This window comes from Stenotrophomonas testudinis, assembly GCF_024499815.1.
GTDB lineage: Bacteria > Pseudomonadota > Gammaproteobacteria > Xanthomonadales > Xanthomonadaceae > Stenotrophomonas.
On record NZ_JAMOKY010000007.1, the window covers coordinates 57672 to 114886 of the forward strand.

Consider the following 57215-nt stretch of genomic DNA (forward strand, 5'->3'; position numbering starts at 1 on the left):
GCCTGGGACCTGACCGACAGCGTGGTGCTGCGCTTCGGTGCGGCCAAGACGATGGCCCGGCCAACCCTGTCCAACCTGTCGCCCAGCGTCAGCGGTGGCCCGACCAGCTTCCTCGACGAGGACCGCTACTACTCGATCAACCTGGGCAACCCGAAGCTGGATCCGTTCCGCTCCACCAACTACGACCTGAGCGCGGAGTGGTACTTCCAGGAAGGCGCCCTGCTGTCGGCGGCGGTGTTCTACAAGGACATCGAAACCTACGTGCAGCGCACCCGCCTGCTGACCACCTGGGGTGACATGGGTTACTCGCTGGACCTGCTGCCGGCCGGCTTCAGCCCGAACACGCTGTTCAACGTGCAGAGCTACTTCAACACCCCGGGCGGTCCGTTGAAGGGCTTTGAGCTGACCTACCAGCAGCCCTTCACCTTCCTGCCCGGCTTCTGGAAGAACTTCGGCGTGCAGCTGAACTACACCCACGTCGATTCGAAGATCAAATACCTCTTCAGCTCCGGCAGTGGCGACACCATCGTCACCACCTACACCGAGAACGACCTGCTGAACCTGTCGCCCAACTCGTACAACGCCACCGTGTACTACGACGACGGCCGCTTCAGCGCGCGCGTTTCCACCAGCTACCGCGATGCCTACATCAACCAGATCCTGACCCAGGAAAACGTCTGGGACCTGGACGGCAACCAGTACGCCACCGCCGACGTCACCGGCAAGTACAGCGTCAAGAACGTGGATTTCAACATGTCCTGGAAGTTCAACAAGCAGCTGACCGTCAGCTTCGAGGCGATCAACCTGCTGGACAGTGCCGACGAACGCTACGTCGATTCGGCGCTGTCACTGCCCGACCGCTACACCCACACCGGGCGCCAGTACTACCTGGGGCTGCGCTACAAGTTCTGAGTGCACGCCCTGCACCGCCGTACCGCACCGCCGCCATGCCGCTGCACCGTCGAATGCTGCTGAAAGGAAGGTTCCATGCACCGTACCGCTTCTGTCCTGCCCCGCCCGCGCCGTCGCCTGCTGGTGGCCGCGCTGTCGCTGGCCACTGCGCTGCCCGCGTTGGCCGCACCGTCGCCGACGCTGCTGTTCCACGTCGACGCCAACCAGGGGCTGACCGCCGTGACGGCGCAGGGCGAAGCGGTGCCGAACTTCCGCGACAAGGCGGCGGTGGTTGCTGACGGGGCACGCGGCAAGGCCATCCAGTGGGAAGACGACGGCGTGCTGGCCTGGGATGCACCGGGCAACATCCTGGCCCAGCGCGGCACCCTGGCGTTTGACTGGCGCCCCCGCTACGCGGTGGGCGAAGCACCGTTCGTGATCTTCCGCGTCGGCTATGCCGACCACAGCAGCTGGGACATGGCCTGGCTGCGCATCGACTGGAACGGCCACGGCTTCGATGCCTTCGTCACCGATGCCAACCTGGCACGCACCCGTGTGTCGTTCCGCATGGACACGCCGCCGCGGCCGGAGCAGTGGCTGCACCTTGCCTTTGCCTGGGACGAGGACCAGGGCGTGCGCCTGTTCGTCGATGGCCGCGAAGTGGCGCGTGCGCAGGCGACCGGTGACTACGACGCGGCGCTGGACCAGCTCGGCCTGGCCGGGCGGGTGATGGCGCCCTACCAGGTGCAGAGCCGCTACAACTTCCTGCGTGGCAGCGATTTGCAGCACATCCGCGTGTACGACCGCATGCTCGACGCCCCCGCCGTGCAGGCACTGGCAGGCGGCAAGGCGCCGGCCAGCGCGGTGGCGCCGGCCAGCGACGAGCGCGCGTGGCGCCATCGCTTCGGCTGGGAAGGTGCGGCACCGCCGGCACTGGCGTCGGCCGGCACGCGCATCCGCAAGATCGAGTTCGCCGATACGCGCGACCACAAGGCGTGGATGTGGAAGGCCACCGACGGCATCGCTGAAACCACCTGGCCGGGCGTCTACAACCGCTCGCGCCTGCCCGGCCGCAACGACTACTTCCAGCTGCCGGACTGGAACACCTACGTGGAAAGCGGCCAGCACCTGGACCTGACCCTGCCGGCCGGCGAGACGGTGAACCGCATGGAGATCCGCGGTGCGGCATTCGGCAGCCTGGCGCATGGGCCCGACGCCGAACATGCCACCGAGGTGCTGGCCACGCGCCCGCGCGGCGTGGTGCGCAGCGTGCAGGACATTCCCGCGCAGCAGGGCGGCGTGCTGCGTTTCAGCAACGTCGAACAGGAAACCCCCATCCAGGAAATCTGGGCCTACAACGTGAGCGAGGGCGCCGAGCCGGAAGGCACGGTCAAGCAGACCTACGTGATCGACAGCCAGGCCCTGCCCGATTACACCAACCTCGATGCGCTGCGGCACTACATCGATGGCCGCTTCCCGGCCGCCGAACGCAGCACGGTGATGGCCCTGCCCAAAGGCGCGGGTTCGCGTCGCCGTGGTGCCGACAGCCTGCCGACGCAGCCGCGGCCGATCGTGCACGTGCTGATCCCCTCGGGCGTCGGTGACGCGCCGGCCAACCAGCCGTTGATCCGCAGCTGGGCCTACAGCTGGGAGAACATGCACGACGGCCTGGACGGCGTGGCCATCGACCTTCCCGCGCTGGACCTGCCGGCCACCCACGACGGCCTGATCCCGCTGAACATCCGTGTCAAGGATCCGATCTGGCCGGCACGCGACATGATCGATGTCTCGGTGTCGGTGCAGCCGGGGCAGAAGCGCACGCTGTGGCTGGACCTGCGCGACCGCATCCTCACCCCCGACAGCCTGTGGCTGAGCATCGCCTCGGCCGCGCCGGGCTTCGATGCCGCCGCGGTGGACGGCGCGCAGATCCGCCTGGTGTTCAAGCCGCGCGCCGAAGCGCTGAAGGAACACGTAGCCGACCGCTTCAACCAGGTGCGCGACAACTGGGGCTTCCTGGTCGAGGAACACACCACCTCCAAGCGCCAGCGCCTGTATGCGCGCGTGTATGCCGACCTCAGCGACCTGCTGCGGGTGGACCCGGACCACGAGCTCGGCCGCCTGTACTGGAACTACATCAGCTACAACAGCCAGGGCCGCCCGCCCTACACCGCACCGGCCGTGCCCAAGGGCTTGCCGGCGTGGGCGTTCAACCAGGTGCAGGACCTGGCCCAGGTACGCCAGTTCGTCGACTGGTGGATCGACGAGCGGCAGGTGGCCTACGGCGATTTCGGCGGCGGCATTTCCGATGATTCCGACCTGACCCAGCAGTGGCCGGGCCTGGCGCTGATGGGCGTGCAGCCGGATCGCCTGAACGCCTCGCTGACCGCGCTGTCCGATGCGGTGTACCGCAATGGCATGTTCAGCAATGGCCTGAGCACGATCGAGACCGACGAACTGCATTCCTACGAGGAAGGCATCAACACCAACAGCGCCATGCTCTACCTCAACTGGGGCGATCCGTTGACCGTGGAGCGCCTGATGGAAACGGTGAAGGCGTTCGACGAGCGCATCATCCTTCGTAATCCGCAGGGCAATCTGCTGTTCTCCAGCAACTGGTTCGGTGGCAACAAGGTCTACCGCGAGCCGAACTGGCAGTGGCAGAAGCCCTATTCGTTCCCGGTGCTGCACCCGGCGTTCCTGCTCGGCCAGTACAACGCCGATCCGACCGGCCGCAAACTGGTGATCGGTTTGGCCGATGGCTACCTGGCCCACGCGGGCACTGACGAGAAGGGCCGCTTCACCCTGCCCAACGAGATCAACTGGGCCACCGGTGCCACCCGCGGCGGCGAGTTGAACAATGGCTCCGGCGGCGGCGACACCATGCACACGTTCTGGGCCGCGTGGCGCTGGACCGGCGATGCGAAGTACCTGCAGGCGCTGGACTACCGCGTGGCCCGTGGCGGGCCGGGCGCGCTGGCCAACCTCGGCGAGAACTACGTCGAAGTCCTGGGCCGGCAGCAGGACTGGTACCCGAAGCTCACCGCCGAGGCCGACGCCGGCAAGACTGGCTTCGCCAGCCTGATGGCCTGGCAGGCCAGCGGCGATACGAAATACATCGACGCGCTGCACGCTGACGGCCTGCAGGCCAAGGTGCAGCGCGCCTACATGAACACCGAGGGCCACTGGTGGTCCGACCGCGTGGAAGCGCCCAGCGAGTTCCTGCAACGCGCGCGCCTGGGCGGCATCGCACTGAAGCGCAACCAGAGCTGGCCCGGCCACACGGTCAGCTGGCGCTTCGACCGCGACGGTGCCGCCGAGCAGGTTGCCCTGCTGGTGCACGCGCCCTCGCGCGAACGCTTCACCGTGACCAGCCATAACCTGGGCACGCGCACCATCGCCGCCGACATGACCGGCTGGAACGTGGCCAGCGGCACCTGGCGCGTGCGTAGCGGCGTGGACGCCGATGGTGATGGCCGCATCGACGGTACCGCCGCCGAACGCACCGTGCAGCTGGAAACCAGCGCCTCGGTACCGATGCAGTTCCGCCCGGGCCGCACCGAGGTGTTCGAGTTCGAGCGGATCAGCGCCGGCACGCCGGTGGAGACCCGCGCGGATCTCGGCATCGGCCGTGGCGATGTGCGCGTGGATGGCCGCCAGGTGCATGTGACCGTGCACAGCCTGGGTCATGCCGGCAGCGGAATGGGCGTGGCGGTGCTGGAGGATGCGCGGGGTCGCGAGATCGCACGTACCGAGGTGCCGGCCATGGCCGCGCCGGTGGACCTGCAGCCGAAGACGGTGGTGGTGTCGCTGCCCCTGCCGGCGGGTGACCGCAGTGGCCTGCGCGTGCGCGTGGCGCTGGCCGATGGTGGCGAGGAAGTGACCCGGTTGAACAACGTGGCCGACGTGCCGCGTTGATGGGAGGCGGAGCCGCCGGGCCTGGCCCGGCGCTACCGTGATTCAGCGCGACGGAGGTGGGTAGCGCCGGGCCATGCCCGGCGGGACGCGGTCAGGCCGCGTCGGTCTCCATCATCTTCACCCGGCGCTGGTACCAGCCATCGTCGAGCGGATCGAACACGGCGCTGCGTTCCATCACGCCCTGGTAAACATGCACCGACACCGCCACGTCGGTATCGCTGGCGTTGCGCAGCGTGTGGTACTCGTGCGGCGGGATCAGGCTGCCGGCGCTGCCGCGGTAGCCGTACAGGGCTTTCTGCGCGGCGAAGCGGTGGCGGTCGCCCTGCCGTTCCAGCAGCGCATGGGGGGTGACGATCAGCTCGCCCTGCCAGACCCCTTCCACGCACCACATTGCATCGTGGTCGTGCAGCGGCGTGCCCTGCCCCGGGCCCCAGCACATGGCGATGACGCTGTAGCCCAGGGTCGGGCTGCGGTGCAGTTCGCGGCGTGCGTAGTGGCCGTCCACCGGGCGGCGCACGCATGGCGGCAGTTCGATGAGCGGATCGATGATGGCCTCGCGCAGCACTTTCTGCAGTGCGTGGGTGATCAGCGCCGGATCCGCCAGGCAGACCGCGCCGTCGACGGCCGCCAGCAGGCGATCCCGGCCCATGAACGGCAGTGGTGTGAACGTCGCTCCCATGTCGGCCAGTCTAGGCGAGCCGGGTTAACAGAATGTTTTCAGAGCTTCATCTTTTTCAGATGGTGCGAATTGAGGAGACGTTAGGCGCAGATCGCTGCATTTTAGTGGCGTTGGCCGCATCATGGCAGCAGCAGTATGCGCAGCTCCGGTACCTCGCGCGCCAGTTCCGTGGCCACCAGGGTGGCGAACACCCGCGCGCCCTCGTCGCCCAGGTGGGTGTAATCGAAGGCCTGTTTGGCCTGCCCCATCGGTTCCAGCGCGGCGTTCTGCACCGTCGCCGGCGCGCCGGCCAGGGCCGGGCTGGCGCCGACCGTGGTGCCGCCCAGGGCGCTGGCCACCTGCGCCTGCGTGGCGGGTGCCTGCGCAAGCCGCATCGCCGCCACCGGCCCCAGCGCCTGCACCAGGGCGCGGCTGCGGCCATGCAGATCGACCAGCGGCACCTGCAGTTCGCGCGCCACCGCACGCACGCTGTCGGCCCATGGTGCGAGGTCGTCCACCAGCACGCCATCGACGAACTGGCGGCGGGTCAGCGGGGTCAGCAGCACCGGTTTGGCGCCGGCCGCGCGCACCTGCTGCACGTAGCGGCGCAGGTTGTCGGGAAACTCATGCTGCAGGTCGGTCGAGCGCCCCGGCTTGCCCGGCTGGTCGTTGTGGCCGAACTGGATCAGCACCCAGGTCGCGGCGTAGCCCGGCGTGCGCATCTCCGCCTCGACCAGCGCCCATGAGCCCTCGGCGCGATAGTTGTAGGTGCTGCGGCCACCGCGCGCCAGGTTCAGGCAGGCAGCGAACGAGGTCACGTGGTCGGCGCAGAAGGCCGGGCCCCAGCCGCCCTGCACGGCGGTGGTGGAATCGCCGACCAGCACGATCTTGCTGGCGCGGATCGGCGTGGGCGCGGGGCGGTCGCTGATCGACGGGTCGACGGCGGCGTGGGCCGCACCGGCCACGGCCAGGGCAAACAGGAAAGGCAGCAGGCGCATCTCAGGCAGTACCTCGTTGCAGGAACGGGACGCGCTGGTAGAGCTCGCGCTCGCCACCGCGCGGGTCATCGGCGCCACGGCTGCGCACGTCGAACAGCATCGTGCGCCGCTGCGGCAGGGTGTACGGCGCCCAGTCCGCCAGCCCGGCGTGGTTGGGGTCGCCGTGGCGGGCGAAGGCGATCAGCGCGTCGCTCATGGTGCCCGCCAGCGCGCGTGCGTCTTCGCCACCGCCGGTGCGCGCCGTGGGCAGGCCGGCGTTGTCGAACACCAGCGGGATGTCCAGGGTGTGGAAGGCGCGCAGGCGTCCCTCTTCCACCGGCGAGGGCCAATCGAGCTGGTAGGACCAGGTCGGCGCTGCCGTAGCCGGCTGCCGCGCACGCGCTTCCAGCTCCTCCACCGCACCGCGCCAGGAGCGCCCGGCGGTGGTGGCGGCGAAGAACACCTCCGACGCCGTGTAGTGCGGATAGAGGCGGCGGTAGTGCTCGATCACCACCGACGGCAGCAGGTCGACGAACTGCTGTTTCTCCAGCTGCGCCGGCAGGGTGTTCCAGTCCAGCGCGAAGTTGCCCGGGTCGTTGCCGAGGAAGGCGCGGGTTTCATCGTGGGTGTTGCCGATCACCATCGGGATGCCGGCCGACTGTGCCGGTGCCTGTGGCCAGAACGGATGCGCCGGCAGCACCACCTCGTCCAGCACCGGCCCGAAATACAGCGTGGTGTCTTCCACCCGCGACGGATCGCGGGCTCGGGTGGCTGCCAGCAGGTCAGCCGCCGGCAGGCGCAGCAGCGCCGCGAGGTCCGGCGCGTGCACCGCCTCCATCGCCACCGCCGCGCGCTGTGCGGCCGCGCGCGGACCGGCGGCGGTGACCTGCTGGCCGCTCATGGTCCACGCCCGCTGGAACAGGCCGCGTGCGGCCGGCATCGCCATCAGCGTGGCGATCTTGGCGCCGCCGCCGGACTGGCCGAACACGGTGATGTTGCCGGGGTCGCCACCGAACGTCGTAGCGTGCTCGCGCACCCACTGCAACGCCTGCACCAGGTCCAGCTGGCCGACATTGCCGGACGCGGCGTAGCGTGGGTCGCCCAGCGCGCCCAGGTACAGGTAGCCGAAGGTGTTCAGGCGATGGTTGAGGGTGACCACCACCACGTCGCCGCGCCGGCACAGCGCGCTGCCGTCGTACAGCGGGTCGCTGCCGGAGCCGTTGTTGAAGCCGCCCCCGTGGATGTAGACCAGCACTGGCCGCCGCGCGCGCGCATCCAGCGCCGGCGTCCACACGTTGAGGAACAGGCAGTCCTCGCTGCCGGGGCCTTCGGCGCCCCCCTGCGGTGCTGCCGCGCCGTACTCCAGCGCGTCGGCGATGCCGCGCCACGCCACCTCGGGCCGGGGTGGCTGGAAGCGGTAGGTGGCCGTGTCCGCGCCGTAGCGCAGGCCGCGGAACACCAGCACGCCCTGTTCGCGCTGGCCGCGCACCCGGCCGCCACGCACCCGTGCCAGCACCTGGGTGTCACCGCGCGGGCCGGGCGCCGCCAGCGCCGATGGCAGTGCCGCCACGGTGGCCGTGGCCAGTGCCCAGCGCGCGCTGTCGCGCAGGAAACGGCGGCGCTGCAGATCGTTCGGCGCGGTGTTCATCGGCTACCCCGGGGTCGGATCCCCTCGCCAGAGGAGAGGGGATCTGACCCCACCCCCGTCTCACCCGCAGCCGCCAGCCACGCCTCCGCCAGCAGTGGCCATACCGCCAGCGTCGACCCCGCCGGCATGCGCATCCCGAAACCATGGCCACCGTGGGCGAACAGATGCAGCTCGTGCTCGACCCCGGCCGTGGCCAGTGCCGCAGCCATCAGCTCGCTGTTGTGCACGCTCACCACGCGGTCGTCGTTGGCATGCACCAGCAGGGTCGGCGGCATGTCCGCGCGCACCTGCTGCTGCATCGAATACTGCGCGGCCAGCGTCGTATCGCGGTGCTCGCCGAGCAGGCGCCCGCGCGAGCCGCTGTGCGCATGCGCACCCATGTCGATGACCGGATAGACCAGCACCGCGCGGGCCGGGCGCGCGCTCAGCCGGTCGATGGCATCGCGTGCCGGGTACACCGCGGCATCGAAGCCGGTCGCCAGCCGCGCAGCGACGTGGCCGCCGGCGGAAAAACCCATCACCGAGACGCTGCCGGCATCCAGACCGCGCCGCGCGGCCTGCTCGCGCACCACCCGCAGCGCACGCTGCGCATCGGCCAGCGCGGCCTGGCGGTCGCGGCCGGGCTGCGGTAGGCGGTAGCGCAGCACGAACAGGGTGTAGCCGGCGCGGTCCACCCATTCCGGCACGAGCGCACTGTCTTCCTTGTCGATCACCACGCGCTGGTAGCCGCCACCGGGGACGACCAGCAGCGCGCGCCCGTTCGGCCGTGCCGGTGCATGCACCAGCAGGTAGGGCGCATCGACCTGGTCGACGTAGCGGTCGGGGTGCGCCGGGTCGCTGCTGCGCTCGACCACCCGCGCCGGTCGCGCCGGGCCCTGCTCGCCGGGAACCTGGCCGTCCGGCCACAGGGCGATCCGCTCGCCGGCCAGCTCCTGGCCGGGGCGTTCGTTGTCGCGCGGCGGCGCGGCGGTCGAGGTCAACGGCAGGGCCAGAAACAGCCCGCACAACAACAGCACGACAGGACGCAGACGCATGGCAGGCAACGGCTCCGGCAGGACGGGGACAGGGTGCCTGGTGCATCCAGTGGCAGCACGTGATGCGCTGCGGCTTGCACGATGACACCGGTTTACCATATACACCTCCTGCAGACGCTGTCGATGGGCAGTGCAACAAACACAGGGAGACCGTTCTTGAGCAACGAACACGGCACACATGGGCAGACGCCGCCGCCGGACGATGCGGCCGCGATCGCCCAGGCCTTCACCACCGCCCGCCGCGCCGGGCAGTCATTGGCCACATTCCCGGGCACCATCCCGGACACTCTGGTGGGTGCCTACCAGGTGCAGGACCTGGCCATCGCCGCCTGGGATGACCGCGTGGTCGGCTGGAAAGTGGGTTACATCGCCGCCGAGCGCCGTGATGTGTCCGCGGATGACCGCCTGCTGGGCCCGGTTTTCTCTCGTCAGCTGAAAAATGCTACCGGTGGAACAACAGACATTCCGGTGTTCGTCGGCGGCTTTGCCGCGGTCGAAGCGGAGTACGTGCTGGAGCTGTTGGAGGACGCTCCGGCCGGACAACTGCACTGGTCGCCGGAACAGGCCGAGGCCCTGCCCGCGCGCCTGTACATCGGCGTGGAAGTGGCCAGCAGCCCGCTGGCCACCATCAACGAACTCGGCCCGCGCGTGGTGGTGTCCGATTTCGGCAACAACAACGGCCTGGTGCTGGGGCCGGAGATCGTCGACTGGACCGCACGCGACGAAACCTCGCTGCGCGCCGAGACGCTGATCGAAGGCGAAGTGGTCGGCACTGGTGGTGCGACGCGCCTGCCGGGTGGCCTGCGCGCCGCCTATGCGTTCGCACTGTCCCGTTCGGCGCTGCGTGGCCGGCCGCTGCGCAAGGGCGACCTGATCGCCACCGGCAACGCGACCGGCATCCATGACATCACCGCCGGGCAGACCGCGCTGGTGCGTTTTGCCGGCTTCGGCGACATTGCCTGCCGGGCCGTTCCAGCGGGATGACCGCCGGCCTGCCCTGGTGAACACGCGCGGGAGGGCGCAGATGATCACACGACGTAATTTCCTGGCCGGTGGCGCTGCAGCCCTGGCCACGCCGATGCTCGCGGCCTGTGGCCGCGGGCCGGCCGCTGGCGTTGACGGCGGCGCCCTGCTGACCGCCACCGACGTGCACGTGGCCGACTACCCCACCGTCACCGCGGTGAAGTGGATCGGCGAAACGCTGGAACGCGAGACCAATGGCCGCCTGCGGCTGCGCCAGTATCACTCGGGCCAGCTCGGCCGCGAGTCGGAAGCGATCGACATGGCCCGCTTCGGTGCCATCGACATCACCCGCGTCTACGCCGGTGCGCTGAACAACGCCTTCCCGCTGACCCAGGCGCTGTGCCTGCCCTACGTGTTCAAGTCGGTGGCGCACCAGCGTGCCGCACTGGACGACGGCGTGGCCGAGGCCGTGCTGCGCGGTTTCGAGCGCCGCGACCTGGTCGGCCTGGCGATCTACGATTCCGGCGCGCGCTGCTTCTACAACACCAAGCATCCGATCGTTTCGCCGAAGGACCTGCATGGGCTGAAGCTGCGCGTGGCCTCCTCGGACATCTTCATCCAGCTGATGCGCCTGCTCGGTGCCAACCCCACGCCGATGTCGCTGGGCGATACGTTCTCGGGCATGGAAACGCACATGATCGATGGTGCCGAGAACAACATGCGCAGCTTCCACTCCAGCCGTCATTTTGAGGCCGCGCACTACTGGTCGCAGAGCGATCACTCCTACGCGCCGGACGTGCTGCTGATGTCGCGTGCCAGCTTCGAACGCCTGTCGCCGGATGACCGCCAGTTGCTGCTGCACACCGCGCGTGCGTCTGTGAACGTGATGCGCGAGCAGTGGGATGCATCGGAAAGCATTGCGCGCCGCGCGGTGCTCGACTTCGGGGTGAAAGCCAACGAAGTGGACATGCCCGCCTTCCGCGCCGCGGCCCAGCCGCTGCTGAAGGAGTACCTGCAACAGCCGGACATCGCCGCGCTGGTCGACCGCATCCGCGCTGCCTGAGGAACCTGCCATGACCGAGACCTTGCCGCCCGCCGCCGGGCCGGGACAGCGCCTGCTGGACCGCATCGCCGACATCGCCATCTACTGTGCCGTCGCCGCCCTCCTCGGGCTGGTGGTGGTGCAGGGCTGGCAGGTGTTCGCCCGCTACGTCATCAACGATTCGCCCAGCTGGACCGAGCCGGTCACCCTGCTGCTGCTGGCCACGGCGATGAGCCTCGGTGCGGCCTGCGGCGTGCACACCAACCGTCACTTCGGCTTCTTCCTGCTGCACGCCTACATGGGCCCCGGCCTGCGCCGCGCGGTGGACGTGCTGATCCAGCTGGTGGTGGCAGTACTGGGCGGCTTCATCGCCTTCTGGTCGGCCGACCTGCTGCTGGACGGGATGGACATCAAGACTGCCGGTGCCAACCTGCCGCAGAGCATCAACTACCTGCCGCTGGCGGTGGGTGGTGCGCTGATGGTGCTGTTCGCACTCAACCGTGCGTGGAAAGCGCTTCAGGCCAGCGACGCTGGCAGCGACGACGCTGAAGGAGATCGTTGACCCATGGGCATCACCATCCTGTTCGCCGTATTCGCCGTGCTGCTGCTGCTCGGCGTGCCGGTGGCCTACGCACTGGCCGCGGCCGCGCTGGCCACCCTGCTCTACCTGGACATCCCCAGCATCGTGCTGGTGCAGCAGATCTCGGCCGGCACCGGCTCGGCCTCGCTGATCGCCATTCCATTGTTCATCTTCGCCGGCGAAATCATGATGCGCGGCGGCATCTCCGAGCGCCTGATCGCACTGGCGTCCTCGCTGGTCGGCCGCATGCGCGGTGGCCTGGGCCAGGTGTCGATCCTGTCCTCGCTGTTTTTCGGCGGTGTATCCGGTTCGGCCATCGCCGATGTCTCGGCGGTCGGCGGCACGATGATTCCGCAGATGGTCAAGCGCGGCTATGACCGTGACTTCGCGGTCAACGTCAGCATCACCGCCGCACTGGTGGCGCTGCTCGTGCCGCCCTCGCACAACCTGATCCTGTTCTCGGCCGCTGCAGGTGGTGGCCTGTCCATCGCTGATCTGTTCGCTGCGGGCATCGTGCCGGCACTGCTGATGACCGTCGCCCTGATGCTGACCGGCTACGCCGTGGCACGCCGCCGCGGCTATGGCGTGGAAATCTTCCCGGGCTGGCGCGCGGTGCTGCTGCGCGTGATCTCCGCCCTGCCCGGCCTGGGCCTGGTGGCGCTGATCTTTGTCGGTATCCGTGCCGGCATCTTCACCGCGGTGGAGAGCGCGGCCATCGCCGTGGTCTACGCCCTGCTGGTGACCACCGTGCTGTACCGGCAGCTGCGCTGGCGCGAATTCTTCGACACGGTCATCCATGCCGCGCGCAGCACCGGCGTCATCCTGTTCGTCATCGCCACCGCCGCGGTGTTCGGCTGGCTGCTGGCCTACCTGCAGGTGCCGACCGCCGCGGTGGACTTCCTGCAGTCGTTCGCGCACAGCCAGTTCATGGTGCTGCTGATGATCGTGGTGATGCTGCTGCTGCTGGGCACCTTCATGGACCTGGCGCCGATGATCCTGATCTGCACGCCGATCTTCCTGCCGGTGGCCAAGGCCTATGGCATCGATCCGATCCACTTCGGCCTGGTGCTGGTGTTGACCGGTGGCCTCGGCCTGGTGACGCCGCCGGTGGGCTCGGTGCTGTTCATCGGTACGTCGATCGGCAAGATCACCGTCGGCCAGAGCATGCGCACCATCTGGCCGTTCTGGTTCGCCGCGCTGGCGGTGCTGCTGATCGTCACCTTCTTCCCGCAGCTGTCGCTGTGGCTGCCGGCCGCGCTGCGCGCATGATCCGGCGTCGCGCGCTGCCGTTGCTGCTGGGTGTGGGCATGGCCGCCACCGCGGCCCATGCCGCGCCGCCAGCGGCAACGCCTGCAATTCCGGTGGGCCGCTTCAACGACGGGGTGAACCACTGGCGCAGCGGCCATGCGGACGGTTACGCACGGCTGGAACCGCAGCAGTACCGGGAGATCGCCGACAACCTGCTGTTGCTGCAACGCCGCTCCGGCGGCTGGCCGGTCAACCAGGACCCGCTGCGGGTGCTGGACGCCGCCGCGCGCGAGGCCACCCGCGCGGCCCAGGATGAGCCCGGCGGCAGCTTCGACAACCGCACCACCTATACCCAGGTCGATTACCTCGCCGAAGCCTTCGCCCGCAGCAACGACCGCCGCTATCGCGATGCCGCACTGCACGGACTCGATTTCATCCTCGACCAGCAGATCCGCAGTTGTGGCGGCTGGCCACATTCGGTGCCGGCGCGCACCGATTACCACGACCGCATCACCTTCGCCGACGACGTCACCAGCGGCGTGCTGACCACCCTGCGCCAAGTGCAGGACGCACCACGCTTTGCCTTCGTCGATGCCGCGCGCCGCACGCGGGTGGCTACGGCGGTGCAGCGCGGCGATGCCTGCCTGCTGCGACTGCAGGTACGCCAGCACGGCCAGCCGACGCTCTGGGCCGGCCAGTACGATGTCACCACGCTGCAGCCGGCACCCGGCCGCAGATTCGAACTGGCCGCGCTGGTGACCGACGAAAGCGTGGGCGTGGTGCGTTACCTGATGTCCATCCCCGATCCGTCGCCGCAGACGGTGCAGGCCATCGAGGGCGCGCTGGCGTGGTTCCAGGCCAACGCGCTGCACGGCCTGCGCCTGCAGACCGTCGACGCACCGGCCGAACAGTTCGCCCACCACCGCAGCACCGTCGATCGCCGCCTGTTGGCCGACCCGGCCGCACCGCTGCTGTGGGGCCGCTTCCACGATCTGGCCGACAACAGCGTGGTGCTGGCCAACCGCCAGGGGGAACGCCTGCAGAACTACGAACAGGTCGGCCGCGAGCGGCGCACCGGCTACCACTGGTATGGCACCTGGCCGCAGGCCCTGCTCGACCGCGACGCGCCCGCCTGGCGTGCGCGCATTGGCCGCCCTGCCCCCTGACTTTGAAACTGCACCCGCACCACGGAGGAACCCGATGCTGTCGCGCACCGCTCTGAAGTCCCTGCTTGCCGCCACCCTGCTGCTGGCCGTGCCCGCCCTCGCGCAAGCGCAGGCGCAGGCCCCCGCCACGTCGTGGAAGCGTGGCATCGAGAACCAGCGCCAGGCCGACCTGGGCGACGGCACCTTCCTCAACCCGGTATTTGCCGGTGACCGCCCCGATCCCTCGGTGCTGAAGGACGGCCAGGACTACTACCTCACCCTGTCCTCGTTCGACGCCTACCCCGGCCTGCCGATCTGGCATTCGCGCGACCTGGTGAACTGGCAGCCGCTGGGCCATGCGATCACGAAGAACGTGGGCGCGATCTGGGCGCCGGACATCGTCAAGCACGAGGGTCGCTACTACATCTATTTCCCGGCCCGCACCGGCGACAGCCGCAGCAACTTCGTGGTCTGGGCCGACAGCATCAAGGGGCCGTGGAGCGAGCCGATCGACATCGGCCTGGGCGGCTACATCGACCCCGGCCACGCCGTGGGCGAGGACGGCAAGCGCTACCTGTTCCTCAGCGGCGGCGACTACGTGCAGCTGGCCGACGACGGCCTGAGCGTGGTCGGTACGCCGAAGCACGTCTACGACGGCTGGAAGTACCCACAGAGCTGGGACGTGGAGGCCTATGCGCAGGAAGGCCCGAAGATCCACGTCCGCGATGGCTGGTACTACATGACCACCGCCGTGGGCGGCACCGCCGGCCCGCCGACCGGGCACATGGTGATCACCGCGCGCTCGCGCTCGATCCATGGGCCGTGGGTGAACGCGCCCAACAACCCGATCATGCGCACCCAGTCGGCCGCCGAGCCGTGGTGGTCACGCGGCCATGCCACGGTGATCGAAGGCACCGACGGGCGCTGGTGGATGATGTACCACGGCTACGAGAACGGGTACTGGACGCTTGGCCGGCAGGCCCTGCTGGAGCCGATCGAATGGACCGCCGATGGCTGGTTCGTGGCCAAGGGCGGCGACCTCGGCCAGCCGCTGCGCAAGCCGTCCGGTGAATCGGTGGGCGCGCATGGCATGGCCCTGTCCGACGACTTCCGCGGCAAGGCGCTCGGCCCGCAGTGGTCGTTCTTCAACCCGGCCCAGGACGAGTACCGGCGGCTGGGCTTCAGTGGCCAGGGGCTGGTGCTGCAGGGCAAGGGCGAGACCCCGCGCGACAGCTCGCCGCTGACCGCCATCGCCGGCGACAAGGCCTACCAGTTCGAGGTGGAGATGGACATTGCCCCGGGCGCGGTGGGCGGCGCCCTGCTGTTCTACAGCGACCGCCTGTACGTGGGCGTGGGCAGCAACGGCGAGAAGTTCATCATGCACCGCTACGGCGAGGAGCGCCCTACCCGCTTGGCGGCCAGCGCAAAGGGCGGCAAGCTGTGGCTGCGGGTGACCAACAACCGCCACATCGTGACGATCCACTCCAGCACCGATGGCCAGCGCTGGGAGAAGTACCCGGTTCAGATGGAAGTGTCCGGTTACCATCACAATGTGGCTGGCAAGTTCCTGGCACTGAAACCGGCGCTGTATGCGGCCGGCGACGGTGCGGTAACCTTCCGCAGCTTCCGCTATCGCGCGCTGGACTGAGCGCGCGCTGGAATCCCCAGACTTACCGGGTTCACTACATGTCAGTGCGCAACAAGAACGATGCCGCCACGCCGGCATTGGCGAAGGGCAAGGCCGCCACGATCAACGACATCGCGCGACTGTCGGGAGTATCGAAGAAAACGGTTTCACGGATCATCAACAACTCGCCCCTGGTGCGCAAGGACACGCGCGACAAGGTCGAGGCGCTGATGCGCGAGGTCGGCTACACGCCTGATCCGCTGGCCCGTGGCCTGGCCTTCCGCCGCTCCTTCCTGATCGGCATGGTCTACGACAACCCGACCGCCCAGTACATCGTGGACATGCAGTACGGCGCGCTGGACGCGCTGCGCGGTTCCAGCTTCGAACTGGTGGTGCACCCCTGCGACAGCCGCAGCCCGGGCTACATCGACGGCGTGCGCCGCTTCGTGCAGCAGCAGAAGCTGCACGGGGTGATCCTGGTGCCGCGTGCCTCCGAAGACCAGGCGCTGGCCGACATGCTGGATGAGATCGGCTGCCGCTTCACCCGCGTGGCCGCGCTGCCGCTGGATGAAACCTCGCAGATGGTGGTCACCCACGACCGCGACGGTGCGGCTGAAGCGGCCGATTACCTGCTTTCGCTGGGCCACCGCGAGATCGCCCTGGTGACCGGCCCCAGCGCCTACCGTTCGGCGCACGAGCGCACCGCTGGCTTCATCGACGCGCTGGCCCAGCGCGGCATCGAGCTGCCGAAGGACCGCATCATCGAGGCCGGCTACACCTTCGAATCGGGCGTGGCCGCCGCCGAGAAGCTGCTGCTGGGCAAGCGCCGGCCGACCGCCATTTTCACCGGCAACGATGAAATGGCCGCCGGCATCTACAAGGTGGCGCTGCGTGCGGGCATCAACATCCCGCGCCAGCTGTCCATCGTCGGCTACGACGACAGCCCGCTGGCCTCGCGCCTGTGGCCGTCGCTGACCTCGGTGCGCCGCCATACCCGCGATACCGGCCGCACCGCCGCGGCGATGCTGATCCAGCCCGACAGCCAAGCCGCGCTGCAGATCGCCAGCGTGCGCCCGCACCTGATCGTCCGCGACTCCTGCCAGCCGCCAGAGGACTGAAGCCTGCGGCATCAGTCCTGTAGGTCGCGACACCTTCAGGCCTCAATCCGGCAGGTCACGACCGTTGGTCGTGACACTTCACCTGCTTACCCCATCCACCCCGCCCGCCCAGCCACCGCTATCGTGCGGCGCAAAATGACACCGGTTACCAGCGTCGCTAGAATCGACCACGAACCGCGCCGGGGCCGAACCCTTCGGCCCGCCCCCTGCTCTGGAGAAGCCATGTACTGCAAGACCCACTACGCCACCCATCCCGACGCCATCAAGGGCGCCAGCAACGACCAGCTGCGCGAGCTGTACCTGCTCGACGGCCTGTTCAATGCCGGCCAGGTGACCCTGAAGTACACCCACTACGAGCGCTTCGTGCTCGGCGGCGCCGCTCCGGTCGATGCCCCGCTGGCGCTGCCGGCGCAGACCGAACCGGCCTCGGCGGCCGGTCATCCGTTCCTGGAGCGCCGCGAGCTGGGCGTGATCAACGTCGGCAGCGGCACTGGTACGGTCACCGTCGACGGCACCGTCTACACGCTGGGGCCGAAGGACGGCCTGTACGTGGCGATGGGCAGCAAGGACGTCGTGTTCGCTTCGCAGGACGCCGCCAACCCGGCGCAGTTCTACCTGGCCTCGACCCCGGCCCACGCGCGCTTCGAAACCAAGCAGCTGTCGATCAAGGATGCCGTGGCGCTGGACCGCGGCGCGCTGGAAACCAGCAACGAGCGCACCATCTACCAGTACATCGTGCCGGCCACCTGCCAGTCCTCGCAGCTGCTGCTGGGCCTGACCGTGCTCAAGCCGGGCAGCGTCTGGAACACCATGCCGCCGCACCTGCACGACCGCCGCAGCGAGGTCTATTTCTACTTCGACCTTGGCGCCAACGACCGCGTCTACCACTTCATGGGCGAACCGGACGCGCAGCGCCACATCGTCATGCAGAACAACGAAGCGGTGGTGTCGCCGCCGTGGTCGATCCACATGGGTGCCGGCACCAGCAACTACGCCTTCATCTGGGCGATGGGCGGCGAGAACCTGGATTACACCGACATGCACGTGCTGGACATCTGCCAGCTCAAGTAAGCCCTGCCAGGCCGCCGCGCACCGCGTGCCGGCGGCTGCCGCCGCTTCCCCCGCTCACCTCTACCAAGGAACGCATACGCAATGGCTAATCCCTTCAGCCTGGAAGGCAAGGTCGCTCTGGTAACCGGTGGTAATACCGGCCTGGGCCAGGGCATCGCCGTGGCACTGGCTGCCGCTGGCGCCGACGTCGCCGTGGCAGGCATCGCCCCGCCCACCGAAACCATCGAAAAGATCACCGCGCTGGGCCGCCGCTGCCTGGCCATCGAAGCCAACCTGATCAGCATCGAGCCGGTGGCGCGCGTGGTGCGCGAGACCATCGAAGGCCTGGGCGGGCTGGATATCCTGGTCAACAACGCCGGCCTGATCCGCCGCGCCGATGCGGTGGACTTCAGCGAGCAGGACTGGGACGACGTGATGAACGTCAACATCAAGTCTGCGTTCTTCATCTCGCAGGCGGCCGGCCGCCACTTCATCGAACAGGGCCACGGCAAGATCATCAACATCGCGTCGATGCTGTCGTTCCAGGGCGGCGTCCGCGTGCCGTCGTACACCGCCAGCAAGAGCGGCATCGCCGGCATCACCCGCCTGCTGGCCAACGAGTGGGCAGGCAAGGGCGTGAACATCAACGCCATCGCGCCGGGCTACATGGCCACCGACAACACGGCCGCCCTGCGTGCCGACGCGGACCGCAACAAGGCGATTCTCGAGCGCATTCCGGCAGGCCGCTGGGGCAACCCGGAGGACCTGGCCGGCGCGGCGGTGTTCCTGGCGTCGTCGGCGTCGGATTACATCAATGGTGCCGTTCTGCCAGTCGATGGTGGCTGGCTGGCGCGCTGAGGCACGTATCTGTAGCGCCGAGCCCATGCTCGGCTGTCGCGCTCTGATCGAAAATCAGCCGAGCATCGCTCGGCTCTACAGGAGTGCCGCGATGCGAAGGCTGTTGCTGCTGTTGCTGCTCACGTGCACCACCGCGCAGGCGGCGCCGGTGCGTCTGTTCATCGCGGGCGATTCCACCGCCGCCGAGTACGGGCCGGAGCGTGCGCCACAGGCGGGCTGGGGCCAGGCGCTGCAGAGCTACCTGGACCCGGCACGCTTCGAAGTACACAACCACGCCAAGGGCGGGCGCAGCACGCGCAGCTTCATCGACGAAGGGCGCCTGGAGGCGATCGCCAGCGAGCTGCGCCGCGGCGACGTGCTGCTGATCCAGTTCGGCCACAACGATGCGAAGTTCGAAGACCGCACGCGTTACACCGATCCGGACAGCGACTACCCGCGCCTGCTGATGCGCTATGTGCAGGTGGCGCGCGACACGGGCGCCACGCCGGTGCTGGTCACGCCAGTGGCGCGGCTGCTGTACGACTTCGGCTCACTGCTGGATACGCACGCGCGCTACACGCTGGCGATGCGGCAGCTGGCGGCGCGCGAGCACGTCGCGCTGATCGAGCTCAACGACCGCAGCACGCGCTGGATCCGTGCGCTGGGCGAGCAGGGTGCGCGGCCGTACTTCCTGTTCGTGCCCGAGCAGAACAAGGCCGACGGCACTCATTTCAGTGTGGCCGGTGCCAATGCGGTGGCCTGCCTGGTGCTGCGCGAGGCGGTGCCGCTGCTGCCCGCGCTGAAACCGGCACTGGTGCGTGACATCGATTGCGATGTGATGGGCGCAGGGCAGGGTGCCGATGCGCAGCGACCCTCGCAGGTGCTGCATGAAGACACGGTTGCACGCGTGCAGTCCGGCCCGCATGGCGGCGCCGGTCCGACCACCGCGTACCCGTTTTTTGCCGACGCGACGGACCTTCCGTTCGTGCTGCGCAAGCGCGTGCTGCACAAGGGCGCCGGCATCGGCCTGCACCCGCAACACAAGGATGAGATCTACTACATCGTGAGCGGGCAGGGCAGTTACGTGCTGGATGGCAAGCAGCACGACGTGCGCGCGGGCCACGCGCTGCTGACCCGCACGGGCAGCACGCACGCGCTGCAGCAGGTGGGTGAGGAGGACCTGGTGGTGCTGCTGGCGTACCCGCGGTGATCGAAACGCAGCCGAGCATGGGCTCGGCTCTACAGAACAGCGCCGCTTGGTAGAGTCGAGCCTACGCTCGACTTGGCTCTACAACGGCTCCGGGCCGAAATGCTTCAGACCCAGCCGCGCCAGGTCTTCCGGCCGCGCGAAATAGGCTTCGTCGAAGGCGTGCAGGGCGGCCTGCTCCTGTTCGGTCATCGCGCCGTACAGGTCGTGCAGCTGCGTGATCGCCGGGTCGTCCTCCAGCCGGTCCAGCAGCCCGCGCATGCCGGCCAGGATCGCGTGGGTCTGCACCGCGCCCATCGCCTGCAGCGCACGCAGCGCCAGCTGGCAGGTCGGGTCGCCCCAATTGCACAGGAACTGCATGAAGCCGCCATTGTTGATGTCCGCTTCCATGCGCCACAGCGCCACCAGCTGCTGGTCTTCGTCGGACAGCGCATCCAGCGTCCACGCGGCCGCCTTCAGACGCGCCAGCGCGGCCTCGTAGCGGTCATCCCACACCTGGCTGGGGATATCGACCACGCCTGCCTCACGCGGCGGCAGCAGGGCGGGCCAGTTCACGCCGAGACCATTGGCGGTGGCAACCCAGTGCGCACGCTGTTCAGCCGTGGCTTGGAACAGCGCGGGCGCCCAGCGCAGTGGCTGGCGGGTGCGGCGGCCATCGGCCAGGATCAGCAGGATGAAGTCGTCGTTGAAGGCGACGTCGGTTACGCGCAGCGACGCAAATGCATCAGTCATGCCGTGCAGGATACCCGCGCGGCAGCGCGTATCACACGTCGCCGCCGTCCGCCCAACCCTCACCCGTACCCGCCTGGAATACGCGATCGTTGGCCTGCACGTCACCGGCGGGCAGGTGCGCCTGGTCGGCCAGCGCAGCATAGATCGGGGTGAAGTCCGGCGACGTCGCCTGCATCAGCTGTTCGAAGCTGTCGATGACGAAGTAGGTCTTCTGGAAGGTGTCGATGCGGTACTTCGTGCGCATGATCCGCTGGAGGTCGAAGCCAATGCGGTTGGGCGCGGTCGATTCCAGCGAGTACAGCGATTCGCCCTTGGACGAGACGATGCCGGCGCCATAGATGCGCAGGCCGTCGGCGGTGTCGATCAGGCCGAACTCCACCGTGTACCAGTACAGGCGGGTCAGGTTCTGCAGTGCATCCGGGCCGATCGCATGGGCTTTGACGCCGCCGCGGCCGTAGGCCTCCATGAAGTCGGCGAACACCGGGTTCATCAGCAGCGGCACATGGCCGAACAGGTCGTGGAACAGGTCCGGTTCGGCGATGTAGTCGATCTGGTCCGGGCGGCGGATCCACCAGGTCACCGGGAAGCGGCGGTTGGCCAGGTGGTCGAAGAAATCCAGTTCCGGCAGCAGGCCTTCCACGCCCACCAGGGTCCAGCCGGTGGCCGCGCCCAGCACTTCGTTGAGCTGGTCGAAGCGCGGGATCATGTGCGCGTTCATGCCCATCTCGTCCTGCGCGTCGAGGAATTCCTGGCAGGCGCGGCCGACCAGCAGTTCGCGCTGGCGCTGGTACAGCGTGCTCCAGGTGGCGTGGTCGTCGCCGGTATAGGTCTCCCACGGCTGCTCGACGAGCGCGGTGGTGTACACCGGCACGTAGCCCTTGTCGGTCTGCTGGTGTTCGACGCGGCGGGGCTGGGCGAGGTCCATGGGGCACTCCTTGAAGGGATACCGGTGATGCTAGGGCAGGGCGCGCGCAACAGGGTTGCAAAAGTTGCGCGTAACAGGCCTTGTGGCGCAATATCCTTGCGTACTCACCGTGTTGCGGGGCAGCAATGGCCGGAGAAGTCCAGTTCGATCGCACGGATATACGCCTGTTGGCCGAGATCCAGCGTGATGGTCGCGCCACCAACGCGGAGTTGGCGACGCGGGTGAACCTGTCGCCGTCGGCCTGCCTGCGGCGCCTGCAGCGGTTGGAAAGCGAAGGGGTGATCGTCGGTTACGGCGCGCGCCTGGAGCCGCGCCAGCTGCGCCTGGGCCTGCAGGCCTTCGTCCGCGTGCAGCTGGAAAAGCACGACCAGGCCGCCATCGGCCACTTCGTGGACAGCGTGCAGGGCTGGGATGAGGTGGTGGCCTGCCACGCCCTGACCGGCGACATGGACTACCTGCTGCACGTCTACGTGCGCGACCTGGAACACTTCTCGCGCTTCCTGCTGGACAAGCTGCTCAACGCCGGCGGCGTGGCCGACGCTAATTCCAGCTTCGTGCTGCGCACGGTGAAGGGCTTCCAGGCGCTGCCGCTGTCGCAGCTGGAATGAACGGCCGCCGCGATTTGACGGCGCCGGGCGGGTAGCCGAGCATCACCGCCCTGCGCGCGCCGCAGCGTTCCCTTCCGGTTCCAAGCATGTCCGAACTCCAGCACCCGGTGCTTACCACCACCTTCCTGCCGCTGCAGCGCAAGTCGCTGGCGCGCTTCATCGCCCATGGCACGCCGCCGCAGACCGTGCTGGAACAGGCTGGGTTGATGGCTGCGCAGCTGTGCCGCGCGCGCCTGCACACACCAGCGGAAATCGAGCGTCTGCTGCACGAGGCCTGCGCGCTGTTTGCCAGCCATGACGGCGCGGCCGCGCAGCTCGCCGGCGCCGGCGGTGGTGGCCAGCCGGAACTCGATGCCTGGCTGGCCGCGCTGGCCGCTCATGGCGTGCTGCTGGCTCCGGCAGAGATCCTGCAGGACTTCATCGTGCAGTCGCCCAGCGGGTACCCCGGCCTGGCCCTGCAGCAGGCCTGCCAGGAAACACTGGCCGAACATGAGATCCGCTTCCCGGCCGCCTTCGCCAGCGACGACGAGGACGATGACCAGGACGAGGCTGTTGCCAGCGACGCGCGTGCAGTCGAGCACCATGGCCTGTACACCTCCGAGCAGGCCCGCGTGCTGCGCGCGATCGCGGCCAACCCGGATGAACTGATCGACCTCGATGGCTACGCCGGTACCGGCAAAGGCCATCTGGTGCTGGCGCTGATGGACGCGCGCCCGGGCCGCTACACCTACATCGCGCCGTCGCGCGGCCAGGTCGAAGCGTTCCGCGCCCGCGTGCCGGCCAGCACGGCGGTGCGCCTGCTGACCCAGATCGAGTTCGCCAACCGCGTGGCCCAGCACGCCGCGCGCAGTGGCCAGACCGGCGGTTTCATCGCCAGCTACCGGCGCAGCACCCGCACCCCGCGCGAGATCGCCGGCCGCATCGGCCTGCAGGGCATCGGCGGGCGCAGCCCGGAGCAGGTGCTGCTGACCGCCTTCGAGGCCATCAACCGCTGGTGCGCCTCGTCCGCACCGCGCATGGCATTCCAGCATTTCGACCGTTCGGTGCCGGCCGCGATGCTCGACGTGACGCCCTACCTGGCCGCGGCCGAGCACGTCTGGCGCAGCATGTTCGATGCCGAGCTGCAGCGCGGCACACTGCTGAGCCTCAGCCCCGCGCACATCGGCAAATGGCTGGCGCTGCGCGGCGTCACCCCGCCACAGGACATGGGCATGCTGCTGGTGGACGAGGCGCACGACCTGAGCCCGTCATGGAAGCAGCTGCTGGCCGGCCACGCCCCGGGCGTGGTCAGCCTCGGCGATCCGCACCAGTGCCTGTCTGGCACCGTGCCGCGCTGGGCCGCATCGAAGGTGCTGGAAATGCACCAGTCGGTGCGCCAGGGCAACCAGGTCGATGGCTTGGTCAACCAAGCGCTGGCGCTGGACGGCCTGGGCCAGGACAGCGGTCCGTTCGTCGGTGCCGCCGACCGCGCCACCGGCGTGCTGCATTACCGCGACTGGTCGCAGGTGCCAGGCAAAGGCCTGCGCATCCACGGCAACGTCGCCGATCTGGCGCTGGATGCCGCACAGCTGCACGCGCACGGGTTGCGGCCCTACCTGCACCCGGCGTCGCTGCGCGCGCTGCGCAGCGCGTTGCAGGGGACGCTGGATGCATGGCGCCGTCGCGACAGCGGGTCGAACCAGATGCAGGAGCGTTTCCTGTCCAAGCAGGCCGGCGAAGGGCAGGGCGCACTGCAGGCATTGTTCGCCTCGGCCGAGCGCGTGCAGTCACTGCTGCAGGCACTGGATGACCAGGACACGCCCGCCGATGGGCGCGTGGTGCTTTGCCTGGCCGAACATGCGAAAAACCTGCAGTTCGACGTGGTCTCGCTGTCGCCGGGGTGCTTCAGTCCGGGGCAGGGCGTGCGCATCTGGCACAACCCGGTGCGCGCGGTGTACCTGGCGTTGACCCGCGCGCGCCGCCAGCTGCACGTGCCGGCCGATGGCATGGAACAGCTGCAGCACACCGCGGCGCTGCAGGAACAGGCACGGCAGGCCCGCCGGCGCGAGCGGCAGCAGGCCAGCGGTTACCGGCCTGCGCGCTAGGACACGATTACGCGCCGCTCAGCAGCGGCGCGCCGGGGTGATCAGCACTTTTCCTTGCGGCCCATCAGCTTGCCCAGGCGCGACGGCTCATCGCACTTCGGCACCACCGGTGCGGCCGGTGCCAATACAGCGGCACGTGCCTTCTGCATCTGCTGGATCTTCGCGCGGATCTGCGGCATCGCCGCCATCGCGGCCTTCTCGCCCTCGAGAATCGCGGTGCCGCGCTGGCTGAAATCGGCAGCGCCGATGTCCAGCACCTTCGGCCGGATGACGATGTCGGCGCGTGCCAGTTCCTGCTCGCCCAGGCGCTGGCCCATGATCGAGATCGACTGGTTGACGATGCCCAGCATGCCGGTCGGCGCCTTGCCGCTGGCCTTGCTGGAGATGTCCACGGCGATGACGAACTCGGCGCCCAGCTGGCGCGCGGCATCGACCGGCACCGGGCTGACCACGCCGCCGTCGATGTAGTTGCGGCCACCGATCTTCACCGGCTCGAACACACCGGGGATGCTGCTGGAGGCGCGCACGGCCTGGCCGACGTTGCCGCGCACGAAGATCGCGCGCTCGCCGGTTTCCAGCTGGGTGGCGACCGCGGCGAACGGTTTCTTCAGCTTCTCGGCCGGGCGGTTGGCCACCTGCTCGTTGACGTAGTCCTGCAGCTTCTGGCCCTGCACCAGGCCGCCGGAGAACAGGCGCACGTCACGGATGCTGGCTTCATCGAGCGCCACCGCCTTGCTCTGCATCTGGAACGCGTCCATGCCGCTGGCATACAGCGCGCCGACCACGCTGCCGGCGCTGGTGCCCGACACCACCACCGGCTCGAACCCGTTGGCTTCCAGCATCTTGATCACGCCGATGTGGGCAAAGCCCTTGGCCGCGCCACCACCGAGGGCGATGCCGATCTTGATCGGCTTGGCCTGCGGTAGCAGGGTCGGCTGCGGCGGCGGAGTGGGGCGGACCTCTTCGCCACCGCAACCGGCCAGCAGGCCGAGCAGGGCGACGGACAGCAGCACGCGGGGGCGGAACAGGCTCATCGGCAATGCGCTCGGGGCGCCGGATTCAGGAAAGGGCGCCAGCATACCGAAGGATGCAAAATCCATGGGTAGCGCCGGGCCATGCCCGGCGGATGGTTCAGGTGCCGCTGTGCTCGCCGGGCATGGCCCGGCGCTACCGTGCAGGGTCAGAACCGGTTGTCGCCGCCCAGCGTGCGGCCCAGGCCGCCCAGGATCGAGCCCTCGCCACGGCTCTGACCGCCACCCTGCGGCGCGGCCATCCACATGCGCCCGGCGAGGCGCGAGAACGGCAGCGACTGCAGCCAGACCTTGCCCGGCCCGGTCAGGGTGGCCAGGAACACGCCCTCGCCACCGAACAGCATGCTCTTGATGCCGCTGACCCGGCGCACGTCCATCTCCACCGTCGGGTGGTAGGCCACCACGCAGCCGGTATCGACGTCCAGGCGCTCGCCGGCAGCCAGTTCGCGCTCGATCACGCAGCCGCCGGCATGGATGAAGACCCAGCCGTCGCCTTCCAGCTTCTGCATGACGAAGCCTTCGCCGCCGAACAGGCCGGTCATGATCCTGCGCTGGAACTGCACGCCGATGCGCACGCCGCGCGCGCCGGCCAGGAAGCTGTCCTTCTGGCAGATCAGGCGTCCGCCGTGCTGGTCCAGCTTCATCGGTAGCACCGTGCCGGGGTAGGGCGCGGCGAAGGCGACCTTGCCGCGGCCGGTGCCGGTCTGGGTGTAGACGGTGGCGAACAGGCTTTCGCCGGTCACTACGCGGCGGCCGGCGGCCATCACCTTGCCCATGAAACCGCTGCTGGCCTGCGAGCCGTCGCCGAACACGGTGTCCATCTGCACCATGGATTCCTTGAACATCAGCGCGCCGGCTTCGGCGATCGCGCTTTCACCTGGGTCCAGGCCGATTTCCACGAACTGCATTTCATGGCCGACGATGCGGAAATCGATCGGATCGCCGTGGCCGCCGCTGCTGCTGACGGTTTCAGTCGCGGCCGGTGCGGCAGCGGGCAGGACCGGCGATGCACGGCCGGGTGCGGCAGGTGCCGCAGACCCCTGCAGGACGCTGATTTCGGACACGGGTGTCCACCCTTCCATGCCCTGGCGCCAGGCCAGCGCGTGCGGGTTGGCCTGCGCAAATTGGCGCGCAGCGTCCTCGTCGAGCGGGCCGATCCGCTCGGCCTGGCCGGCGGCATGGAAGTACCACTGGGTCATCGCAGCAGCTCTGTGGCAAGGGGAGACACAGAGTCTAGCGGCCCGCCGGGGGCACTGCCGGTGAGGGGCCATGAACGATCGGCATTTGCGGCGTAGGTGCTGTATTGCAACAATTATCTGGTAGCGCCGTTTCACCACCCCTCCAAACACAGCCTACCGCCATGTCTCCGACCCGCACTTTCCGTGGCCGCACTCCGGTCGCGCGTCCCCTCGTTGCCGCTCTTTCCGCCCTGCTGCCGCTCGTAGCAGCCGCCCAGGAAACCCCTGCTGCCAAGGATCCGGTTGCCCTCGATGCCCTCCAGGTCACCGCGCAGCGCCGCGTCGAGAACGCCAAGGACGTGCCGGTCGCGATCACCGCGATCCAGGGCGAGAAGCTGGATGTGCTCGGCTCCGCCGGCGACGACATCCGCTTCCTGTCCGCGCGCGTGCCCAGCCTGAACATCGAATCGTCGTACGGCCGTGCCTTCCCGCGCTTCTACATCCGCGGCCTGGGCAACACCGACTTCGATCTCAACGCTTCGCAGCCGGTGTCGCTGGTGTACGACGACGTGGTGCAGGAAAGCCCGCTGCTGAAGGGCTTCCCGCTGTTCGACCTGGCTGGCGTGGAAGTGCTGCGTGGCCCGCAGGGCACGCTGTTCGGCCGCAATACCCCGGCCGGCGTGGTGAAGTTCGATTCGGCCCGTCCGTCGCAGGACGCCGATGGCTACGTGAAGATGTCCTACGGCACGTATGACACCTGGAACGTGCAGGGCGCCTACGGCGGCCCGCTGACCAGCCGCTGGTCGGCGCGCGTGTCGGCGCTGTACCAGCGCCGCGAGAACTACGTCGACAACACCGTCGCCAACGCGCCGAGCTCGGGCTTCGAAGGCTATGACGAAGCCGCTGGCCGCGTGCAGTTCCTGTACGAAGGTGACGACGTCGAAGCGCTGTTCAACCTGCACAAGCGCAAGCTCAACGGCACCGCCCGTCTGTTCCGCGCCAACATCATCCAGAAGGGCAGCAACGCGCTGGTCGAGAACTTCGACCGCGACAAGGTCTCCACCGATGGCCTGAACTTCTCCAACCTGGAAACCTGGGGCGGCAGCGCACGCATCAAGTGGGACCTGGGCCGCGTCACCCTGCACTCGATCACCGGCTATGAAACCGCCGAATCGCTGAACCACGGCGACGTCGATGGTGGCTACGGTGCGGCCTTCCTGGGCGCCGGCAATTCCGGCCCGGGCCTGATTCCGTTCCCGTCCGAATCGGCTGACGGCCTGCCGCACCACCGCCAGTGGACGCAGGAGTTCCGCGTCGAATCCAACGAGTGGGGCCGCTTCGACTGGCAGGCCGGTGTCTTCTACTTCGATGAAGACGTGACCATCGACAGCTTCAACTACGACTCGCTGACCCCGGGCAACCCGCAGACCGGCCACGCCGTGCAGAGCCAGCGCAACAAGGCCTGGGCCGCGTTCGCCTCGGGCGACCTGGACGTGACCGACCGCTTCAAGCTGCGTGCCGGCGTGCGTTACACCCAGGACAAGAAGGACTTCACCGCCAGCGTGCTGCAGGCCGTGCCGGGCGGTACGCCGGTCAGCGGCCCATACCTGGCCAACAGCGATGTCGACGACGTCAGCTGGGACCTGAGCGGCGTCTACCAGATCACCGACAACATCAACGCCTATGCCCGCGTGGCCAAGGGCTTCCGTGCACCGTCGATCCAGGGCCGCCTGGCCTTCGGCGGCGTCACCCAGGCCGATTCGGAGAAGGTGATCTCGTATGAAGCCGGCATCAAGGCCGACCTGTTCGACCGTCGCGCACGCCTGGGCTTCAACGTGTTCCGCTACAACGTCGATGGCCAGCAGCTGATCGCCGTCGGTGGCAGCAACAACACCGCCACCCTGCTCAACGCCGACAAGACCATTGGCCAGGGCTTCGAGCTGGACTTCGAGGCGTACCTGACCGACCACGTGCTGATGACCCTGGGCAGCAGCTACAACGACACCGAGATCAAGGACAAGGATCTGGCCGTGGCGATCTGTGGCGGTGGCTGCACCATCACCGACCCGACCACCATCATCAACGGCGGCACCTACGCGCTGGTCAACGGCAACCCGCTGCCGCAGGCGCCGAAGTGGATCCACAACCTGACCCTGCGTGCCGGCTTCCCGGTGAACGATGCCAGCGAGGTCTACGTCTACACCGACTGGGCCTACAAGGGTCCGGTGAACTTCTTCCTGTACGAGTCGCCGGAGTTCCGCAGCCGCAGCTCGCTGGAAGGTGGCCTGCGCGTGGGCTACAACTGGGATTACGGCCAGTACGACGTGGCCGTGTTCGGCCGCAACCTGACCAACCAGACCCGCGTGGTCGGCGCGATCGACTTCAACAACCTGACCGGCTTCCTCAACGAGCCGCGCACGTTCGGCGTCGAGTTCACCGCGAAGTTCTGATGCGGTTGATGCGGTAGCTGTCACCAGAAACGGCGCGGGCAACCGCGCCGTTTCTTTTTACGAGTTTCGTCTCTCTGTGACGTGAGCGAACCTGTGTTTCCTGGCACGTGCAACCCGGATATAGGAATTCAACGAAAAATACGGCGAACTGGCAGCAGTTCGCTAAGAAAGGTGTAGTACTGAAGCGCCGGAATCTCCCGGAATGAGGAGGTAGCGCAATGATCTCCAGGACAGGGGAAACCGTTCTCGCAGCGATCCTTCTGCTTGCCTCACTGCAGGCGCGTGCCGAGGCATCCCCCGCAGCGCTGACAGCCCAGGCAAACCTTGAGGAACAGCGCTTGGAACTGGACAAACGAACGGCGCCGATCACTGATTGCCGATCATTTGATGCGTACGCCAGAACGATGGAGGGGACTGAGGCCTTCCCACTCTACAAGCACAGTCCCTCAGCCCGTGCACGCTTTGTCGGAGCGCTGCAGTTCAACGCGAGGGGACTGGCATCATTTGATTACTCCGATCTCGTCCGCGAACTGGGCGCTGCGGACATCCAGCGTGTTCTCAAACCCTTTGGCTTCCAGCATCTGGTGGCCGTCATGCCTGATGTCAGGGTCAATTCGGAGGAAGACCAGCAGGTTCTGCAGATCCTGGATTCTGCGCGCAGCCTGCGTTGTGGTGTGGGAGAACACTGCAACGAGGCGGACTATCCCGGCTACAAGTGCATCTCGCACGCGACCTGCGAGGAATCGACGGCGCACATATGCACGTCCAACTGCTGATCATGGCCCTGCGGCTCCCACGCACCGTCATGCGTGGGTTTCTTCCGGTCGCCACCATGCTGGCGGTGATCCTGTCCTTTCCCTGTGCCGCCGGCGAATCGCTGGAGGAGGGCCACGCCATCGTGCAGCGAACGTGGGAAAGACTCTCGGGGCCGGATCATGACTGGCGCGAGCGCGGGGCGCAGGTTGATCGTGTATTCGACACCAGTGTCCTGCCTCACACCGGTACGCTGTCCTCGCTGGCTGCATCTGACCTGCGGGTACTGCTGAGGGCGACCCACGCGGCCGCTGTGGCAAGCAAACAGCCGCGCTACTCGACCATTGCACTGCGCGTGGGCCTCGAGCTGCGCAGGCGAGGTGAGCTGCATCCTGCCGATGCACGCGCCGGAGCAGCCATTGCCATGCTGAGCCGTGATGCCACTGCGTTGACGCCCGCATCGCCGTGGCTGGCGGCGTTCAATGGCCGTCCCGTCCCGCGATTTCCCGATGTCATCAGGCCGCTCGAATACTGGACTCCTGGCCCCGATGGCGAGAGCTTCAGCTCGGCTCAGGCCGACCTGGCATCCTTGGACATCATCGTCATCGCGCATCCTGCCTGCGGCTTCACGCGGGCGGCCGCAGAAGCCGCCCGCACAGACCCCGAGCTGATGCGAGTGCTTTCCGGTCCACGCGCCCTGTGGCTGTCGCCGCAGGATGGAACGCTCGATCCGCGCATCTTCAGGGATTGGAACGACCGTCATCCTGACCTGCCGATCCACATTGTGGCCCGTCAGTCCGGCTTTTCAGAGGTCGGCTACTGGGGAACACCCACGTTCTACATCCTGCGCGACGGCGGGGTCGTCGCGCGGGTGGTGGGCTGGCCACGCGGCGGCAACAAGGCGATGCTGACAAAGGCCATCGCCGATGCCGCCGTTCCGCGGCGCAGTCGGTAGCGCCGCGCAACGGCGAGCGCAGCGGCAATGCCTTACAGCGCGCTTTCCGGCCGCACCTTCAGCACCGCTTCCTCGGCCGCGCAGTCGCGGCTGGAATGCAGGCCGGCCTTGCGCGCACCCGCAATCTCCTTGCGCGCGGCCAGCAGATCCTTGTTGAACGCGGCGTTGTCATGCAGGCGCGCCACGGCGGCGGCGCCCATGAAACGCCCTTCGAGGATGTCGCTCTGCCAGTGCACGTTGCACACCAGGCGGCTCTCGCCGTAGTTGCGGCCGCGCGCCTGGATGGCGTCGGCGCGGTCCGGCGCGATCTCCGAGAGAATCAGCGCCCAGGCCCAGCCGATGGAGGTGTGGCCTGACGGATAGGAGCCGTTCTTTCGCAGCCCGACTTCATCGTCGGGCGTGCAGGTCGGCTCGCCGTTGACCATGAACGGACGCGGGCGCTGGTACCGGTTCTTGGCGGCCTTGGTGGCCGCGCTGGCATCGATGCGGCTGCGCTCCAGCAGGCGGTACAGGGCGGGGGTCTTCACCGCGTCGACGTCGATGTCGGCGGCGCAGGAGAACTGGTTGGCGCCGGCCGGAAAGCCGAGTTCGGCATCGCTGGTCGCCTGGCTGAAGCGCGGCGTGCCACGCAGGGCGCGGGCTTCGCGGCTGACCTGCTCATCCAGCGCGAAGCCGGCCGAACCGGCTGCCGGCGGCGCCGGCACCAAGGCGATGCTGGCCGGCACGGCGGCCTTGTCCAGGTAGCCCACCGCCTTGGTGGTGACGTTGGATTCCACCGCGGTCGGTGCGGTGGCGGTGGACGCGCAACCGGCCAGCGACAGGGCGATGGCCAGGCCGAGCAGGGGGCGGGCGGGGAGGGCAGGCAGGGACATGGGCAGGCTCGAGACAGGAAACACAGCAGCCATGATCGCAGCCCCTCCTGCCGCCCGCAGCGTCCATGGGTCATACGGCCAGACCCGGCATGGTGGCTCTGGGCAGTCATTATCCTGCAACAACGGCATCCAACGTCGCCAATCTCCCGAATACGGGCGCAGCGCACGGACTTTCACGCGCGTTCGCCGCCAGCATCAGCCCACAGCCGGGCCGGGGGGATCCGCTGACGAGGGAGAGATGCGATGCGCAGCACCGCAACAGGAAGTACCGCCCTGGCCCTGCTGCTGGGCCTGGCCTGCACCCCGGCGCAGGCCGCCGATGTCTACGGCGTGGCCTTCGTGCACGGCACCGGCGCACAGACCGATGCCACCCAGGACTACTGGCAGCCGGCGATCATCGACACCGTGCGCCAGGGCCTGCCGAACAGCAGCAACTACGTGGTCATCAACTGCGATTTCACCCAGTACATGTGGAAGCCGGAAGCTGCCGGCTGCCTGGCCAACCAGCTGACCAGCTTCATCGACAGCCGCGGCATCACCCAGCTGGTGGTCATCACCCATTCCAACGGCGGCAACGTGGTGCGCTGGATCCTGTCCAACCCCACCTACGACAGCCGCTACCCGAAGATCATCAGCACGGTGCGCAAGGTCACCGCGCTGGCGCCGTCCTCGGCGGGCACGCCGCTGGCCGATGCGGTGCTCAACGGCAACACCTTCGAAACCTCGCTGGGCTGGCTGCTGGGCTACAAGAACGATGCGGTGCGCATGCAGCAGGTCGGCCACATGGCCACCTACAACGCGCAGAACCTGTATGGCACCGCTGGCCGCCCGGCATTGCCCAAGCCCTTCCGCGCGGTGGTCGGCAGCGATGTCGAATCGGCGGTGTGGGACAGCAACAGCTACTGCGGCGGCTACGCGGCCAACGTCGGCCTGGAGTTCACCCAGAACTGGCTGTCGTCCTGTTCGGACGGCTTCCTGGAGTGCAGCAGCCAGAAGGCCGCGGGCACGTTGTGGTTCACCGACAAGGCGCGCACCCAGGGCGCCGAGCCTTTGAGCCACAACCAGAGCCGCCGCGAGTGCTTCGGCCTCGGCACGATCCTGCGCAACGACCTGACCCAGTGAGGGAGATGACCATGAAGATCCATTCCACCCTGCTGGCCGCGGCCGTACTGGCCGTACTGGCCGCACTGGCCGCCGCGCCGGTACATGCCGCGCAGGCGCTGCGTGCCGCCGCTGCCGGTGACCAGGTGCCCGCGTCACTGGTGGCCGCGCCGCTGCCGGCCGATGACAGCGAACGCGTGCCGCTGGCCTTCGCCTGGGCGCTCGACCCGGCGCAGCCGCTGCAGGCACCGGGCGCCTACGCGGCGGTCAGCCGCAGCTACTGGCAACAGGTCGACGCCGCCGAACTGCAACGCGGGCTGGACCTGCCGCTGAGCGCACCGGATGCGGTGATCCAGGTCAGCCCGGGCGCCGGTGCCCGCGCGCTGCCCGCCGACGCCCTGCAGGTACGCGATGCGGCCGGCCGCACCAGCGTCGCGCGCAGCGTCGATGCGCGGCAGCTGCAGGCTGCGGGCATGGCGGTAAACGATGGCAGCAGCATGCTGCGCACCGGTGTCAGCAGCGCAGTGGGCGCCTACCGGCTGCAGAGCGCGCAGGCGCAGGGCCGCTATGTGGTGCAGGTGCTGGAACCCAACAGCCCGGTGCGGCTGGAGGTGCAGGTCAACCAAGCGCAGGTACTGGCCGGCGGCAGCGTGCAGCTGCAGGCACGACTGCTGGAGGATGGTGCCAGTACCGCGAAGCTGGCCACGCGCCGCGGCAGCCTGGGCGGTGAAGCCCTGCTGGTGGCACCGGATGGCCGCAGCTGGCCGCAACGCCTGCTGCGCACCACTGATGGCAGCCTGCGCGCGCAGGTGCGCATTCCGGCGGAGGCCAGCACGGTGCAGGGGCTGTGGGAACTGCAGGTGTTCGCCCAGGCCGACGGCGTGCTGCGCGATGGCAAGGTGGCCTTCGCGGTGGCGCAGCCGACGGCTCGCTTCAGCGGCCAGGCCACGCCCGATGCGGCCAGCCGCCAAGTGAGCCTGCCGCTGCAGGTGGCCGCCGCGGGTCGTTACGAAGCGCGCGGCACGCTGTACGCCACCGGCACCGACGGCCAGCTGAAGCCGGTGGCACAGGCGCATGCGGCGGCGTGGTTCGAAGGTGCCGGCCGTGGCGTGCTGGTGCTGCCGTTCGACCAGGCCGCGCTGCCGGCCGGCTTCGGCGCACCGTATGAGCTGCGTGACCTGCAGCTGCAGGACCAGAGCCGGATGGCGCCGATCGAATCGCGCGCGCTGGCGCTGCGGTTCTGAGCAGAACGTGGCGGGCCGGATACACCGGCCCGCCGCGTTGCATGATGTAGAGCCGAGCCCATGCTCGGCTGTCGATCAACCCGCGTACGCGGTCAAGACCCCATTCTGTTCCACCACGCTGATCGCACCACCAAACACCGCCGACAGCGGCTCGTCGCGCAGCAGTTCCTCGCGGGTGCCATCGGCCAGCACGCGGCCATCGCGCAGCAGCACCACCCGCTCGATCTCGGGAATCACTTCCTCGATGTGGTGGGTGACCAGCACCAGGGTGATGCCCTGCTGGGCCAGCACGCGCATGGTCGCCACCAGCTGCTGCCGCGCCACCAGGTCCAGGCCGGTGGACGGCTCGTCCAGCAGCAACGCCTGCGGCCGGTTGACCAGGGCGCGGGCGATCAGCACGCGGCGGGTCTCGCCGGCCGACAGTTCGGCATACGCACGCTCGCGCAGGGCCAGTGCGCCGGTCATCGCCAGCGTCTCGCCCACCCGTGCCCGCATGTCCGCCGTCACTTCGCGGAACGCCGGCACCACATAGCTGGCGAAGAAGCCCGACAGCACCGCCTGTTCCACGGTCAGGCCCGGCATGTCGGACAGGTTGCTGCTGAGGTCGCCGGTGACGATGCCCAGCTGCGAGCGCAGCCGATCAACCTGCCAGCGGTTCTGCCCCAGCACCTTCACCGCGACCCGCCCGTCGGCCTGGGCCAGCGGGTACAGCTCGCGCGTGATCAGCTTGATGAAGGTCGACTTGCCGCAGCCGTTCGGGCCCAGCAGCGCGGTGTGCTGGCCCTGGGCGACGCGCAGGCTGAGCCCGTGCAGGACCTTCACCTGTCCGCGCACCACGCTGGCCTGGTCCAGTTCGATCAGCGGGGGCAGCGCCCCGGTGGACGGGGCAGTGGTAACGGCATGGGCGCGCGGATCAAGGCTCGACAACTCAGGTCCCCAACTGTGAACGGTGCCACTTCATGACGGTGCACGAACACCGCCGCGAGGGTGCAGTTTGCAACTTAAGCGCCCATCATGTCTGCCATCCCCGCGTCGATCTGGAGTGCCGCCATGCCCGATGCCCTGATCTCCCTGCTTACCGGTGGCGTGCTCGGCCTGGACGGCTGGGCCATGCTGGCGGTGCTGCTGGTGTTCACCCAGCTCACCATCTTCTCGGTCACCTTGTACCTGCACCGCAGCCAGGCCCATCGCGGGGTCGATTTCCATCCAGCGGTCGCGCATGTCTTCCGCTTCTGGCTGTGGCTGACCACCTCGATGATCACCCGCGAGTGGGTGGCCATCCACCGCAAGCACCACGCCAAGGTGGAAACCGAGGACGACCCGCACAGCCCGGTCACCCGCGGCATCGGCAAGGTGTTCTGGCATGGCGTGGAGCTGTACCGCGAAGCCCGCGGCATGCGTGCGGACATCGAACAGTACGGCCGCGGCACGCCGGACGATGCCATCGAGCGCCACCTCTACACGCCGCACGCCACCCTCGGCCCGGTGCTGCTGCTGGTCATCAACAGCGTGTTGTTCGGCCTGCCCGGCGTGGCCCTGTGGGCGATCCAGATGGCCTGGATTCCGTTCTGGGCGGCGGGCGTGGTCAACGGCCTGGGCCACTGGTGGGGCTACCGCAACTACGAGTCGGCCGACACCTCCACCAACCTGACGCCGTGGGCGTTCTGGATCGGTGGCGAGGAACTGCACAACAACCACCATGCTTTCCCCAGTTCGGCGCGCTTTGCGATGCGCCGCTGGGAGTTCGACATCGGCTGGAGCGCGATCCGCCTGCTGCAGGCGCTGCGCCTGGCCAAGGTGCTGCGGGTGGCGCCGGCCATGGACGTGCGCCCGAACATCGCCGTGCCCGATGCCGAGACCCTGAAGGCGCTGCTGTCGCACCGCTTCCAGGCAATGACCGATTACCAGCGCAACGTGTTCATGCCGGCCCTGCGCGAAGAAGCCACACAGGCCGGGGCCAAGCTGCGCCGCCTGCTGCCGCGCCGCCTGCGCCGGGGCCTGGTCAACGATGGCCGCTGGCTGCAGCCGGACAGCCGCGCGCAGCTCAGCGAATGGGTCGCGCAGCGCCCGCGCATCCGCACCCTGGTCGAGTACCGCGCGCGCCTGGCCGCGCTGCTGGAAGCCCGCGGCCATGATGCCGCCGAGCGCCTGCGCCACCTGCAGGCATGGTGCCACGAGGCCGAGGAAAGCGGGATCGCCGCCCTGCAGGCCTACGCCGCACGGTTGAAGGGCTACACCCTGGTGGGCGCATGAGGCAGCTGCTGGTCCCGCTGCTGTGCCTGCTGCCGCTGGCCGCCTCCGCGCAGGTCACCGACACTGCCACCTACCTGCAGCGCATGGACAGCGACGGTGATGGCAAGGTCAGCGAAGCCGAGTACGTGCAGTGGATGCTGTATGCCTTTGACCACATGGACCGCAACGGCGACGGCGTGCTGACCGCCGACGAACTGCCCGGTGGCAAAGGCAGGCCGATCACCCGCGAACAGCAGCGCCAGGTGATCATGCAGCGCTTCCACAAGCAGGATGCCAACGGCGATGGCTACCTGGATGCACGTGAACTTTCTGCGCCGCCGCGCTGAATCTACAGTTCCGCGATCGCCGGTAGCGCCGGGCCATGCCCGGCGGCTTCGCGTGGCCCGGCGTAGAATCAGCCCATGCCTGAACTGCCCGAAGTAGAAACCACCCGCCGCGGCCTGGCGCCGCATCTGGAAGGCCGCCGCGTCCATGGCGTGATCCTGCGCCGCGCCGACCTGCGCTGGCCGATTCCACCGGAAGTGGCCGATCTGCTGCCGGGACAGCGCATCGGCGCGGTGCGCCGGCGGGCCAAGTACCTGCTGCTGGATACCGCCGTGGGCAGCGCCGTGCTGCACCTGGGCATGTCGGGCAGCCTGCGCGTGCTGCCGGGTGACACCCCGCTGCGCACCCACGACCACGTGGACATCAGCCTGGACAACGGCCGCCTGCTGCGTTTCAACGACCCGCGCCGCTTTGGCAGCCTGCTCTGGCAGCCGGCCGGCGAGGTGCACCCGCTGCTGCAGGGGCTGGGCCCGGAGCCGCTGGACGAGGCCTTCGACGGCGATTACCTGTTCGAGCGCAGCCGTGGCCGCAGCGCACCGGTGAAAGCCTTCCTGATGGACCAGGCGGTGGTGGTCGGGGTGGGCAACATCTACGCCGCCGAAAGCCTGTTCAAGGCTGGCATCAGCCCGCTGCGCGAGGCCGGCAAGATCTCGCGCGAACGCTACCGGCGCCTGGCCCGCGAAGTGAAGGACACCCTCGGCTACGCCATCACCCGCGGCGGCACCACCCTGCGCGATTTCATCAGCCCCGATGGCGCCCCGGGCTACTTCGAGCAGGAGCTGCTGGTCTACGGCCGCGACGGCCTGCCGTGCCCGCAGTGCGGTCGCCCGCTCAAGCACGCGATGATCGGCCAGCGCGCCAGCGTGTGGTGCAGCCGCTGCCAGCGCTGAATCTCTTCATGCAGCGCACTCCGGCAGCGTTATAGTCCGCTCAGCATCCGCTGCGGGGGGACGTTGCGATGGACGAAGGACCGGATATCACCGTCTGGCTGGATGCCGCGCGCGGCGGTGACCGCACGGCGCTGGACCGCGTGCTTACCACGCTGTACCAGGAGCTGCACGGCATGGCCCGGCGCCAGTTGGCCGGCCAGCAGGGACGTACCCTGGACGCCACCTCGCTGGTGCATGAGTCCTACCTGAAACTGCTCGGCAGCCGCGGCGCGGCGCGCTTCGAGGATCGCGCGCATTTCTTCGCCTATGCCGCCTCGGCCATGCGCAGCGTAGTGGTCGACTACGCGCGCAACCGGCTGGCGCGCAAGCGCGGCGGTGACCTGAAACGGGTGGCCGAGATTCCCGAGAACAGCAGCAGCGGCGTGCGCCTGGACGAGGACCTGCTGGCCCTGGACGTGGCCCTGGAGCGACTGCAGGCTGTCGATGCGCACCTGGCACGGGTGGTCGAGCTGCGCTATTTCGCCGGCCTGTCCGAACAGGAGATCGCCGAACTCAGCCAGCGCTCGGAGCGCAGCATCCGCCGTGACTGGCATAAGGCGCGGCTGTTCCTGCTGGCGGCGATGCGCGGCGACTGAGGCGCGCAGGCCGACCATGGATGCCGCGCGCTGGCAGCTACTGTCGTCCTGGCTGGACCAGCTGCTGGAGCTGGCCCCGGAGGCACGGCAGCTGCGCCTGCAGCGCCTGGCCGAGCACGACCCGACCCTGGGCCGCGACCTGGAACACCTGCTGCTGCAGGAGGCCGACAGCCAGGAATTCATGGCCCAGCCGCTGTGGACCGCGGCGCCACCCGGGCGCGCGGGCAGCCAGGTGGGGCCCTACCGCCTGCTGAGCCCGTTGGGCGAGGGCGGCATGGGCGAGGTCTGGCTGGCCGAGCGCTGTGATGGCCTGTACCAGCGCCAGGTGGCGCTGAAGCTGCTGCGCAGCGGCGTGGCCGATCCCGGGCTGCGCCAGCGCTTCGGCCGCGAACGGCAGATCCTAGCCCGGCTGCAGCACCCGCACCTGGCCCAGCTGCTGGATGCCGGCGTGGACCAGCAGGGCCAGCCTTACCTGGCTCTGGACTACGTGGAAGGCGAGCCGATCAGCGATTACTGCCGACGCCTGGAACCGTCGCTGGAAACGCGCCTGCAGCTGATGCTGCAGGTCTGCGCGGTGGTCAGCCATGCCCATGCCAACCTGGTGGTGCACCGCGACCTCAAGCCTTCCAACATCCTGGTCCGCGCCGACGGCACGGTGAAGCTGCTGGATTTCGGCATCGCCGCGCTGCTCGACCACGACGCCGCCGATGCCACCCACCCGCCCACCGAAGTACGCGCCTTCACCCTGCACTACGCCGCGCCGGAACAGGTACGCGGCGAGGCGGTCACCACCCTCACCGATGTCTATTCGCTGGGCGTAGTGCTGTTTGAAGTGGTGACCGGGCACAAGCCCTACCGCCTGCGCAGGCACAGCGATGCCGAATGGGAGCGCTCGATCCTCGACGTGCAGGTGCCGCGTGCATCGTCATTGCTGCTGCGGCTGGCCGACCAGCCAGGCGCCGCGCGGCGCGCGCTGCAGCGTCAGGCCCGGCAGCTGCGCGGTGACCTCGACGTGCTGCTGGAAAAGGCCCTGCAGAAGGATCCCGCGCAGCGCTACGCCTCGGCCGAGGCCCTGGCCTGCGACCTGCGGCACTACCTGCAGGGCCGGCCGATCCAGGCCCGGCCGCCGGGCGTGGGCTACCGCGTGAACAAGTACATCGGCCGCCACCGCTGGGGCGTGGCGCTGGCCTCGGTGGCGGTGCTGGCCCTGCTCGGCACCACCTCCATCGCGCTGTGGCAGGCGCGCCAGGCGCAGGTGGAAATGGCCCGCGCGCAGGCCATGCAGGATTTCACCGTCAGTCTGTTCGACAAGGCCGCCAGCGAACGCCACGGCCATTTCGACGTGCCGCAGCTGCTGGCCACCGGGCAACAGCGTGGCGAGGCCGAACTGGCCGACCAGCCACTGGCGCTGGCCGAGCTGGAGGGGGTGATCGGCCGCCTGCGGATCGGCCTGGGTGATTACCAGCTGGCGCTGCAGACCCTGGACCAGCAGCGCCGGCTGCTGCAGCAGGTTGACGACGTGCCACCCGCCCTGCAGCTGGAAGCGGTGACCCAGCGTGGTCGCGCGCTGCGCATGCTCGGTCGTGACCGCGATTGCCTGGCGCACCTGCAACCGCTGCAGCCGTTGGCGGCCCGCGAGGCCGATGCGTTGCCGGCCACGGTGGCCGAATTCCACAGCCAGCTGGGCCGCTGCCAGGCGCAGCTGGGCAACGCGGACGCCGCGCGTGCCTCGTTCGAACAAGCGCTCGCCCTGCGCCACCAGGGCATCGGCCGGCGCTTTGGCCGCGCCGAGTCGCTGGCCGACCTCGCCGGGCTGGATGCCGGCGCCGGGCACCTGGCTGCGGCGCTGGCCGGCTACCAGCAGGCACTGGCGCTGCTGGACCAGCCGGCCGATGGCCGCAGCCCGCAGGTGATCGGCCTGCACCGCCAGCTGGGCGAGGTGCTCGCACGGCAGGGCCAGACCGAGGCGTCCGCCACCGAACTGGAGCTGGCCTGGCAGGCGGCACAGGATGCCTGGGGCCCGCGCCATCCCGAGGCGCTGGTGGTGCGCCGCGCGCGCGCGATGCTGGCCCTGCAGCGCGGGCAGGGCCAGCACGCCGGACAGGAACTGCAGCAGGTACAGGCGCAGCTGTTGGCCGCGCTGGGCCCGGCCCACCGCGAGGTAGGCCAAGGCGAGTTCGCGCTGGGGCAGTGGGCCGGCGATCACGGCGATGCTGCCCTGGCGGCCAGGCACTACGCGCGGGCGGTGGCGATCTGGCGCCAGCCCGACCATATGGCCCTGCTGCCGCAGGCGCTGCTGGCGCAGGCAGGCGCGCTGCAGCAGGCCGGGCGGCCGGCCGCAGCACATGCTGCGCTGGCCGAAGCACGCCAGCTGCTGCTGGCCCAGCGCGGGGCACAGGCCCCGGCCCTGCGCGAGCTGGATGCGCGGCTGGCCGCGCTGGCGCAGGCTGAACCGGCCGTACAGCCCTCCGCTGCCCGTTAACGTTTGTCTGCCTATGATGGCCGACCTTCCCCTTGCTTCCGCGCCTGCATGCAACGACGCGACTTCCTCCGCAATGCCTCCCTGGCCCTGGCCGCCTTCGGCCTGCCGACCCTGCCGGCCTGCGCAGCCGGGAAGAGTGGACAGCTCGGCCTGCGCCGGCTCGGCCAGCCGCAGCCGTTCGATTTCGCCACCCTGAAGGGCCAGGCCCGCGCGCTGGCGCAGGCGCCCTACCAGAGCCACAAGCGGGTGCTGCCCAAGCCGCTGGAAGCCTTGGACTGGGACCAGTACCAGTCGATTGGCTACCGCCAGGACCATGCCCTGTGGGCCGACCAGCCCGGCAAGTTCCAGGCGAAGTTCTTCCACCTGGGCCTGTACTTTCATTCGCCGGTGCGGATGTTCGACGTGGTCGATGGCAAGGCGCAGGAACTGGCCTACGACGGTGCGGCGTTCAACTACGGCAAGAGCGGTCTGAAGAACGGCGAGCTGCCGGCGGACTTGGGCTTCGCCGGTTTCCGCCTGAACACCCGCAAGGACACCGACCGAGACTTCGCCGCCTTCCTCGGTGCCAGCTACTTCCGCGCCGTCGGCAAGGAAGGGCAGTACGGCCAGTCCGCACGCGCGCTGGCCATCGATACCGGCATGGGCAAGCCGGAGGAATTCCCGGATTTCATCGCCTACTACCTGGAGCAGCCTTCGGCCGACTCGGACACGATCGTGGTCTACGGCCTGCTCGATTCGCCCAGCGCGGCTGGCGCCTACCGCTTCGCCATCACCAATGGCGAGGTGCTGCTGATGGATATCGACAGCGCGCTTTACCCGCGCAAGGCCATCGAACGCCTGGGCATCGCCCCATGCACCAGCATGTACCAGGTGGGCGAGAACGACCGCCGCATGGGCTGGGACTGGCGTCCGGAAATCCACGACACCGATGGCCTGTCGATGTGGACCGGTGCCGGCGAATGGATCTGGCGACCGCTGGTGAACCCGCGCAACCTGCGCTTCAACATGTTCGTCGATCACAACCCGCGCGGCTTCGGCCTGCTGCAGCGTGACCGCAATTTCGACCATTACCAGGATGACGGCGTGTTCTACGAGAAGCGCCCGTGCCTGTGGGTGGAACCGAAGGGCGAGTGGGGCGATGGCTCGGTGCAGCTGGTGGAGATTCCCACCGTGGACGAGACCTTCGACAACATCGTGGCGTTCTGGAACCCGAAGGAAAAGCCGCAGCCCGGCCAGGAGCTGCTGGTGGGCTACCGCCTGTTCTGGGGCGCAGAGCCGCCCGCACGCACGCCGCTGGCGCACTGCGTGGCGACCCACACTGGCCTCGGTGGCGTGGTGGGCAAGAAGCGCGAGTACTTCAGCTGGCGCTTCGCGGTGGATTTCGAAGGCGGCGAGCTGGCCAGCCTGATCGACAAGGGCGAGGTGGAGGCGGTGGTGGAAGCCAGCCGCGGCCGGGTGGAGATCGTGTCGGCGCGGCCGCTGCGCGAGATCAAGGGCTACCGCGCGATGTTCGACCTGGTGCCGCCGGAGGGCAGTACCGAGCAGATCGACATCCGCCTGTACCTGCGCAGTGGTGGCAAGCCGCTCACCGAGACCTGGCTGTACCAGTACACCCCGCCGCCGGCGGGCGCGCCGGAGCGCACGCTGTACTAAGAGGGGGGGCAGGGCTTGCAGCCCTGCACCTGCTGACGTCAACGTCAACGTCAAAAGCGGGCATTCCGCGGGATGGCGGGGTGGGTCCGGTTGCGGGGGACAGCGTAAATACGTCCATGTAGCCTCGGTCGCGCCATCCATGGCGCTCACGCCCCCTCAACCGGACCCACCCCGCCTTCGACAGTTTTGCGCGATCTGTCGGAGCACGGGCTGTGACCCCATTTGAATATCGATATCTGACAGAAAAATCGTGTCGACCAAGGTCGACACCTACCAACAGCCGCGCGTACCAATAACCGCCGTTACCCACAGCCGAGTGAACCTGTCGAAGGCGTAGCACTGTGGGTTTGCGGGGTGTGAGCCGCATGGATGCGGCGACCAAGCCCCCATGGACGGGTTTACGGCGTCCCCGCAAACCCACAGTGCCACGCCATCCCACGGAATGCCCGCTGTTGCTGCTGCTTCGGCCGTTGCCGTTGCTCCGGCTTGCAGCAGGTGCAGGGCTGCAAGCCCTGCAAAAGAACCACCACCTACAGAGGCAGGGGCGCCTGCGCCGGGTCGATCCGCCCTTCACCACGGGTGATCTTCTTGAACTCGGCACGGCTGACCGACACGTAGCGTTCGTTGCCGCCGATCTCCACCTGCGGGCCGTCCTGCACCGCGTGGCCGTGCTCATCCACGCGCACCGTCATCGTCGCCTTCTTGCCGCTGTGGCAGATCGTCTTGATCTCCTGCATCTCATCGGCCCAGGCCAGCAGGTACTGGCTGCCCTCGAACAGCTCGCCGCGGAAATCGGTGCGCAGGCCGTAGCACAGCACCGGAATGCGCAGCTGGTCGACCACCTCGCTCAGCTGCCAGACCTGCGCGCGGGTCAGGAACTGCGCCTCGTCCACCAGCACGCAGCCCATCGGGCCGTTGTCGGCCAGGTCCTGGGCCACCCAACGCTGCAGGTCGCTGTCGCGGTCGAAGGCCATGCCCTCGGCGCGCAGGCCGATGCGCGAAGCGACCACGCCGGCACCGGCACGATCGTCCAGGCGTGGGGTCAGGATCGCCACCCGCATGCCGCGCTCGCGGTAGTTGTGCGCGCTCTGCAGCAGGGTGGTGGTCTTGCCGGCGTTCATCGCCGAATAGTAGAAATAGAGCTTGGCCATCGGCCGATTGTACGCCGCTGCCCCGGCACGCCGAAGCCGTTCAGCATCCCCACCGGCCGGCGGCTGTGGCCGTCACCCGGGCCCGCTACAATCCCCCTCCAATGCACGGTCTCAATCCTCCCCAAGCCGCCGCCGTTCTGCACATCGAGGGCCCCCTGCTGGTGCTCGCCGGTGCGGGCAGTGGCAAGACGCGCGTGATCGTCGAGAAGATCGCCCACCTGATCGGCTGTGGGCGCTATCCCGCGCGCCGCATCGCGGCGATCACCTTCACCAACAAGTCGGCCAAGGAGATGCGCGAGCGCGTGGCCAAGCGCCTGCGCGAGCAGGACGCCGACGAGGTGACCATCTGCACCTTCCACGCCCTGGGCCTGAAGTTCCTGCAGATCGAACACGCCGCCGTTGGCCTGAAGCGCGGCTTCTCGATCTTCGATGCCGATGATGCCGCTGCGCAGATCAAGGACCTGATGTCCGGCGCCAAGCCCGACGACATCGAGGACATGAAGAACCTGGTGTCGCGCGCGAAGAACGCCGGCCTGTCGCCCGAACAGGCGATGGCCGCCGCGCGCAGCAACCGCGAGAAGGAAGCGGCCAGTGTCTACGAGCGTTACCAGCTGCGCCTGACGGCGTTCAACGCGGTCGACTTCGATGACCTGATCCGTTTGCCGGTGCAGATCCTGGAGGAGAATCCGGAGATCGCGCTGGCCTGGCGTGAGCGCATCGGCTACCTGCTGGTGGACGAATGCCAGGACACCAACGACGCGCAGTACCGGCTGCTCAAGCAGCTGGCCGGTGACAAGGGCAACTTCACCTGCGTGGGCGATGACGATCAGTCGATCTACGCCTGGCGCGGCGCCAACCCCGAAAACCTGCAGCAGATGGGGCGCGATTACCCCACGCTGGAAATCATCAAGCTGGAGCAGAACTACCGCTGCTCCAACCGCGTGCTGCGCGCGGCCAATGCGCTGATCGCCAACAATCCGCATGAGCACCTGAAGAAGCTGTGGAGTGACCAGGCCGACGGCGAACGCATCCGCGTGTGGGAATGCCGCAACAGCGAACACGAAGCGGAAAAGGTCGCCGCCGAGATCGCCTTCGTGGCGCAGTCGCGCAATGTGCCGTGGAGTGATTTCTGCATCCTGTTCCGCGGCAACTTCCAGTCGCGCCCGCTGGAAAAGGCGATGCAGCTGCTGCGCATTCCCTACCATCTGACCGGCGGTACCATGTTCCTGGAACGCCAGGAAGTGAAGGACACGCTGGCCTGGCTGCGGCTGCTGGTGAACCCGGACGACGACACCGCGTTCATGCGTGCGGTGCAGTCGCCCAAGCGCGATGTCGGCGCCGGCACGCTGGCCAAGCTGGCCGAGCTGGCACAGGAAAAAGACATCCCGATGGCGCATGCCGCCGAGTCGATCGGCGCGCTGCAGCAGCTGCCGCCGCGTGCGGCCAACAGCCTGGCGCGCTTCACCGACATCCTGCGTGACCTGCGCGCGCAGACCCGGCAGATCACCTCCGGCGACATGATCCGCAAGGTCGCCAAGGAATCGGGCCTGCTCAGCGAGCTGCGCCAGCAGGCCAAGGAAGAGGCCAGCTACCAGCGCCGTGCGAACAACATCGAGGAACTGGCGCAGTGGTTCGAGGGCGGCCCGCGCGGTGCCACTGCGGCCGACCTGGCTGGCCAGCTGGCGCTGCTCTCGCGCAGCGACAAGGACGAGGGCGGCAACCAGGTACGCATGATGACCATGCATGCGTCCAAGGGCCTGGAATTCCCCTATGTCTTCATCGTCGGCTGCGAGGACGGCGTGCTGCCGCACCAGGTCAGCCTGGACGAAGGCAACCTGCAGGAAGAGCGGCGCCTGCTGTACGTGGGCATCACCCGCGCGAAGATCCAGCTGTGGATGAGCTACAGCAAGCTGACGCGCAAGTTCGGCGAGCATGTGCGGTTGAAGCCGAGCCGTTTCTTCGAGGAGATTCCGGCCGAGGAGATCCAGCGCGATGGCGCGGACCCGGTGGCCGATGCGGCGCGGAAGAAGGAGCGCGCGACGGCGGGGTTGGCGGCGATCGAGGCGCTGTTCGACTAAGGCGCTCCAACGGCGCCGCCCATCCGTGGTGGAGCGCGCGTGGGGTGCGCGGTGTGGCCGCTCGGGGTGGGCTCGCGGGGGACGCCGTGAACCCACAGACCGGCCCAGCCGCTGGCGGCTGTGCGTTCGGGCGCTTGCGAAGCAGTACTTCGCAAGCAAAGCGCCCTCACCCCTGGGGGCTTGGCCGCGCCATCCATGGCGCGGATACCCCCGCGAACCCACTCCGACCGGCCTCTGACGGATTCCAGGCGCCTCCTGCCACGGCAATGCAGAGAAAATCAAAATCAACAGCCGGGCGTTGAGGCAGAATCGGGGTTTCGGCTGGAGGTCTGCGCGTGCATCCCATCGAAAGCGAACGCCTGCGGCTGCGCCGCATCGAGCCGGATCGGGATGCGCTGCCGATGCTGGCGCTGCTCAATGATCCCGGCTTCATGCGCTTCATCGGTGACCGCAACGTGCGCAGCGAGGAGCAGGCGCGGGAGTACATCGCGCTGCGGGTGCTGCACAGCTATGCGTTGAACGGCTTCGGCATGTACGCGATCGAGCGGCTCGCCGATGGCGCGTGGCTGGGCAACGCCGGCCTGGTGCGGCGTGATGGCCTGCCGGGGCCGGATATCGGCTATGCGGTGCTGTCCGAATTCGCGGGGCAGGGCTATGCCAGCGAGGCGGCGCGGGCGGTGTTCACGCATGCGCGCTCGCAGCTGGACATCGAAGATCTGTACGGTATCACCGACCTGGACAACGTGGCCTCCGGGCGGATCCTGCTGGGGCTGGGCATGCACCAACGCGGCGTGATCCAGCTGCCGAACGTGGACAGCGCGAGCCGGCTGTACGCCACGCCGGGGGCGGCGGCGGTTCAACAGCCAGCATGATCCGGTGGGGTATGGTGCAGATCTGTTTTCCTGCACGGATGCTTCGATGCTGATCAACGCGTATTCCACTCTCGGCCCGGTGCTGGCACCGCCACCACAGGCCGGCAGTGCCTCCGTCCGTGGTCTTGATGACCCCACGCTGGCGCCGCACCTCGGCGGCTTCGTCAACTACGTGCTGGGCCATGGCGACGGGCAGATGACCGCCGCGCGCTATCACCTGATGCGGCACGTGCAGCGCGTGCGCCAGCACTATCTGTTCGAGCTGGCCGAGGCTGATCTTGAGGCGCTGCAGCCCTGGCTGCTGCAGGCCAATGCGGTGTGCTTCCTGGAAGATGGCAGCGTGCGCGATCCGGCCGGCAGGGTGCTGTTGGGTGAAGCGCCCGATCCGCAGGCGCAGGTGCCGTATCCCGCCGATGCCGGGCAGCGCCGTGCGCGCAGCCAACAGCAGCTGCAGGCCCACGAGCTGCGTGTCCCGCCGTCATTGCCACCTGTGCTGGGTGCGGCCGAGGCACAGCTGCGCAAACCTGCCCAGGTCTGGGCCAGGGCTCAGGCGCTGCTGGCCTGCGCGCTCCGCGCCGAGGCCCTGCAGTCCGGTGAACCACCGTTGAGCCTGGCCGAACTGGCCGAGCGTCTGCCGGCGCTGCCGGAGGCCCTGAGCCCGGCCGAGGCCGCCTTCATCGCGCACGGCGACGCCGAGGCTGCGCTGCCATTCGCCTGGCGCTACGAGAGTCTGGCCGTGCTGCTGTGGGCGCTGGGGCTGTCCGAGGCGCTGCCGTGGCCGCAGGCGACCTGTGCGGTGCCGGATGTGGTCGGCGCCCTGCTGCAGGCGGCTGACAGTGGCAGCGTCCCTGCGATCCTGCGCGATACCGCCGTGCTGCTGGATGCGCTGGATCTGCACTACCGCCTGCACTGGGCCGCACGTGAGGCCCAACGCCAGGGTGCGCCGCTGCCGGGTGCACTGGTGGGCGGCGTGATCTACGAGCGCCATTACGCGCTGAACTGGTTGTTCTGCTTTGAACAGGCCGACTGGGACGACGTCGATACGCCGACCTGAGTTCACATGGCATCGTGCCGGCCAACGGCCGGCACCTGCCCCTCAACCGCCGCGCAGTTCTGCCAGCTGGGCCTGCAGCTCGGCCACCGCTGCTTCCAGCTGGGCCACGCGCTCGGCCAGGCCGGGGTCGGCCGCTTCGCTGCCGCCACCTCCGCTGCTGGCGTACTTCGCGGCCAGCGCCGCACCGTCCACCTCACCGCACAGCAGGTGCATGTAGCGGTCCTCGCGCTGGCCGCTGGCGCGCGGCAGCACCACCAGCAGGGCGCGCTGCTGCAGGCGCTCGATGGCGTGGCGGGCTTCGTCCACATCGGCGAAGCGGTACAGGCGCTCGCTGCGGGTGACCAGCTCGCTCAGGGTCTGCGGGCCGCGTAGCAGCAGCATCGCCAGCAGCACGGTCTGCTGCCGGGTCAGGTCCAGCGCGCCCTGCAGGCGGTGCTCGTAGCGGTCGGCGCGCGAGGAGAAGTGCTGGCGCGCCAGGCCCAGCGTCTCCAGCTGGCGCAGGGCGTGCTGCACGCTGCCGGCGTCTACGTTCATCACCGGCTCGCGGGCGGTCTTCTGGTTGGCCGCCGACTGCGCGGCATTGACCGTCAGCGGGTAGGTGTCCGGGGTGGTCGCCTCCTTTTCCACCAGGCAGCCCAGCAGGCGGGCCTGGACGGCATCGAGCAGGGGGACGTCGGGGGTCTGGACGGGATCGGTCATGGCGGCCTCCGCAAGGCAACGGGTCAACCCCGAAGCATAGCCGTGCCACGGTCATCTTTGCCGGTAAAATGGCCGGGTATATCTGATTGCCGGTGAATCCTGATGCGTCGTCCCGTTTCCCTGTCCCTGACCCTGCTCGCCACTGCGGCGATCGGCCTGTCCGCCTGCAAGCGCGTCGATGCGCCTGCCGCCGAGGCCCCCGCCCCCGACGCCCCGGCTGCGGCCGTCAAGGCCGACGGTGCGCGTGATGCGACCGCCAACGACAACCTCAATGCCGTGCTGTGGATGCAGCGCGCGCAGGAGTACAAGGCGATCACCGAGCAGACCTACCGCGCCGCCGCCGACCACCTGGACGCCGCGCTGAAGGAAGCCCACTGGGACGCGCTGGTGCCGGAAGAACGCGGTAACGCGGCCAAGGGCCTGAAGCCGGCCGTGGTGCTGGACGTGGATGAAACCGTGCTCGACAACTCCCCCTACCAGGCGCGCCTGGTGCGCGACGGCAAGGAATACGACGAGCTGACCTGGGACCAGTGGGTGGCCGAGAAGAAGGCCAAGGCCATCCCCGGCGTGGTTGATTTCGCCAAGGCCGCCAACGCCAAGGGCGTGACCCTGCTGTACATCTCCAACCGCGCCGTGCACCTGAAGGACGCGACCCTGGCCAACCTGCGCGAGCAGGGCCTGCCGGTGGCCGACGACAGCGTGTTCCTCGGCCTGGGCACCGTGGTCAAGGACTGCGAGCAGAACGGCAGCGAGAAGAACTGCCGCCGCCGCCTGGCTGGCCAGCAGTACCGCGTGCTGATGCAGTTCGGTGACCAGATGGGTGACTTCGTGGAAGTGACCGCCAACACCAACGAAGGCCGCGATGCGCTGTTGCAGCAGTACCACGACTGGTTCGGCGAGCGCTGGTGGATGCTGCCGAACCCGACCTACGGCGGTTTCGAGCCGGCCCAGTTCAACAACGACTACACCCAGTCGCGCCAGGCCCGCCACGACGCCAAGCGCGCTGCGCTGGATTACGCACCGTGAGCCGCGCACCGCTGCCGCTGCGCGATGACGAACGGCTGATCTTCGCCCTGGACGTGCCTGACCGCGTGCAGGCGCTGGAGTGGGTCGATCGCCTGGGCGACAGCGTGGCGTTCTACAAGATCGGCATGGAACTGCTCGCCTCCGGCGACTATTTCCAGGTGCTGGACGAGCTGGCCCGCCGCGACAAGCGCGTGTTTGTCGACCTGAAGTTCTTCGACATCCCGGCCACCGCTGCGGCGGTGATCAAGCGCCTGTCGCAGTGGCCGGTCAGCTACGCCACCATCCATGGCTGGCACCCGGCGATGATGGAGGCCTGCGCGGCCGCCAACAGCAGCGACATGCGCCTGCTGGCGGTGACCGTGCTGACCTCGATGGGGCGCCCGGACCTGGCGCAGATGGGCATCGACCGCGAGCCGGTGGACGTGGTGGTCGAGCGCGCGCTGGCCGCCCAGGCCGCCGGCATCGACGGCGTGATCGCCTCCGGCCAGGAAGCCGGCCCGATCCGCGCCGCCACCGGCGCCGGGTTCTCGATCGTCTGCCCGGGCATCCGTCCAGGTGGCCCGGTCGGCGATGACCAGAAGCGTACCGTCGGCGTGGCCCAGGCCTTCGCCGATGGCGCCGATGCCATCGTGGTCGGCCGTCCGATCCGCCTGGCCGCCGATCCGCAGGCGGCCGCGCGGGCCATCCAGCAGGAAATCGCGTCGGCTCTGGCTGCACGCTGAGCCCCACTCCGACGGCGGTCACGCCGGTACCACGAACGCCATCCCGCCGAATGCGGGATGGCGTTCGCACTTGTGCCTGTTGCCCTGACGCACCCGACCCCAGCCGGGAAAACTGTGCGCGGTATCGCGCTGTGCACATGGTTCGCCCTCTATCAATCGATACGCCAGCACGGACCGCGGCCGTGCCGGTTCCAACCATTGATTGATAGAGGAATACACGGATATGTATCGCAGCACCTCTTTGTTGTTCGGCGGCCTGCTGGCCGCTGCCATCGTCTTTCCCGCTGCGGCGGCACCCCAGCCGCGCGAAGCACCGCGCATCATCGGCGGCGAGGCTGCGAAGCCGGGCGACTACCCGTTCATGATCAGCATCCAGCGCTTGTCCTACGGTGACAGTGACCACGGTCGCCACTGGTGTGGCGCCACGCTGATTTCGCCCTCCTGGGTGCTGACGGCCTCGCACTGCGTGGAGGGCGATCGCCCCGCTGATCTCGCCGTGCTGGGCGGCGTCACCGCGTTGTCCACCGAACCGTCGGCACGCGCATCCAACGTCAAGGCCATCCATGTCCATCCAGCGTTCAACAGCGGCAATTCGCTGGAGCATGACGTCGCCCTGATCCACCTGAGTGCGCCGTTGGCCGATGCGCAGCCGGTGGCGCTCCGGTTGCGACCCGATGCCAGCTATCTCAAGCCGGGCCGGGAGTTCACGGTGATCGGCTGGGGCGACACCGATATTACTGACGGGAGGGTCTATCCCACCCAGCTGCACACGGTGCAGACCCCGTTCGTGCCCTTCGCCGAGTGCCAGCAGGCGTACGCGGGCGAGCTGGCACGCGGCAAGGTCATCTGCGCGGGCCGCGAAGGCATCGACAGCTGCCAGGGCGATTCCGGTGGGCCGCTGCTGCTGCGCCTGCACGAGGGCTGGACCCAGTTCGGTGTCGTCAGCTGGGGCGAGGGCTGCGCGCTGGCCGGCTACCCCGGTGTTTATGCCCGAATCGCCGAAAAACATGCCGTAGATTTCATTGAAGCGGTCTGGCAGAAGGATTGATTCAATAAAATCAAACATTTAAGTCAGGTTACATGACGTATTGCCTTAACTTCGGAGGCGGCGTAGCATCGCCGCCATCCGGTCCCTGGGCCGGAGATGTGCCACAACTGTCCACTGGCCTCGGGCCGGTTTGAAGAGCCTGCGATCCCTATGATCCGGGCTCTTTTTTTGACCCCTCACTGGCGGCAAGGGTTGCCGCTGTCACCTTGCAGGCCGCAAGATGCGGGCCGGTACGGGGAGTCCGATTGCATGAGCCTGGCAGTGCGAGGAAGGTCCGCGCGTGGATGGGGGCTGGCAGCCATGGTGCTGCTGGCGGTGGCGGCGTGCCGCCAATCCGGCAGCGACCCGGCCAAGCCGGCGGCCGAGCCGGTAGCGGCGGTGCAGGCCATGGCCCAGCGACTGGTCGAGGATGACCTGGTCGGCTACGCGCGCCTGTCGGTGCCGCCGGGCCAGTACCAGCGGCTGCAGCAGGCTTGGACCGACGGCCACAGCCAGTGGCCGCTGGGCGAACTGCCGCTGGGTGACCAGATGCTGCCGATGCTGGCCGCGCTGCGCGAGCCGCAGGCCGCCGCCCAGCTGCAGCGCAGCTTCGACCGCCAGCTGGCCGGCCAGGCCAGCGCGGTGCGCCAGGCGGCGCAGTCGATGGGCAACTTCGGCGTGCAGTACCTGCGCCACCAGAAGGGCTACACCCCCAGCCAGCAGACGCATTACATCGTCCTGGTGGAAACCCTGGCCGGCTGGGCGCAGGGCGCGCCGATCAGCGACCGGGCCCGCGCCCGCAGCAGCATCGCCGCGCTGGTCGAGGCCGCCGCCAAGGTCGGCTTCGACAACGAGGACGGTCTGCGCGCGGCCGGCATGGAAGGCAGCCTGCAGCAGCTGGCGCCGTTCCTGCACACCGTCAAGGCCGTCCTGGCCAGTTACGGGCTGGGCGTGGACGACGCCCTGCGCAGCCTGCGCGGGGAGCTGCTCTCGGTGGAAGGCGACAACGCCCTGGTCCGCATGGAATACGAACTGGCCGGGCGCACCCTGCAGCTGCAGCTGCCGCTGAGCCGGCGCGAAGGCCACTGGTACCTGACCCGCACCCTGGCCGACACCGATGCCCTGCTGCGCAAGGCCGATGCGGCCCGCGCGGCCGCCGCGCCGGAGCCCGCAGAGGCCCCCGCCGCCGGCGGGGAAGCGGCAACCACGCCGCCTAAGCCATAATGGCGCCGATGTCGAAACAGAACCCGCTGCCGTTCCCCGGCGAAGAACCCCAGCAGACGCCCGCCGATCCGGCCGCGGCGTCTCCCTCGACCGGTACCGGCTCCAATCCGGTGCTGCCGCCCGCGCACGCCCGTCCCGCTGGACGTCGCCCCTTCTGGGCGCGCCTGCTGGGCCGCCTGGTCGAGCCGTGGCTGGCGCTGAAGATCGAGCCGGAGGACCCGGGCCAGTACAACGACGGCCGCCCGGTCGTGTACGTGCTGGAAGACTACGGCCTGTCCAACGCGCTGATCCTGGACAAGGCCTGCCGCCAGGCCGGCCTGCCCTCGCCGCTGGTGCCGCTGGCCGGTGACCCGACCGGCCGCAAGCGCGCCTACCTGGCGCTGTCGCGGCGCAGCTCCAGCAATTCGCTGATCCCCGAGCAGCGGGGCGCCAAGACCCATTCCGATTCGCTGGCCAAGGTCCTGCAGGCGCACCGCGTGCGCGACGACCTGGACGTGCACCTGGTGCCGGTGTCGATCTTCGTCGGCCGCGCGCCGGACAAGCAGAGCGGCTGGTTCGCCGTGCTGTTCTCGGAAAACTGGGCGCTGGTCGGCCGCTTCCGCCGCCTGCTGGGCCTGCTGCTGAACGGCCGCAGCACCATCGTGCGTTTTGCTCCTCCGATCTCGCTGCGCAGCACCGTGGACGAGGGCCTGGAGCCCGAGCGCACCGTGCGCAAGCTGCAGCGCGTGCTGCGTACCCATTTCCGCCGCATCCGTGAATCGGTCATCGGCCCCGACCTGTCTACCCGCCGCCTGCTGGTGGACCAGGTGCTGGCCGCCGAACCGGTGCGCGAGGCGATCGCCGCGCAGGCCAAGCGCGACAACTCCAAGCCGGCCGATGCCTGGAAGAAGGCGCACGCCTACGCCTGGGAAATCGCCGCCGACTATTCCAGCCCGGTGGTGCGTTCGGCCAGCTTCATGCTCAGCCACGTGTGGAACCGCATCTACGCCGGCGTGCTGGTGCACCACCTGGACAAGTTCAAGGCCGCCGCGCCGGGCCACGAAGTGGTCTACGTGCCCAGCCACCGCAGCCACATGGACTACCTGCTGCTGTCCTACCTGCTGTACGACCGTGGCATCGTGCCGCCGCACATCGTGGCTGGCATCAACCTGAACCTGCCCGTGGTCGGCACCCTGCTGCGCAAGGGCGGTGCGTTCTTCATCCGCCGCTCGATCCGTGGCAACGCGCTGTACTCGGCCGTGCTCAGCGAATACGTCGCGCAGCTGGTGGCCGGTGGCTATTCCATCGAGTACTTCGTCGAAGGTGGCCGTTCACGCACCGGGCGCCTGCTGCAGCCCAAGGGCGGCATGATCTCGATGACCCTGCGCGCGTTCCTGCGCCAGCCGCGCAAGCCGGTGCTGTTCCAGCCCATCTACATCGGCTACGAGAAGCTGATGGAAGGTGGCAGCTACCTGGACGAACTGTCCGGGCGGCCGAAGGAGAAGGAATCGATCTGGTCGCTGCTGTGGGGCATCCCCAAGGTGCTCAAGCAGAACTACGGCCAGGTGGTGGTGAACTTCGGTGAGCCGATCGCCCTGAACGACGTGCTGGCCGAGAAGGCGCCGGAGTGGAACGGCGAGGCGGTGCCGGAGGACGAGAAGCCGTCGTGGCTGTCGACTACCGTCGATACCCTGGCCGACCGCATCCAGGTGCGCATCAATGGCGCCGCCGACGTCAACCCGATCAACCTGCTGGCGCTGGCGCTGCTGTCCACGCCCAAGCACGCGATGGGCGAGGCCGACCTGATCGCGCAGATCGAGCTGTGCAAGACCCTGCTGGAAGAAATGCCGTATTCGGGCCGGGTGACGGTGACCCCGCACTCGCCGGAGCGCATCATCGCCCACGCCGAGGAAATCAACGTCCTCACCCGCATCAAGCACCCGCTGGGCGACGTGCTCAGCGTCAGTGGCGATACCGCGGTACTGCTCAGCTACTTCCGCAACAACGTGGTGCACCTGTTCACCGCTTCGTCCTGGGTGGCTTGCTGCTTCCAGAACAACCGCCGCATGAGCCGTGCCGGCCTGGTCCGCCTGGGCCGCACCGTGTACCCGTTCCTGCAGGCCGAGCTGTTCCTGCCGTGGAGCGAGGACGAGTTCGCCCAGCGCATCGAGCAGACCATCGACGTGTTCATCCGCGAAGGCCTGCTGCAGCAGGTTGCCGACGATGACGGCGGCATGCTGACCCGCAATACCGGGCAGACAGACGAGGTGTTCCGCCTGCGTGCCATCGGCCATTCGCTGCAGCAGGCGTTCGAGCGTTACTACATCGCCATTTCGGTGCTGGTGAAGAACGGCCCCGGCACGTTGGGTACCGCCGAGCTGGAGAGCCTGTGCCAGCAGGCCGCGCAGCGCCTCAGCCTGCTGTACGCGCCGGCCGCGCCGGAGTTCTTCGACAAGTCGCTGTTCCGTGGCTTCATCCAGAAGCTGCGCGAGCTGCGCCTGGTGTGGCCGGACGAGAACAGCAAGCTGCTGTTCGACGACCGCCTGGACAGTTGGGCCAAGGACGCCAAGTTCATCCTCGGCCGCGAACTGCGCCACACCATCGAGCGCGTCAGCCCGGAAGCGGCGCGCCCCGACGAGCCGACGCCACAGGCATGAAGGTAGCGCCGGGCCATGCCCGGCGAATACCGGGACGAAGCAATAGATCCACGCCATGCGTGGATGGGGCCTACGCCGGCTCGTCCGGAATCTGCAGGCTCTCCAGCTTCGCGATGCAGTCCTTCAACTGCAGCTTGCGCCGCTTCAGACGTTTCGACTCCAGCTCATCCTCGCCATTGGCGGCCATCCGGGTGATCTGTTCATCCAGCACGCGGTGTTCGGCGCGCAGGGCGACGAGGCGTTCGACGATCTCGGCGGGGCTGTAGGTATCCACAGCCTCCGAGCATACACAGCGCCGATGACCATCGGGAGAGGGGGACCCCGCGCCGCGGCCGGCGCCGGCCCCAAGCCGCTAGAATGGCAACCATGAGCGCCGTGATTTCCCTGCCCGATCCCCTGCCGCGTGCGCCCGCCGCACCGCGCGTGGGCCCGCGCGCGGACCACCTGCGTGGGGAGCAGCCGCTGGCCAGGCGCCTGCGCCGCCAGGTCGGCCAGGCCATTGCCGATTACGGCATGATCGAGGCCGGCGACAAGGTGATGGTCTGCCTGTCCGGCGGCAAGGACAGTTACACCCTGCTGGACATCCTGCTGCAGCTGCAGAAGAGGGCCCCGGTGCCGTTCGAGCTGGTCGCGGTGAACCTGGACCAGAAGCAGCCCGGCTTCCCCGGACACGTGCTGCCCGAGTACCTGGCCAGCCTGGGCGTGGCGTACCAGATCATCGAGCAGGACACCTATTCGGTGGTCAGCCGGGTCATCCCGGAAGGCCGCACGATGTGTTCGCTGTGCTCGCGCCTGCGCCGCGGCGCGCTGTACAACCATGCCGAGAAGCACGGCTTCACCCGCATCGCGCTGGGCCATCACCGCGACGACATGGTGGCCACCTTCTTCATGAACCTGTTCCACCACGCCAAGCTGTCGGGCATGCCGCCGAAACTGCGCAGCGACGACGGCCGCCACGTGGTCATCCGTCCACTGGCCTACGTACGCGAGCGCGACATCGTCGCGTACGCCCAGGTACGTGATTTCCCGATCATCCCGTGCAACCTGTGTGGCAGCCAGGAAAACCTGCAACGCCGCCAGGTCGGGCTGATGCTCCAGCAGTGGGAAAAGGACCATCCCGGCCGCATCGACCAGATCGCCCGGGCCATGGGCCAGATCCACCCCTCGCAGCTGGCCGATGCCAGTCTGTTCGATTTCATGGCGCTGGGCCGTCGCGACGAGGCACCCTTGTCCGATGCCCATGCCTGGCTGGCCGGTTCGCCGGCCGACACCGACGCAGCTCCCGAGACGCCCGCCGCTTAAGGTGGGACGCCCTTCCTCTTCGCCATCCGGAATTCCATGTTCTTTCGCAACCTGACGTTCTTCCGTTTCCCGACCACCACCGATTTCTCCGAAGTGGACACCCTCCTGCCGCACGCCCTGCTCAAGCCGGTCGGTGCGCTGGAAATGAATTCGCGTGGCTTCATCTCGCCCTTCGGCCGCGAGGAGAAGGAGCTGCTGTCGCACCGCATCGCCGAACACCTGTGGCTGACCGTGGGCGGCGAGGACAAGATCCTGCCGGCGGCGGTCGTCAACGACCTGCTTGAGCGCAAGCTGGAGGAGATCGAGGAGAAGGAAGGCCGCCGCCCCGGTGGCCGCGAGCGCAAGCGCATGAAGGACGACCTGCTGCATGAACTGCTGCCGCGCGCCTTCGTGAAGTCCTCGCGCAACGATGCCTTCATTGATCTGCAGCACGGCTATGTCGCGGTGGACACCTCCAGCCGCAAGACCGGCGAGTACTTCATGTCCGACATCCGCGGCCTGCTCGGCAGCTTCCCGGCGATGCCGCTGAACGCCGAAGTCGCGCCGCGCTCGATCCTGACCGGCTGGATCGCCGGCGAGCCGCTGCCGACCGGCCTGAGCCTGGGCGAAGAGTGCGAGATGAAGGACCCGGTGGAGGGCGGCGCGGTGGTCAAGTGCCAGCACCAGGAACTGCGCTGCGACGAGATCGACAAGCATCTGGACGCCGGCAAGCAGGTGACCAAGCTGGCGCTGATCTTCGAGGACAACCTGTCCTTCGTCATCGGCGACGACCTGATCGTGCGCAAGCTGAAGTTCCTCGACGGCGCCCTGGACCAGCTGGAGCATGCCGACGAAGACGGCCGCCGCGCCGAGTTCGACGCCCGCTTCGCCCTGCAGAGTGCCGAGATCCGTCGGCTGTTCCTGCTTCTGGAAGAAGCCTTCAAGCTCAGCAAGGCTGACTGAACACGCACTGCGCGGGCCGCTGGTCATCCAGCGGCCCCGCGCAGCGCTATGCTGGGCACATGAGCCGCCTGCTGCGCCGCCTGATCAGCCCGACCCCGCCCGCCACCGTGCAGCGCGACACCGTCCGCCTGCGCCTGGACGATGCCGAGATCGAGGTGCTGCGTGTGCGCGATCCGCGCGCGCGGCGCATCAAGCTGAGCGTGGATGAGCGCGGCGCACGCCTGACGTTGCCGCCGCGGGCCAGCCTGGTGATGGGCGAGCGTTTCCTCGAACAGCACCGCGACTGGTTGGCGCTGCAGCTGCGCGTCTACCAGGACAACGGCCTGCCGGCACCGCTGCAGCCGGGCGAGGAGGGCATGCTGCCGCTGCGTG

The 57215-nt window shown here is 68.5% G+C and carries 49 protein-coding genes (2 of these 49 cut by a window edge); 36 read left to right on the forward strand and 13 right to left on the reverse strand.

Features of this window, described 5'->3' with window-relative positions:
* Positions 1 to 912 carry the 3' portion of a TonB-dependent receptor gene (locus NQ204_RS06595; protein WP_256643394.1) on the forward strand. 2271 nt of this gene lie to the left of the window's left edge, so the window shows 912 of its 3183 coding nt (coding positions 2272-3183); its start codon lies off the left edge, out of view; its stop codon occupies positions 910 to 912.
* Positions 913 to 987: 75 nt separating this feature from the next.
* Complete coding sequence (locus tag NQ204_RS06600) at positions 988 to 4806, forward strand: LamG domain-containing protein (RefSeq protein WP_256643395.1); 3819 nt, start codon at positions 988 to 990, stop codon at positions 4804 to 4806.
* A gap of 91 nt (positions 4807 to 4897) precedes the next feature.
* Here the strand turns inward: NQ204_RS06600 and NQ204_RS06605 are convergent, their stop codons facing one another.
* From NQ204_RS06605 to NQ204_RS06620, 4 genes are all read right to left on the reverse strand, one after another.
* Positions 4898 to 5485 (reverse strand): cysteine dioxygenase family protein, encoded by a 588-nt coding sequence (locus tag NQ204_RS06605; RefSeq protein ID WP_116863670.1) that lies wholly within the window; start codon positions 5483 to 5485, stop codon positions 4898 to 4900.
* Between the two features lie 119 nt (positions 5486 to 5604).
* Complete coding sequence (locus NQ204_RS06610) at positions 5605 to 6462, reverse strand: rhamnogalacturonan acetylesterase (RefSeq protein WP_256643396.1); 858 nt, start codon at positions 6460 to 6462, stop codon at positions 5605 to 5607.
* 1 nt (position 6463) lies between these two features.
* Positions 6464 to 8089, reverse strand: a complete 1626-nt coding sequence (locus tag NQ204_RS06615) for a carboxylesterase/lipase family protein (protein WP_256643397.1) — start codon at positions 8087 to 8089, stop codon at positions 6464 to 6466.
* Positions 8086 to 9123 carry an alpha/beta hydrolase gene (locus NQ204_RS06620; RefSeq protein WP_256643398.1) on the reverse strand — a complete coding sequence of 346 codons (1038 nt, stop codon included), beginning with the start codon at positions 9121 to 9123 and terminating at the stop codon, positions 8086 to 8088. The genes NQ204_RS06615 and NQ204_RS06620 overlap by 4 nt, the downstream gene beginning before the upstream one ends.
* Positions 9124 to 9279: 156 nt before the next feature.
* On the opposite strand from NQ204_RS06620, the gene NQ204_RS06625 reads away from it, so the two are divergent.
* The 10 genes from NQ204_RS06625 (at position 9280) to NQ204_RS06670 (ending at position 19943) form a co-directional block, all read left to right on the forward strand.
* Positions 9280 to 10107, forward strand: a complete 828-nt coding sequence (locus tag NQ204_RS06625; RefSeq protein ID WP_256643399.1) for a 2-keto-4-pentenoate hydratase — start codon at positions 9280 to 9282, stop codon at positions 10105 to 10107.
* A 40-nt stretch (positions 10108 to 10147) separates the two neighbouring features.
* Positions 10148 to 11149 (forward strand): TRAP transporter substrate-binding protein, encoded by a 1002-nt coding sequence (locus NQ204_RS06630; protein ID WP_256643400.1) that lies wholly within the window; start codon positions 10148 to 10150, stop codon positions 11147 to 11149.
* 10 nt (positions 11150 to 11159) lie between these two features.
* Entirely contained in the window at positions 11160 to 11690 is a 531-nt protein-coding gene (locus NQ204_RS06635) for a TRAP transporter small permease (RefSeq protein ID WP_256643401.1), read from the forward strand.
* 3 nt (positions 11691 to 11693) lie between these two features.
* Complete coding sequence (locus NQ204_RS06640; protein ID WP_108767194.1) at positions 11694 to 12977, forward strand: TRAP transporter large permease; 1284 nt, start codon at positions 11694 to 11696, stop codon at positions 12975 to 12977.
* Positions 12974 to 14122, forward strand: coding sequence for a pectate lyase (gene pelA, locus NQ204_RS06645; RefSeq protein ID WP_256643402.1), 1149 nt, complete (start codon positions 12974 to 12976; stop codon positions 14120 to 14122). The genes NQ204_RS06640 and pelA overlap by 4 nt, the downstream gene beginning before the upstream one ends.
* Before the next feature lie 34 nt (positions 14123 to 14156).
* Positions 14157 to 15749, forward strand: a complete 1593-nt coding sequence (locus NQ204_RS06650) for a family 43 glycosylhydrolase (RefSeq protein WP_116864386.1) — start codon at positions 14157 to 14159, stop codon at positions 15747 to 15749.
* Between the two features lie 38 nt (positions 15750 to 15787).
* Positions 15788 to 16846, forward strand: coding sequence for a LacI family DNA-binding transcriptional regulator (locus NQ204_RS06655; RefSeq protein WP_108767196.1), 1059 nt, complete (start codon positions 15788 to 15790; stop codon positions 16844 to 16846).
* Between the two features lie 222 nt (positions 16847 to 17068).
* Positions 17069 to 17917: a 5-dehydro-4-deoxy-D-glucuronate isomerase gene (gene kduI / locus NQ204_RS06660; RefSeq protein ID WP_108767197.1), complete on the forward strand. Its 849-nt coding sequence runs from the start codon at positions 17069 to 17071 to the stop codon at positions 17915 to 17917.
* Between the two features lie 81 nt (positions 17918 to 17998).
* Positions 17999 to 18754: a 2-dehydro-3-deoxy-D-gluconate 5-dehydrogenase KduD gene (kduD, locus tag NQ204_RS06665; protein WP_108745609.1), complete on the forward strand. Its 756-nt coding sequence runs from the start codon at positions 17999 to 18001 to the stop codon at positions 18752 to 18754.
* A 91-nt stretch (positions 18755 to 18845) separates the two neighbouring features.
* Positions 18846 to 19943: a GDSL-type esterase/lipase family protein gene (locus NQ204_RS06670; RefSeq protein ID WP_256643403.1), complete on the forward strand. Its 1098-nt coding sequence runs from the start codon at positions 18846 to 18848 to the stop codon at positions 19941 to 19943.
* Between the two features lie 78 nt (positions 19944 to 20021).
* Here the strand turns inward: NQ204_RS06670 and NQ204_RS06675 are convergent, their stop codons facing one another.
* Both NQ204_RS06675 and phhA read right to left on the reverse strand, forming a co-directional pair.
* A complete protein-coding gene (locus NQ204_RS06675; RefSeq protein WP_256643404.1) occupies positions 20022 to 20672 on the reverse strand; it encodes a DMP19 family protein in 651 nt (216 codons plus the stop codon).
* Positions 20673 to 20703: 31 nt separating this feature from the next.
* Positions 20704 to 21597: a phenylalanine 4-monooxygenase gene (gene phhA, locus NQ204_RS06680; protein WP_116864383.1), complete on the reverse strand. Its 894-nt coding sequence runs from the start codon at positions 21595 to 21597 to the stop codon at positions 20704 to 20706.
* Positions 21598 to 21722: 125 nt separating this feature from the next.
* On the opposite strand from phhA, the gene NQ204_RS06685 reads away from it, so the two are divergent.
* A complete protein-coding gene (locus tag NQ204_RS06685) occupies positions 21723 to 22205 on the forward strand; it encodes an Lrp/AsnC family transcriptional regulator (protein ID WP_116864382.1) in 483 nt (160 codons plus the stop codon).
* An 86-nt stretch (positions 22206 to 22291) separates the two neighbouring features.
* Entirely contained in the window at positions 22292 to 24289 is a 1998-nt protein-coding gene (locus tag NQ204_RS06690) for a hypothetical protein (protein ID WP_256643405.1), read from the forward strand.
* 41 nt (positions 24290 to 24330) lie between these two features.
* Here the strand turns inward: NQ204_RS06690 and NQ204_RS06695 are convergent, their stop codons facing one another.
* On the reverse strand, positions 24331 to 25323 hold the full coding sequence (locus NQ204_RS06695; RefSeq protein WP_256643406.1) for a patatin-like phospholipase family protein: 993 nt from the start codon (positions 25321 to 25323) through the stop codon (positions 24331 to 24333).
* A gap of 146 nt (positions 25324 to 25469) precedes the next feature.
* Entirely contained in the window at positions 25470 to 26519 is a 1050-nt protein-coding gene (locus tag NQ204_RS06700; protein WP_256643407.1) for a TIGR00266 family protein, read from the reverse strand.
* Positions 26520 to 26680: 161 nt separating this feature from the next.
* Between NQ204_RS06700 and NQ204_RS06705 the strand changes: the two genes are divergently transcribed.
* The 3 genes from NQ204_RS06705 (at position 26681) to NQ204_RS06715 (ending at position 30656) form a co-directional block, all read left to right on the forward strand.
* The gene (locus NQ204_RS06705; protein ID WP_116864378.1) at positions 26681 to 28948 is read left to right on the forward strand and encodes a TonB-dependent receptor; all 2268 of its coding nucleotides are present in this window, start codon (positions 26681 to 26683) and stop codon (positions 28946 to 28948) included.
* Positions 28949 to 29166: 218 nt separating this feature from the next.
* A complete protein-coding gene (locus NQ204_RS06710; RefSeq protein ID WP_256643408.1) occupies positions 29167 to 29724 on the forward strand; it encodes a hypothetical protein in 558 nt (185 codons plus the stop codon).
* Positions 29706 to 30656, forward strand: coding sequence for a hypothetical protein (locus NQ204_RS06715; RefSeq protein ID WP_256643409.1), 951 nt, complete (start codon positions 29706 to 29708; stop codon positions 30654 to 30656). The genes NQ204_RS06710 and NQ204_RS06715 overlap by 19 nt, the downstream gene beginning before the upstream one ends.
* A gap of 32 nt (positions 30657 to 30688) precedes the next feature.
* On the opposite strand, the gene NQ204_RS06720 is transcribed toward NQ204_RS06715, so the two are convergent.
* Positions 30689 to 31528, reverse strand: coding sequence for an acid phosphatase (locus tag NQ204_RS06720; RefSeq protein ID WP_256643410.1), 840 nt, complete (start codon positions 31526 to 31528; stop codon positions 30689 to 30691).
* Positions 31529 to 31771: 243 nt separating this feature from the next.
* Between NQ204_RS06720 and NQ204_RS06725 the strand changes: the two genes are divergently transcribed.
* Both NQ204_RS06725 and NQ204_RS06730 read left to right on the forward strand, forming a co-directional pair.
* A complete protein-coding gene (locus tag NQ204_RS06725; RefSeq protein WP_116864375.1) occupies positions 31772 to 32650 on the forward strand; it encodes a lipase family protein in 879 nt (292 codons plus the stop codon).
* An 11-nt stretch (positions 32651 to 32661) separates the two neighbouring features.
* Complete coding sequence (locus tag NQ204_RS06730; protein ID WP_256643411.1) at positions 32662 to 33873, forward strand: DUF4785 family protein; 1212 nt, start codon at positions 32662 to 32664, stop codon at positions 33871 to 33873.
* Positions 33874 to 33948: 75 nt separating this feature from the next.
* Here NQ204_RS06730 and NQ204_RS06735 read toward each other — a convergent pair whose 3' ends face one another.
* Positions 33949 to 34734 carry an ABC transporter ATP-binding protein gene (locus NQ204_RS06735; protein WP_256643438.1) on the reverse strand — a complete coding sequence of 262 codons (786 nt, stop codon included), beginning with the start codon at positions 34732 to 34734 and terminating at the stop codon, positions 33949 to 33951.
* A 189-nt stretch (positions 34735 to 34923) separates the two neighbouring features.
* Here NQ204_RS06735 and NQ204_RS06740 point away from each other — a divergent pair, with 189 nt between their 5' ends.
* From NQ204_RS06740 to NQ204_RS06765, 6 genes are all read left to right on the forward strand, one after another.
* A complete protein-coding gene (locus tag NQ204_RS06740) occupies positions 34924 to 36126 on the forward strand; it encodes a DesA family fatty acid desaturase (RefSeq protein WP_256643439.1) in 1203 nt (400 codons plus the stop codon).
* The gene (locus NQ204_RS06745) at positions 36123 to 36452 is read left to right on the forward strand and encodes an EF-hand domain-containing protein (protein ID WP_256643412.1); all 330 of its coding nucleotides are present in this window, start codon (positions 36123 to 36125) and stop codon (positions 36450 to 36452) included. Before NQ204_RS06740 ends, NQ204_RS06745 begins: the two co-directional genes overlap by 4 nt.
* A 75-nt stretch (positions 36453 to 36527) precedes the next feature.
* Positions 36528 to 37340: a bifunctional DNA-formamidopyrimidine glycosylase/DNA-(apurinic or apyrimidinic site) lyase gene (gene mutM / locus NQ204_RS06750; protein WP_256643413.1), complete on the forward strand. Its 813-nt coding sequence runs from the start codon at positions 36528 to 36530 to the stop codon at positions 37338 to 37340.
* A 68-nt stretch (positions 37341 to 37408) separates the two neighbouring features.
* Positions 37409 to 37975: an ECF-type sigma factor gene (locus tag NQ204_RS06755; RefSeq protein WP_256643414.1), complete on the forward strand. Its 567-nt coding sequence runs from the start codon at positions 37409 to 37411 to the stop codon at positions 37973 to 37975.
* 16 nt (positions 37976 to 37991) lie between these two features.
* A complete protein-coding gene (locus tag NQ204_RS06760; protein ID WP_256643415.1) occupies positions 37992 to 40457 on the forward strand; it encodes a serine/threonine-protein kinase in 2466 nt (821 codons plus the stop codon).
* A 48-nt stretch (positions 40458 to 40505) separates the two neighbouring features.
* The gene (locus tag NQ204_RS06765; protein ID WP_116865446.1) at positions 40506 to 42110 is read left to right on the forward strand and encodes an OpgD/OpgG family glucan biosynthesis protein; all 1605 of its coding nucleotides are present in this window, start codon (positions 40506 to 40508) and stop codon (positions 42108 to 42110) included.
* Between the two features lie 530 nt (positions 42111 to 42640).
* On the opposite strand, the gene NQ204_RS06770 is transcribed toward NQ204_RS06765, so the two are convergent.
* Entirely contained in the window at positions 42641 to 43261 is a 621-nt protein-coding gene (locus NQ204_RS06770) for a thymidine kinase (protein ID WP_116864814.1), read from the reverse strand.
* Between the two features lie 101 nt (positions 43262 to 43362).
* Here NQ204_RS06770 and NQ204_RS06775 point away from each other — a divergent pair, with 101 nt between their 5' ends.
* From NQ204_RS06775 to NQ204_RS06785, 3 genes are all read left to right on the forward strand, one after another.
* Positions 43363 to 45339, forward strand: coding sequence for a UvrD-helicase domain-containing protein (locus tag NQ204_RS06775; RefSeq protein ID WP_116864813.1), 1977 nt, complete (start codon positions 43363 to 43365; stop codon positions 45337 to 45339).
* A 335-nt stretch (positions 45340 to 45674) separates the two neighbouring features.
* Entirely contained in the window at positions 45675 to 46211 is a 537-nt protein-coding gene (locus tag NQ204_RS06780; RefSeq protein ID WP_256643416.1) for a GNAT family N-acetyltransferase, read from the forward strand.
* Between the two features lie 46 nt (positions 46212 to 46257).
* Positions 46258 to 47265, forward strand: a complete 1008-nt coding sequence (locus tag NQ204_RS06785) for a DUF4272 domain-containing protein (protein ID WP_256643417.1) — start codon at positions 46258 to 46260, stop codon at positions 47263 to 47265.
* A gap of 42 nt (positions 47266 to 47307) precedes the next feature.
* On the opposite strand, the gene NQ204_RS06790 is transcribed toward NQ204_RS06785, so the two are convergent.
* The gene (locus NQ204_RS06790) at positions 47308 to 47964 is read right to left on the reverse strand and encodes a YceH family protein (protein ID WP_256643418.1); all 657 of its coding nucleotides are present in this window, start codon (positions 47962 to 47964) and stop codon (positions 47308 to 47310) included.
* Between the two features lie 102 nt (positions 47965 to 48066).
* On the opposite strand from NQ204_RS06790, the gene NQ204_RS06795 reads away from it, so the two are divergent.
* From NQ204_RS06795 to plsB, 5 genes are all read left to right on the forward strand, one after another.
* Complete coding sequence (locus NQ204_RS06795) at positions 48067 to 48990, forward strand: 5'-nucleotidase, lipoprotein e(P4) family (RefSeq protein WP_116864809.1); 924 nt, start codon at positions 48067 to 48069, stop codon at positions 48988 to 48990.
* The gene (gene pyrF, locus NQ204_RS06800) at positions 48987 to 49712 is read left to right on the forward strand and encodes an orotidine-5'-phosphate decarboxylase (protein WP_256643419.1); all 726 of its coding nucleotides are present in this window, start codon (positions 48987 to 48989) and stop codon (positions 49710 to 49712) included. Before NQ204_RS06795 ends, pyrF begins: the two co-directional genes overlap by 4 nt.
* Before the next feature lie 223 nt (positions 49713 to 49935).
* Entirely contained in the window at positions 49936 to 50760 is an 825-nt protein-coding gene (locus tag NQ204_RS06805; protein WP_256643420.1) for a S1 family peptidase, read from the forward strand.
* Positions 50761 to 51009: 249 nt separating this feature from the next.
* Entirely contained in the window at positions 51010 to 51963 is a 954-nt protein-coding gene (locus NQ204_RS06810) for a hypothetical protein (protein WP_343238454.1), read from the forward strand.
* Positions 51963 to 54599 carry a glycerol-3-phosphate 1-O-acyltransferase PlsB gene (gene plsB, locus NQ204_RS06815; RefSeq protein ID WP_116864806.1) on the forward strand — a complete coding sequence of 879 codons (2637 nt, stop codon included), beginning with the start codon at positions 51963 to 51965 and terminating at the stop codon, positions 54597 to 54599. The genes NQ204_RS06810 and plsB overlap by 1 nt, the downstream gene beginning before the upstream one ends.
* Before the next feature lie 70 nt (positions 54600 to 54669).
* On the opposite strand, the gene NQ204_RS06820 is transcribed toward plsB, so the two are convergent.
* On the reverse strand, positions 54670 to 54873 hold the full coding sequence (locus tag NQ204_RS06820; protein WP_079224582.1) for a YdcH family protein: 204 nt from the start codon (positions 54871 to 54873) through the stop codon (positions 54670 to 54672).
* A 92-nt stretch (positions 54874 to 54965) separates the two neighbouring features.
* On the opposite strand from NQ204_RS06820, the gene ttcA reads away from it, so the two are divergent.
* The 3 genes in view from ttcA to NQ204_RS06835 are tightly spaced (at most 59 nt apart) and all read left to right on the forward strand, a layout consistent with a single transcriptional unit that may run on beyond the window.
* Complete coding sequence (ttcA, locus tag NQ204_RS06825; protein ID WP_207776498.1) at positions 54966 to 55901, forward strand: tRNA 2-thiocytidine(32) synthetase TtcA; 936 nt, start codon at positions 54966 to 54968, stop codon at positions 55899 to 55901.
* A gap of 36 nt (positions 55902 to 55937) precedes the next feature.
* Positions 55938 to 56843, forward strand: coding sequence for a recombination-associated protein RdgC (locus tag NQ204_RS06830; protein WP_005411825.1), 906 nt, complete (start codon positions 55938 to 55940; stop codon positions 56841 to 56843).
* Positions 56844 to 56902: 59 nt separating this feature from the next.
* Positions 56903 to 57215, forward strand: the beginning of a protein-coding gene (locus tag NQ204_RS06835; RefSeq protein ID WP_116864804.1) for a M48 family metallopeptidase. It continues 467 nt past the right edge of the window; 313 of the gene's 780 nt are visible here — the first part of the coding sequence; the start codon lies at positions 56903 to 56905; the stop codon falls past the right edge of the window.

What these genes read in the sequence shown, in the direction of transcription:
- NQ204_RS06720 (WP_256643410.1), bottom strand. Translation starts at nt 31,528, where the DNA reads ATGTCCCTGCCTGCCCTCCCCGCCCGCCCCCTGCTCGGCCTGGCCATC.
- NQ204_RS06830 (WP_005411825.1), top strand. Translation starts at nt 55,938, where the DNA reads ATGTTCTTTCGCAACCTGACGTTCTTCCGTTTCCCGACCACCACCGAT.
- NQ204_RS06715 (WP_256643409.1), top strand. Translation starts at nt 29,706, where the DNA reads ATGCACGTCCAACTGCTGATCATGGCCCTGCGGCTCCCACGCACCGTC.
- NQ204_RS06775 (WP_116864813.1), top strand. Translation starts at nt 43,363, where the DNA reads ATGCACGGTCTCAATCCTCCCCAAGCCGCCGCCGTTCTGCACATCGAG.
- NQ204_RS06640 (WP_108767194.1), top strand. Translation starts at nt 11,694, where the DNA reads ATGGGCATCACCATCCTGTTCGCCGTATTCGCCGTGCTGCTGCTGCTC.
- plsB (WP_116864806.1), top strand. Translation starts at nt 51,963, where the DNA reads ATGGCGCCGATGTCGAAACAGAACCCGCTGCCGTTCCCCGGCGAAGAA.
- NQ204_RS06610 (WP_256643396.1), bottom strand. Translation starts at nt 6,462, where the DNA reads ATGCGCCTGCTGCCTTTCCTGTTTGCCCTGGCCGTGGCCGGTGCGGCC.
- NQ204_RS06795 (WP_116864809.1), top strand. Translation starts at nt 48,067, where the DNA reads ATGCGTCGTCCCGTTTCCCTGTCCCTGACCCTGCTCGCCACTGCGGCG.
- NQ204_RS06725 (WP_116864375.1), top strand. Translation starts at nt 31,772, where the DNA reads ATGCGCAGCACCGCAACAGGAAGTACCGCCCTGGCCCTGCTGCTGGGC.
- NQ204_RS06705 (WP_116864378.1), top strand. Translation starts at nt 26,681, where the DNA reads ATGTCTCCGACCCGCACTTTCCGTGGCCGCACTCCGGTCGCGCGTCCC.
- NQ204_RS06675 (WP_256643404.1), bottom strand. Translation starts at nt 20,672, where the DNA reads ATGACTGATGCATTTGCGTCGCTGCGCGTAACCGACGTCGCCTTCAAC.
- NQ204_RS06765 (WP_116865446.1), top strand. Translation starts at nt 40,506, where the DNA reads ATGCAACGACGCGACTTCCTCCGCAATGCCTCCCTGGCCCTGGCCGCC.
- NQ204_RS06635 (WP_256643401.1), top strand. Translation starts at nt 11,160, where the DNA reads ATGACCGAGACCTTGCCGCCCGCCGCCGGGCCGGGACAGCGCCTGCTG.
- NQ204_RS06670 (WP_256643403.1), top strand. Translation starts at nt 18,846, where the DNA reads ATGCGAAGGCTGTTGCTGCTGTTGCTGCTCACGTGCACCACCGCGCAG.
- NQ204_RS06685 (WP_116864382.1), top strand. Translation starts at nt 21,723, where the DNA reads ATGGCCGGAGAAGTCCAGTTCGATCGCACGGATATACGCCTGTTGGCC.
- NQ204_RS06695 (WP_256643406.1), bottom strand. Translation starts at nt 25,323, where the DNA reads ATGAGCCTGTTCCGCCCCCGCGTGCTGCTGTCCGTCGCCCTGCTCGGC.
- NQ204_RS06655 (WP_108767196.1), top strand. Translation starts at nt 15,788, where the DNA reads ATGTCAGTGCGCAACAAGAACGATGCCGCCACGCCGGCATTGGCGAAG.
- mutM (WP_256643413.1), top strand. Translation starts at nt 36,528, where the DNA reads ATGCCTGAACTGCCCGAAGTAGAAACCACCCGCCGCGGCCTGGCGCCG.
- kduI (WP_108767197.1), top strand. Translation starts at nt 17,069, where the DNA reads ATGTACTGCAAGACCCACTACGCCACCCATCCCGACGCCATCAAGGGC.
- NQ204_RS06805 (WP_256643420.1), top strand. Translation starts at nt 49,936, where the DNA reads ATGTATCGCAGCACCTCTTTGTTGTTCGGCGGCCTGCTGGCCGCTGCC.
- NQ204_RS06740 (WP_256643439.1), top strand. Translation starts at nt 34,924, where the DNA reads ATGCCCGATGCCCTGATCTCCCTGCTTACCGGTGGCGTGCTCGGCCTG.
- NQ204_RS06620 (WP_256643398.1), bottom strand. Translation starts at nt 9,123, where the DNA reads ATGCGTCTGCGTCCTGTCGTGCTGTTGTTGTGCGGGCTGTTTCTGGCC.
- NQ204_RS06730 (WP_256643411.1), top strand. Translation starts at nt 32,662, where the DNA reads ATGAAGATCCATTCCACCCTGCTGGCCGCGGCCGTACTGGCCGTACTG.
- NQ204_RS06785 (WP_256643417.1), top strand. Translation starts at nt 46,258, where the DNA reads ATGCTGATCAACGCGTATTCCACTCTCGGCCCGGTGCTGGCACCGCCA.
- NQ204_RS06755 (WP_256643414.1), top strand. Translation starts at nt 37,409, where the DNA reads ATGGACGAAGGACCGGATATCACCGTCTGGCTGGATGCCGCGCGCGGC.
- NQ204_RS06650 (WP_116864386.1), top strand. Translation starts at nt 14,157, where the DNA reads ATGCTGTCGCGCACCGCTCTGAAGTCCCTGCTTGCCGCCACCCTGCTG.
- NQ204_RS06600 (WP_256643395.1), top strand. Translation starts at nt 988, where the DNA reads ATGCACCGTACCGCTTCTGTCCTGCCCCGCCCGCGCCGTCGCCTGCTG.
- NQ204_RS06605 (WP_116863670.1), bottom strand. Translation starts at nt 5,485, where the DNA reads ATGGGAGCGACGTTCACACCACTGCCGTTCATGGGCCGGGATCGCCTG.
- NQ204_RS06700 (WP_256643407.1), bottom strand. Translation starts at nt 26,519, where the DNA reads ATGACCCAGTGGTACTTCCATGCCGCCGGCCAGGCCGAGCGGATCGGC.
- NQ204_RS06690 (WP_256643405.1), top strand. Translation starts at nt 22,292, where the DNA reads ATGTCCGAACTCCAGCACCCGGTGCTTACCACCACCTTCCTGCCGCTG.
- NQ204_RS06710 (WP_256643408.1), top strand. Translation starts at nt 29,167, where the DNA reads ATGATCTCCAGGACAGGGGAAACCGTTCTCGCAGCGATCCTTCTGCTT.
- NQ204_RS06760 (WP_256643415.1), top strand. Translation starts at nt 37,992, where the DNA reads ATGGATGCCGCGCGCTGGCAGCTACTGTCGTCCTGGCTGGACCAGCTG.
- phhA (WP_116864383.1), bottom strand. Translation starts at nt 21,597, where the DNA reads ATGGACCTCGCCCAGCCCCGCCGCGTCGAACACCAGCAGACCGACAAG.
- NQ204_RS06745 (WP_256643412.1), top strand. Translation starts at nt 36,123, where the DNA reads ATGAGGCAGCTGCTGGTCCCGCTGCTGTGCCTGCTGCCGCTGGCCGCC.
- NQ204_RS06615 (WP_256643397.1), bottom strand. Translation starts at nt 8,089, where the DNA reads ATGAACACCGCGCCGAACGATCTGCAGCGCCGCCGTTTCCTGCGCGAC.
- NQ204_RS06790 (WP_256643418.1), bottom strand. Translation starts at nt 47,964, where the DNA reads ATGACCGATCCCGTCCAGACCCCCGACGTCCCCCTGCTCGATGCCGTC.
- pelA (WP_256643402.1), top strand. Translation starts at nt 12,974, where the DNA reads ATGATCCGGCGTCGCGCGCTGCCGTTGCTGCTGGGTGTGGGCATGGCC.
- NQ204_RS06810 (WP_343238454.1), top strand. Translation starts at nt 51,010, where the DNA reads ATGAGCCTGGCAGTGCGAGGAAGGTCCGCGCGTGGATGGGGGCTGGCA.
- ttcA (WP_207776498.1), top strand. Translation starts at nt 54,966, where the DNA reads ATGAGCGCCGTGATTTCCCTGCCCGATCCCCTGCCGCGTGCGCCCGCC.
- kduD (WP_108745609.1), top strand. Translation starts at nt 17,999, where the DNA reads ATGGCTAATCCCTTCAGCCTGGAAGGCAAGGTCGCTCTGGTAACCGGT.
- NQ204_RS06770 (WP_116864814.1), bottom strand. Translation starts at nt 43,261, where the DNA reads ATGGCCAAGCTCTATTTCTACTATTCGGCGATGAACGCCGGCAAGACC.
- NQ204_RS06630 (WP_256643400.1), top strand. Translation starts at nt 10,148, where the DNA reads ATGATCACACGACGTAATTTCCTGGCCGGTGGCGCTGCAGCCCTGGCC.